Annotated in this window: 43 protein-coding genes, 2 tRNA genes and 1 other annotated feature (2 of these 46 cut by a window edge); of the genes, 29 read left to right on the forward strand and 16 right to left on the reverse strand. The window is 46.0% G+C overall.

What is annotated here, in order from left to right:
* On the forward strand, nucleotides 1-568 hold the 3' portion of the coding sequence (locus tag EJ063_RS09270) for a CYTH and CHAD domain-containing protein (RefSeq protein ID WP_126574014.1). 950 nt of this gene lie to the left of the window's left edge; only the last 568 of its 1,518 coding nucleotides appear in the window; its start codon lies off the left edge, out of view; the stop codon is at nucleotides 566-568.
* Nucleotides 569-602: 34 nt separating this feature from the next.
* Here EJ063_RS09270 and EJ063_RS09275 read toward each other — a convergent pair whose 3' ends face one another.
* A complete protein-coding gene (locus EJ063_RS09275; protein WP_126574015.1) occupies nucleotides 603-1,358 on the reverse strand; it encodes a potassium channel family protein in 756 nt (251 codons plus the stop codon).
* A gap of 106 nt (nucleotides 1,359-1,464) precedes the next feature.
* Here EJ063_RS09275 and EJ063_RS09280 point away from each other — a divergent pair, with 106 nt between their 5' ends.
* The 3 genes from EJ063_RS09280 to hldE all read left to right on the forward strand — a co-directional run bounded on the left by EJ063_RS09280 (nucleotide 1,465) and on the right by hldE (nucleotide 7,163).
* On the forward strand, nucleotides 1,465-2,721 hold the full coding sequence (locus EJ063_RS09280; RefSeq protein ID WP_126574016.1) for a methyl-accepting chemotaxis protein: 1,257 nt from the start codon (nucleotides 1,465-1,467) through the stop codon (nucleotides 2,719-2,721).
* 118 nt (nucleotides 2,722-2,839) lie between these two features.
* Nucleotides 2,840-5,680, forward strand: coding sequence for a bifunctional [glutamate--ammonia ligase]-adenylyl-L-tyrosine phosphorylase/[glutamate--ammonia-ligase] adenylyltransferase (gene glnE / locus EJ063_RS09285; protein WP_126574017.1), 2,841 nt, complete (start codon nucleotides 2,840-2,842; stop codon nucleotides 5,678-5,680).
* Between the two features lie 52 nt (nucleotides 5,681-5,732).
* Nucleotides 5,733-7,163, forward strand: coding sequence for a bifunctional D-glycero-beta-D-manno-heptose-7-phosphate kinase/D-glycero-beta-D-manno-heptose 1-phosphate adenylyltransferase HldE (gene hldE, locus EJ063_RS09290; RefSeq protein ID WP_126574018.1), 1,431 nt, complete (start codon nucleotides 5,733-5,735; stop codon nucleotides 7,161-7,163).
* 108 nt (nucleotides 7,164-7,271) lie between these two features.
* Here hldE and arcA read toward each other — a convergent pair whose 3' ends face one another.
* A complete protein-coding gene (arcA, locus tag EJ063_RS09295; protein ID WP_126574019.1) occupies nucleotides 7,272-7,988 on the reverse strand; it encodes a two-component system response regulator ArcA in 717 nt (238 codons plus the stop codon).
* Nucleotides 7,989-8,320: 332 nt separating this feature from the next.
* On the opposite strand from arcA, the gene EJ063_RS09305 reads away from it, so the two are divergent.
* Entirely contained in the window at nucleotides 8,321-8,704 is a 384-nt protein-coding gene (locus EJ063_RS09305; protein ID WP_167469896.1) for a DUF3293 domain-containing protein, read from the forward strand.
* A gap of 26 nt (nucleotides 8,705-8,730) precedes the next feature.
* Nucleotides 8,731-9,216 (forward strand): putative 4-hydroxy-4-methyl-2-oxoglutarate aldolase, encoded by a 486-nt coding sequence (locus EJ063_RS09310; protein WP_126574020.1) that lies wholly within the window; start codon nucleotides 8,731-8,733, stop codon nucleotides 9,214-9,216.
* Here EJ063_RS09310 and EJ063_RS09315 read toward each other — a convergent pair.
* Complete coding sequence (locus tag EJ063_RS09315; protein ID WP_126574021.1) at nucleotides 9,213-9,674, reverse strand: hypothetical protein; 462 nt, start codon at nucleotides 9,672-9,674, stop codon at nucleotides 9,213-9,215. The genes EJ063_RS09310 and EJ063_RS09315 overlap by 4 nt on opposite strands.
* Before the next feature lie 273 nt (nucleotides 9,675-9,947).
* Nucleotides 9,948-10,071, forward strand: a sequence feature (Thr leader region).
* Between the two features lie 29 nt (nucleotides 10,072-10,100).
* Between EJ063_RS09315 and thrA the strand changes: the two genes are divergently transcribed.
* Genes thrA through thrC form a run of 3 tightly spaced genes read left to right on the forward strand, consistent with a single transcriptional unit; the run spans nucleotide 10,101 to nucleotide 14,810 of the window.
* Complete coding sequence (gene thrA, locus EJ063_RS09320; RefSeq protein WP_126574022.1) at nucleotides 10,101-12,560, forward strand: bifunctional aspartate kinase/homoserine dehydrogenase I; 2,460 nt, start codon at nucleotides 10,101-10,103, stop codon at nucleotides 12,558-12,560.
* Between the two features lie 16 nt (nucleotides 12,561-12,576).
* On the forward strand, nucleotides 12,577-13,533 hold the full coding sequence (gene thrB, locus EJ063_RS09325; protein ID WP_126574263.1) for a homoserine kinase: 957 nt from the start codon (nucleotides 12,577-12,579) through the stop codon (nucleotides 13,531-13,533).
* Complete coding sequence (gene thrC, locus EJ063_RS09330; RefSeq protein ID WP_126574023.1) at nucleotides 13,530-14,810, forward strand: threonine synthase; 1,281 nt, start codon at nucleotides 13,530-13,532, stop codon at nucleotides 14,808-14,810. The genes thrB and thrC overlap by 4 nt, the downstream gene beginning before the upstream one ends.
* 224 nt (nucleotides 14,811-15,034) lie before the next feature.
* Here the strand turns inward: thrC and EJ063_RS09335 are convergent, their stop codons facing one another.
* The 4 genes from EJ063_RS09335 to mtnN form a co-directional block, all read right to left on the reverse strand.
* On the reverse strand, nucleotides 15,035-15,655 hold the full coding sequence (locus tag EJ063_RS09335) for a TRIC cation channel family protein (protein ID WP_126574024.1): 621 nt from the start codon (nucleotides 15,653-15,655) through the stop codon (nucleotides 15,035-15,037).
* Between the two features lie 73 nt (nucleotides 15,656-15,728).
* Nucleotides 15,729-16,550, reverse strand: coding sequence for a vitamin B12 ABC transporter substrate-binding protein BtuF (gene btuF / locus EJ063_RS09340; protein WP_126574025.1), 822 nt, complete (start codon nucleotides 16,548-16,550; stop codon nucleotides 15,729-15,731).
* Entirely contained in the window at nucleotides 16,551-17,504 is a 954-nt protein-coding gene (locus tag EJ063_RS09345) for a cobalamin biosynthesis family protein (RefSeq protein WP_126574026.1), read from the reverse strand.
* Between the two features lie 27 nt (nucleotides 17,505-17,531).
* Entirely contained in the window at nucleotides 17,532-18,227 is a 696-nt protein-coding gene (gene mtnN / locus EJ063_RS09350; protein ID WP_126574027.1) for a 5'-methylthioadenosine/S-adenosylhomocysteine nucleosidase, read from the reverse strand.
* A 398-nt stretch (nucleotides 18,228-18,625) separates the two neighbouring features.
* Here mtnN and rpsO point away from each other — a divergent pair, with 398 nt between their 5' ends.
* The 5 genes from rpsO to EJ063_RS09375 all read left to right on the forward strand — a co-directional run bounded on the left by rpsO (nucleotide 18,626) and on the right by EJ063_RS09375 (nucleotide 24,339).
* Nucleotides 18,626-18,895, forward strand: coding sequence for a 30S ribosomal protein S15 (gene rpsO, locus EJ063_RS09355; RefSeq protein ID WP_126574028.1), 270 nt, complete (start codon nucleotides 18,626-18,628; stop codon nucleotides 18,893-18,895).
* 377 nt (nucleotides 18,896-19,272) lie between these two features.
* Nucleotides 19,273-21,405 carry a polyribonucleotide nucleotidyltransferase gene (pnp, locus tag EJ063_RS09360; RefSeq protein WP_126574029.1) on the forward strand — a complete coding sequence of 711 codons (2,133 nt, stop codon included), beginning with the start codon at nucleotides 19,273-19,275 and terminating at the stop codon, nucleotides 21,403-21,405.
* Between the two features lie 119 nt (nucleotides 21,406-21,524).
* Entirely contained in the window at nucleotides 21,525-22,442 is a 918-nt protein-coding gene (gene nlpI / locus EJ063_RS09365) for a lipoprotein NlpI (protein WP_126574030.1), read from the forward strand.
* Between the two features lie 103 nt (nucleotides 22,443-22,545).
* On the forward strand, nucleotides 22,546-22,959 hold the full coding sequence (locus EJ063_RS09370) for a MarR family winged helix-turn-helix transcriptional regulator (RefSeq protein ID WP_126574031.1): 414 nt from the start codon (nucleotides 22,546-22,548) through the stop codon (nucleotides 22,957-22,959).
* Nucleotides 22,960-23,001: 42 nt separating this feature from the next.
* Entirely contained in the window at nucleotides 23,002-24,339 is a 1,338-nt protein-coding gene (locus EJ063_RS09375; protein ID WP_126574032.1) for an MATE family efflux transporter, read from the forward strand.
* A 54-nt stretch (nucleotides 24,340-24,393) separates the two neighbouring features.
* On the opposite strand, the gene EJ063_RS09380 is transcribed toward EJ063_RS09375, so the two are convergent.
* The 3 genes from EJ063_RS09380 to EJ063_RS09390 form a co-directional block, all read right to left on the reverse strand.
* Nucleotides 24,394-25,272: a U32 family peptidase gene (locus tag EJ063_RS09380; RefSeq protein ID WP_167469897.1), complete on the reverse strand. Its 879-nt coding sequence runs from the start codon at nucleotides 25,270-25,272 to the stop codon at nucleotides 24,394-24,396.
* A gap of 34 nt (nucleotides 25,273-25,306) precedes the next feature.
* Entirely contained in the window at nucleotides 25,307-26,320 is a 1,014-nt protein-coding gene (gene ubiU / locus EJ063_RS09385; protein ID WP_126574034.1) for a ubiquinone anaerobic biosynthesis protein UbiU, read from the reverse strand.
* A gap of 117 nt (nucleotides 26,321-26,437) precedes the next feature.
* Nucleotides 26,438-28,477 carry a sensor domain-containing protein gene (locus EJ063_RS09390; protein WP_126574035.1) on the reverse strand — a complete coding sequence of 680 codons (2,040 nt, stop codon included), beginning with the start codon at nucleotides 28,475-28,477 and terminating at the stop codon, nucleotides 26,438-26,440.
* A gap of 197 nt (nucleotides 28,478-28,674) precedes the next feature.
* Here EJ063_RS09390 and ubiT point away from each other — a divergent pair, with 197 nt between their 5' ends.
* From ubiT to truB, 10 genes are all read left to right on the forward strand, one after another.
* Nucleotides 28,675-29,202 carry a ubiquinone anaerobic biosynthesis accessory factor UbiT gene (gene ubiT / locus EJ063_RS09395; protein ID WP_126574036.1) on the forward strand — a complete coding sequence of 176 codons (528 nt, stop codon included), beginning with the start codon at nucleotides 28,675-28,677 and terminating at the stop codon, nucleotides 29,200-29,202.
* On the forward strand, nucleotides 29,186-29,689 hold the full coding sequence (locus tag EJ063_RS09400) for a GNAT family N-acetyltransferase (protein ID WP_126574037.1): 504 nt from the start codon (nucleotides 29,186-29,188) through the stop codon (nucleotides 29,687-29,689). The genes ubiT and EJ063_RS09400 overlap by 17 nt, the downstream gene beginning before the upstream one ends.
* Before the next feature lie 224 nt (nucleotides 29,690-29,913).
* Nucleotides 29,914-30,246 (forward strand): preprotein translocase subunit SecG, encoded by a 333-nt coding sequence (gene secG / locus EJ063_RS09405; RefSeq protein ID WP_126574038.1) that lies wholly within the window; start codon nucleotides 29,914-29,916, stop codon nucleotides 30,244-30,246.
* Nucleotides 30,247-30,275: 29 nt separating this feature from the next.
* Nucleotides 30,276-30,359 (forward strand) — tRNA-Leu (locus EJ063_RS09410).
* 56 nt (nucleotides 30,360-30,415) lie between these two features.
* Nucleotides 30,416-30,492: transfer RNA gene (locus EJ063_RS09415), tRNA-Met, on the forward strand.
* 224 nt (nucleotides 30,493-30,716) lie between these two features.
* Complete coding sequence (gene rimP / locus EJ063_RS09420; protein ID WP_126574039.1) at nucleotides 30,717-31,172, forward strand: ribosome maturation factor RimP; 456 nt, start codon at nucleotides 30,717-30,719, stop codon at nucleotides 31,170-31,172.
* Between the two features lie 24 nt (nucleotides 31,173-31,196).
* The gene (nusA, locus tag EJ063_RS09425) at nucleotides 31,197-32,684 is read left to right on the forward strand and encodes a transcription termination factor NusA (protein WP_126574040.1); all 1,488 of its coding nucleotides are present in this window, start codon (nucleotides 31,197-31,199) and stop codon (nucleotides 32,682-32,684) included.
* 22 nt (nucleotides 32,685-32,706) lie between these two features.
* Nucleotides 32,707-35,394 carry a translation initiation factor IF-2 gene (gene infB / locus EJ063_RS09430; protein WP_126574041.1) on the forward strand — a complete coding sequence of 896 codons (2,688 nt, stop codon included), beginning with the start codon at nucleotides 32,707-32,709 and terminating at the stop codon, nucleotides 35,392-35,394.
* A gap of 114 nt (nucleotides 35,395-35,508) precedes the next feature.
* Nucleotides 35,509-35,916, forward strand: coding sequence for a 30S ribosome-binding factor RbfA (gene rbfA / locus EJ063_RS09435; RefSeq protein WP_126574042.1), 408 nt, complete (start codon nucleotides 35,509-35,511; stop codon nucleotides 35,914-35,916).
* Complete coding sequence (gene truB, locus EJ063_RS09440; protein WP_126574043.1) at nucleotides 35,916-36,866, forward strand: tRNA pseudouridine(55) synthase TruB; 951 nt, start codon at nucleotides 35,916-35,918, stop codon at nucleotides 36,864-36,866. The genes rbfA and truB overlap by 1 nt, the downstream gene beginning before the upstream one ends.
* A gap of 64 nt (nucleotides 36,867-36,930) precedes the next feature.
* Here the strand turns inward: truB and EJ063_RS09445 are convergent, their stop codons facing one another.
* The 5 genes from EJ063_RS09445 to gltB (EJ063_RS09465) all read right to left on the reverse strand — a co-directional run bounded on the left by EJ063_RS09445 (nucleotide 36,931) and on the right by gltB (EJ063_RS09465) (nucleotide 49,809).
* On the reverse strand, nucleotides 36,931-37,359 hold the full coding sequence (locus EJ063_RS09445) for a DUF1499 domain-containing protein (protein WP_126574044.1): 429 nt from the start codon (nucleotides 37,357-37,359) through the stop codon (nucleotides 36,931-36,933).
* A gap of 103 nt (nucleotides 37,360-37,462) precedes the next feature.
* Nucleotides 37,463-38,875 (reverse strand): FAD-dependent oxidoreductase, encoded by a 1,413-nt coding sequence (locus EJ063_RS09450; RefSeq protein WP_126574045.1) that lies wholly within the window; start codon nucleotides 38,873-38,875, stop codon nucleotides 37,463-37,465.
* A 20-nt stretch (nucleotides 38,876-38,895) separates the two neighbouring features.
* The gene (gene gltB, locus EJ063_RS09455) at nucleotides 38,896-43,359 is read right to left on the reverse strand and encodes a glutamate synthase large subunit (RefSeq protein WP_126574046.1); all 4,464 of its coding nucleotides are present in this window, start codon (nucleotides 43,357-43,359) and stop codon (nucleotides 38,896-38,898) included.
* Nucleotides 43,360-43,792: 433 nt separating this feature from the next.
* Nucleotides 43,793-45,262, reverse strand: a complete 1,470-nt coding sequence (locus EJ063_RS09460; RefSeq protein WP_126574047.1) for a glutamate synthase subunit beta — start codon at nucleotides 45,260-45,262, stop codon at nucleotides 43,793-43,795.
* Nucleotides 45,262-49,809, reverse strand: coding sequence for a glutamate synthase large subunit (gene gltB / locus EJ063_RS09465; protein WP_126574048.1), 4,548 nt, complete (start codon nucleotides 49,807-49,809; stop codon nucleotides 45,262-45,264). Before gltB (EJ063_RS09465) ends, EJ063_RS09460 begins: the two co-directional genes overlap by 1 nt.
* 534 nt (nucleotides 49,810-50,343) lie before the next feature.
* Here gltB (EJ063_RS09465) and mnmL point away from each other — a divergent pair.
* From mnmL to EJ063_RS09485, 4 genes are all read left to right on the forward strand, one after another.
* Nucleotides 50,344-51,288, forward strand: coding sequence for a tRNA modification radical SAM protein MnmL/YtqA (mnmL, locus tag EJ063_RS09470; RefSeq protein WP_126574049.1), 945 nt, complete (start codon nucleotides 50,344-50,346; stop codon nucleotides 51,286-51,288).
* 65 nt (nucleotides 51,289-51,353) lie between these two features.
* Complete coding sequence (locus EJ063_RS09475) at nucleotides 51,354-53,102, forward strand: sensor domain-containing diguanylate cyclase (protein WP_126574050.1); 1,749 nt, start codon at nucleotides 51,354-51,356, stop codon at nucleotides 53,100-53,102.
* A 117-nt stretch (nucleotides 53,103-53,219) separates the two neighbouring features.
* A complete protein-coding gene (gene arcB, locus EJ063_RS09480) occupies nucleotides 53,220-55,568 on the forward strand; it encodes an aerobic respiration two-component sensor histidine kinase ArcB (protein ID WP_126574051.1) in 2,349 nt (782 codons plus the stop codon).
* Between the two features lies 1 nt (nucleotide 55,569).
* On the forward strand, nucleotides 55,570-56,016 hold the full coding sequence (locus tag EJ063_RS09485) for a hypothetical protein (protein WP_126574052.1): 447 nt from the start codon (nucleotides 55,570-55,572) through the stop codon (nucleotides 56,014-56,016).
* A gap of 68 nt (nucleotides 56,017-56,084) precedes the next feature.
* Here EJ063_RS09485 and tolC read toward each other — a convergent pair whose 3' ends face one another.
* Nucleotides 56,085-57,395, reverse strand: a complete 1,311-nt coding sequence (tolC, locus tag EJ063_RS09490; protein WP_126574053.1) for an outer membrane channel protein TolC — start codon at nucleotides 57,393-57,395, stop codon at nucleotides 56,085-56,087.
* Nucleotides 57,396-57,627: 232 nt separating this feature from the next.
* Here tolC and nudF point away from each other — a divergent pair, with 232 nt between their 5' ends.
* Nucleotides 57,628-57,671 carry the start of an ADP-ribose diphosphatase gene (gene nudF / locus EJ063_RS09495; protein WP_126574054.1) on the forward strand. It continues 586 nt past the right edge of the window, so the window shows 44 of its 630 coding nt (coding positions 1-44); it begins with the start codon at nucleotides 57,628-57,630; its stop codon lies beyond the right edge, outside the window.

Raw genomic sequence — 57,671 nt, forward strand, 5'->3', positions numbered from 1 at the left:
TGCGCGTAAATTTCTTGTTGGTGAGCTAAAGCTCATTGAAGAGCAATTGCCAAACCGTGAAGAAGTTTTGGCGTTACTTAACTCAGCTCGTTACACGGGACTTCTACTGGATTTGAGCCGTTGGATCTTAACCCGAGGTTGGCAGCCATTCCTTGACGATAAATCTCGCAACAAGATGGCTCTGACGATTGAACACTTCTCAGTAGAGCAGCTTGATCGCACCTGGGCAGAGCTGATGGAAGCGTTTCCACCAGAGCGAAACTTGACTAGCGAAGATTACATTGAGCAGCAATATCGTTTGATGCGTAATTTGTACACTGGTGTGAGCTTTGCAAGTTTGTACGATTTCGATGAACGAGACAGCTTTCGCCTGCCTTGGAGTGATTTACTTCATGGTACTGATGATTTGCTCAAGCTAAGAACCTTGTCTCAATTGGTCGATAAGCTTGAAGGTGAAGAGCGTGAGCAGCTTGAGAGGTGGTTGGCTCGTCAAGAAAGCTCAATACTGCATGCAATGGAGCAGACTCGTATTATCTGCATCGAAGCAGAGCCTTATTGGCAAGATTAATTCAGTAGACAACGGGAGCCTCAAGCTCCCGTTTTTATTTGCTCTCTTTTTGTTGTTCTAATTTATCAAGTCGTCTGAGTATCTCATCTTGCTTTTCCACTAGCTCGATCAGCAATCGTTCTTTGTTTTCAGCTCGTGAGGTTTGTTTTTTTGTCGGAGAGGTGATCATAGAGGTAACCAAACCTGAAATCATACCGAACAAGCCGACACCACAAATAATCAGCCCCGCAGCCAAAATACGCCCTGCATCGGTGACTGGATAATGATCGCCGTAGCCTACGGTCGAAATTGTCACCAGGGCCCACCACATCGCATCACCACCATCTTGAATGTTGGCATCGGGTGATTGCCCTTCAATAAAGAGCATCATGCTTGAGCCTGCCGTTAATAAAATCACCATCAACAGCAGAATAGAAGCCAGTGTTGTTTCGTGTTTATTATTCAAAAGTTGGCTGATGACGCTTCGACTTGAGCGAATGACTAAGATCACTCTTAATATAGAGAATAGGCGAGCGTATCGTAAGGGTTCGATCATCGGCAGGCTTGCAAGGAAATCGATCCAGTGGCGTTTCATAAATTGCACACGATCTGCAGCGCGGATCAAATCTACGCTTAGCTGTAGGATAAATATGCTACAGATAATGAAGTCGAGGCCGATAAGTACTTGTCGAGTTTCAGAGGTTAAAGGGAAAAATAACAAGCCAGAGATCACAAATAACGCCATAAAAGACAGGATTAGTGACAGTAAACTCATCGGCTTTGTATCGTCTTTGATATCATTCTTTTTCATACGAGGCTCGAAATAAATATAGCGTCTGCATTCAGATGGATAGAGCTTAGGTGGCCTGTGTTTAGCCAGGTCCACACAATATATAAGACTTAGTGGAGAAGTAACAATGACCAAACTGGCATTTAAACCATGGGAGCGAGTGATTACCGATATTCGCTTAGTCCCAAAGATGGTGATGCTGATGGTGTTCAGTACGATACTGATTATCGCCAAGCAGTTATGGGACGCGAGCACCTTTCATGACTCCCTTTTAGCCGCAACCCAAAATGCTCAGGTTGCGCAAGAACATTATGATGCCTACCTTGTTCAAGTTGCGTGGCAAACTGGACTATTGATTGTGGTCTTTGTTGCTTTACTGATGTTTGCGGCGCGCATTATGTTACGTCAAACCCAATATTTGAGTGACTCGATCAAAACGATGGCAGAAAGAGATCTGTCAGTGCCGATCGAAATGGCATGTAAAGATGAATACGGTGACGTAGCACGTGAACTAGAGAAAACGCGAGTTCAGCTGCAAGAGATGATCAAATTGCAAGTTGATGCTTCACAAGAGCTTTCAGGCCTGACAGAAGTGATGACGCTCAGCATGTCTGAAACCAAAGAATCAGCGCAAGAAGAGTTCAATGAAATTGATCAACTTGCCACCGCGATGAGTGAAATGAGCTCTACGGTTCAAACGGTGGCCGATCATGCACAGAACGCTTCTTCATTGACTGAAAGTGCATCCGGCCAGGCGGCAACAGGCCAGCGCTTTGTGCAAGACACGGTACTAAAAATCAGTGAGCTTTCTAAAGATATTTCTGCTTCAGCGGAGGCGGTGAACCAGGTCGAAGACAGTGTTGGTTCAATCGGTAGTGTGGTTGGCACGATTCAAGGTATTTCTGAACAGACTAACTTATTGGCATTGAATGCAGCGATTGAAGCGGCTCGTGCGGGTGAAGCGGGTCGAGGTTTTGCCGTGGTTGCTGACGAAGTTCGTAACCTAGCACAACGCACTCAGCAAGCGACGGTTGAAATTCAAGAGATGATTACGTTATTGCAAACCAACGCAAACTCAGCGGTTGAGCTGATGGAGAAAAGCGTTGTTGAAGCGGCAGAAGGTGTAGAACTGGTCACCAATGCGGGCAGCGAACTGGATGGTATTGTTGGTCAGGTGAACCAGATCAACGACATGAACTTCCAGATTGCAACGGCTGCCGGCCAACAGAGTAGTGTTGCGGAAGAGATGGATCAAAACCTCACCAATGTACGCGAACTTGTTGAAGCATCGGTAACGGTCGTTTCGGAGCTGCTTGAAACTTCAGAAATCATGCAGCAGAACGCAGAAGAATTAGATAAGAAGATCACCTCGTTTAAAGTCTAATTTTTTCACTGAGATTAAAGAAAACGCTCACTCATTGATGGTGGGCGTTTTTTATTGGTTTAAGTCTGGTATAAATAGTCCATAACCTTTCAAAGGCTTAGCGAAACAAGGAAGAACCATGCAATTGCCCGAGCATCTCACCCCCATATCCCAAGCAGCACTCGATACTCTTCTTGACTCAAATGCGCTTTCACATTGGTCTGAATCGTTGCTAGACCATCTTCGTTATGTTGCTGGACTCAGTAAATTTGTCGCAGAGACATTGCACAGTGATGAGCATCTTCAAGCGAGTTTGCCGGACATGCTTGAAGAGAGCTCTCGCTATGAATCGTATCGAGAGCGATTGCATGCTTTATTAGCGGAGTGCAATGATGAGATGCAAGGTCACCGTGTCTTAAGACAGTTTCGAAATCGAGAAATGGTGTACATCGCGTGGCGTGACTTTACGGCCTCTTGGGCACTAGAAGAGAGTTTGAACCACCTGTCTGAACTGGCTGAAGCGATGATATTTGAAACCTATCAATGGCAATATAAGCAGTGCTGTGATTTATGGGGAACTCCGACTAACGCGGAAGGTGAAGCGCAACCAATGCTGATTATAGGTATGGGCAAATTAGGCGGCGGTGAGCTTAACTTTTCTTCCGATATTGATTTGATTTTCACTTACCCAGAAAACGGTGAAACTCAAGGTGCTCGCCGAAGCATTGCCAATGCCCAGTTCTTTACCCGTCTCGGTCAACGCATCATTAAAGCCCTCGATCAACACACGTTCGATGGCTTCTGTTATCGAGTGGATATGCGCTTAAGACCTTTTGGTGACAGCGGTCCTTTAGTCATGAGTTACGCAGCCTTAGAGGATTATTACCAAGAGCAAGGGCGCGATTGGGAACGTTACGCCATGATCAAAGCGCGCGTTATGGGGCGCGAAATGTACCCTGAATATCAAGAGCTGCGTCAAATGCTGCGCCCATTTGTCTTCCGTCGTTACATCGATTTTAGTGCCATACAGTCATTACGCCGAATGAAGTCGATGATCAGTAGTGAAGTGCGCCGTCGTGGCTTAAGCAATAACATCAAGTTGGGTGCTGGTGGCATTCGAGAAATTGAGTTTATTGCTCAGGTGTTCCAATTGATCCGTGGTGGACGTGAACCTTCTCTTCGTCAGCGTGGCTTATTAGAAACCTTAGACGCGATTGAAGAGTTAGAACAACTGACCGAGCAAGAGTGTCAGGATTTGAAGACTGCTTATAAGTTCTTGCGCCGTTTAGAGAACCTGTTACAGGCGATGGCTGATAAGCAGACCCAAACTTTGCCAGAGTGTGAAACCGAGCAGCTGCAGTTAGCGGTGGCAATGGGCTATCAGCAATGGGAGCAACTGATGGCTGATGTTCAAACTCATATGGCTAATGTGCATGCGGTATTCGGTGAGCTAATTGGTGACGATGAAGAAGAGCAGCAAGATATTGCCAAACACTTTTCTGAACTTTGGGATATGGCGGCGAAGCAAGATGTTATCGAACATATTTTAGAGACGGATCTTCAAGCTGAACAATTCCAAAGGATGGCTGAAACCATCATTCAGTTTAAGAAAGATCTCGCTAAAAAAACGTTAGGGCCACGCGGTCGCGAAGTGCTGAATAGATTAATGCCGAAAGTCTTTGCCGCTATTTTTGATCATAAAGATGCCGAGTTTGGTTTACCACGCGTTTTGCACTTGCTACACAAAATCGTGACTAGGACGACTTACCTTGAGCTGCTTGATGAACATCAGGCCGCGTTGACGCAACTGGTTCGTTTATGTACCGCGAGCCCTATGATTTCAGAGCAGCTAGGGCGTTACCCTATTCTTCTTGATGAGTTGATCGACCCGCAGCAGCTTTATAATCCGATCCCACTTGAAAGCTACTGTACCGAATTACGCGACTTTTTAGCCCGTATCCCAGAAGACGATATGGAGCAGCAAATGGAAGCGCTGCGTCAGTTTAAGCAAATCTGTATTTTGAGAATAGCTGCGGCTGACATTGCCGGTGTGCTGCCCGTGATGAAAGTGAGTGACCACTTAACTTATTTGGCTGAGGCGATAGTTGAATCTGTCGTACATCAAGCTTGGCTACAAATGACGGAAAAATACGGCACGCCTAATCATCTTAAAGATCGTGATGGCAAAGGCTTTGCGGTCATTGGTTACGGTAAAGTCGGCGGTTGGGAGCTTGGCTACAATTCCGATTTGGATATTGTGTTTATGCATGATAGTCCAGTTCAGGCTTACACAGATGGTAAAAAAGAGATCGATGCTCGTCAGTTTTACCTTCGTTTAGCGCAGCGCATCATCCATATTTTCTCGACTCGTACTGCATCGGGCACTTTGTATGAAGTCGATACTCGCTTACGACCATCAGGAGCATCTGGTCTTTTAGTTAGCCCAACGGATGCCTTCGATGAGTATCAGCGCCAAGATGCTTGGACATGGGAGCACCAAGCTCTTGTCCGTGCTCGAATGATCTATGGTGATGAGGCTTTGCAGCAGGCATTCGCCAAAACACGCCATGAAATTCTCAACTTGAAGCGAGATGAAGCTAAGCTGATTAAAGATGTGTCTGAGATGCGAGTGAAAATGCGCGATCACTTAGGTGGCAAAAAGTCTGGCCGCTTTATGCTCAAGCAAGATCCAGGTGGCATCACCGATGTGGAGTTCTTAGCGCAATATTTAGTATTACGTTTCAGTCACGAAAAGCCGAAGCTAACCCGCTGGAGTGACAATGTGCGTATCTTCGAATCTATGATGGCACAAGGCATTATGGAAGAAAGTGCGGCGATGGCGCTGACGCACGCTTACACGACTATGCGAGATCAAATCCACTATCGCAACTTATTGAACCTAGACGCCGATGTGGCGGAAGAAAAATACGTCAAGGAGCGAGAGCTTGTGACGAAACTATGGCACGAGTGGTTAGAATAACGCCGAGCCTTTGTGCTAAACTCTTGCCCGAATTAGAATTTGGAGATCAACAATGAAGCCAATCCTACCTAACTACAGTGACTCTGGTGTCCTTATCATCGGTGACGTAATGTTAGATCGTTACTGGTATGGCCCAACTGGCCGCATTTCACCAGAAGCGCCTGTGCCTGTAGTAAAAGTAGAAAACAATGAAGAGCGTCCTGGTGGTGCTGCGAACGTGGCAATGAATATTGCTTCGCTTGGTGGTCACGCTCATATTGTTGGTTTAACAGGGATTGATGAACCAGCTAAAGCGCTGAATGAAACGCTGTCTGCGTTGAAAGTGAAATGTGATTTTGTTGGGCTGCCGAACTACCCAACGATTACTAAGCTTCGCGTAATGAGCCGTGGCCAGCAGCTGATTCGTTTGGACTTTGAAGATAAATTTGAAAACATTGATGCCGAGCTGATCCTAGATCGCATGGAGCAAGCGTTACCAAAAGTGAAGTCAGTGGTACTGTCTGACTACGCAAAAGGCGCGTTAGAGCACGTACAGCAGTTTATTCAAAAAGCGCGTGCATCGAGTGTACCTGTATTCATTGACCCTAAAGGTGCGGACTTTGAGCGCTACCGTGGTGCAACACTATTGACGCCTAATATGGCTGAATTTGAGCTAGTTGTTGGTAAGGTGAATTCAGAAGAAGAACTCGTAGAGAAAGGCCTAGCGCTGATTGAAGAGTTCGACTTTGAAGCGCTATTGGTGACTCGCAGTGAGCATGGCATGACGCTATTGCGCCGTGGCCAAGAACCATTCCACTTACCAACTCAAGCCAAAGAAGTGTACGACGTGACGGGTGCTGGTGATACGGTGATTTCTGTTCTTGCCGCTTCTGTTGCTGCAGGTAAGCCACTAGACGAAGCGTGTGCACTAGCTAATGCTGCTGCTGGTATTGTTGTTGGTAAGCTTGGTACTTCAACGCTATCAACCATTGAACTGGCAGAAGCAGTTCACGGTAGCCAAGACACAGATTTCGGCGTGATTGGTGAGCAAGCTCTGATTGAAGCAGTGAAGAAAGCGCAAGCGAAAGGTGAGAAAGTGGTCATGACCAATGGCTGTTTTGACATTCTTCATGCTGGTCACGTTTCTTATCTGAATCACGCAGCAGAGCTTGGTGATCGTCTGATTGTGGCTGTTAACACCGATGAGTCAGTAAAACGCCTTAAAGGTCCTGGTCGTCCTGTGAACCCAACCGATCGTCGTATGGCGGTTCTTGCTGGTTTAGGTGCGGTTGACTGGGTTGTTCCATTTGGTGAAGACACGCCACAACGTTTAATCTCTGAAGTCCTACCTGACCTACTTGTTAAAGGTGGTGACTACAAACCGGAAGAGATTGCTGGTGGTAAAGAAGTGATTGCCAATGGCGGTAAAGTTGAAGTGCTTAACTTTGAAGACGGTTGTTCAACCACTGAAATCATTGATGCGATTAAAGGTGGCCGAGGCTAACCTCGCCGTTAAATAACAAATGCCCGCTGAATTCGCGGGCATTTTTGTATCTGTAATCTAGATATAAAAAATGGAGCCGATTGGCTCCATTTTTTGATAAAGAGTTGATTACTCTTCTAGATCACCACAGAAGCGGTAACCTTCACCGTGAATCGTCGCGATGATTTCTGGCGTGCCAGAAACTGATTCAAAGTGCTTACGAATACGACGAATTGTTACGTCTACCGTACGATCGTGTGGCTTAAGCTCACGACCAGTCATTTTCTTCAGTAGATCTGCACGAGTTTGAATCTTGCCTGGGTTTTCACAGAAGTGAAGCAGGGCACGGAACTCAGAACGTGGCAGTTTGTAACCGTCACCGCTTGGGCTTACCAATGAGCGGCTATTGATATCTAGAACCCAACCGTTGAATACGTACTTCTCAACACTACGCTTTTCTTCACTTACTACACCAGAACTCATAGAGCGGTTTAGTAGGTTACGAGCACGGATTGTCAGTTCACGTGGGTTGAACGGTTTAGTGATGTAATCATCAGCACCGATTTCTAGACCAAGAATCTTATCAACTTCGTTGTCACGGCCTGTTAAGAACATTAGCGCAACATTTGCTTGCTCACGCAGTTCACGTGCAAGCAGTAGGCCATTCTTACCAGGTAGGTTGATGTCCATGATAACTAGGTTGACTTGGTTATCAGACAGCACCTGGTGCATCTCTTCACCGTCACTGGCTTCGAAAACAGCGTATCCCTCTGCTTCAAAAATACTCTTTAGAGTGTTACGAGTTACTTGCTCATCTTCAACAATAAGAATGTGCGGGGTTTGCATTGGCGGTACCTAAATTTGTGAAAAATTTGTGCTAATAGAATAAATTCTAGGCAAAAACATAACATACAGGTAATGTGATGTTGATAATAAACCAAAGGCTATAAAATTACACTCTCTTTGATTGCCCGCCGTCCTTGGTGCATCGTCATTCTTGATAGATGCCTTTAATCCCTCAGTTTTCCATTAGTCTTTGAGGCGGATTTTATAATGTTAACAGCATGCTAACAACGTAGAACTGCTAATTCCAATCACTTTGTTGATTTATATCAAGAGTTCGAATGTAACAAATATTAATAGTATCTATAGAATGTAAAGAATTTGGGGTGACGATAATGGACGATGCCTTATGGCAAACTTACTGCGACCCATACTTCCGCTTTGAAAGTCAGCTACACAGTGAGAACTTCGCCATTATCACCGCATGGAACCCAGCCAGTGTTTGGCTATCTAACATAGATAACACACGAAATAATCAGCACTTAGAAAAAGATATAAGCCATACTTGTTATAGTCATGTGTTAGTTGGTGACAAGACGTTTACTTGGGCTGAAGCCAGTTTTGCAACGGCGATGAGCCTTGAAGAAGCGTTAGAACTTGGAAAAAAATACCAACAAAATGCCATTTATTACGTACAAGGAGAGGCGTTATTTCTCATTTCTTGCCTGCGACATCAACGGTCGATTTTACATGGGAAGTGGCAAGAAAGGTGTCGATAGGATTTTAAGAAGCTCATGGAGGAAAAATGAACGATATAACCCCTGATATTTGTGACAAGCATGAAGACAAAGTGACATTGCTGGCGCTGCCGTTGCATAGCTTTGGCCGCAAGCTGAACTTTTATGGTGAGATCGTCACCGTGCGTTGCTATCACGATAACTCAAAAGTTCGGGAAGTGCTTAGTCAAGATGGAACAGGTAAAGTGCTCGTTGTGGACGGTCATGGCTCCTGTCAAAAAGCACTACTGGGCGATCAACTGGCCATCTTAGCCATCGACAACAATTGGGAAGGCGTTATCGTCAATGGTGCGGTGCGTGATGTGGCGGCTATGGCGGAAATGGAGTTGGGTGTTCAAGCGCTAGGTGCGTGTCCATTCAAAACGGAAAAGCGTGGTGCAGGAGAAGTCAACGTGACGCTCACGATTCACAATCAAATGATCCAACCGGGTGATTATATTTATGCGGATTGGAATGGTGTGCTTATGTCGACAGAGTTACTAGACTGGAGTTAGAACCTAAACCCTAAGCCAACTTCCACTCCTTGTTGCCATTCTTGATAATCGAGAGTGGCATGAATATCGAGGTTTTCAGTCAGTTTTAGGCGGCTGGAAACCTCCGCCGAAAGCGTTGTCTCCTTACCCTCATCAAGACTCTCTTCGCTAGAAGAGTGCAGCATACTTTGCACAGAAACCCTTGGGCTCAGTTGATAGCTGATCCCACTAAGAAAGCCGGTTTCATTGATCGCGTCGCTATTATCGAGACGTGCCCCGACATACAGATCTATCTTATCGAACACATTGTATGAGTAACCACCATCTATCTTCCAAGAATCGAAATCTGTTTGGTCACTTCCACTGGATAAAAACAGTCGATGAGGGGAGGTAGCGTCGTGAGCAGGAAGGGGAGGAAGCTCGGTAGCAAATAGTGGGCATGCGGCAACAAGCACTGATAGGCTTAGTATTGTTCTCATACGCGCTCCCTCGCTTACTTTTTATCCACTGCGATAATAATTAAAGCATAAAACGGAAGAGTGAGGGGCAAGTTTCTTATAGTAATTCGTTATTATGATATACGCCTCTTGTTTCATTGGTCTGTAAAATGATTGTGTGGCTGAATTTCTATTTGTGAATGCGATTGAAACGAGGTGTAAACAAAAAATAGTAACTTTTCATTGACGCAATGATGAAAAATAAGGTAAACGTATGGGTAAGCAAACAGATTACGCCGATAAATAAGATATGCAGCATCAACGCCTAGTAATGACAACAACCATTATTATTACCGACATCGCAATTGTTGGGGCAGGCTGCTAAGCGAAAGAAATTCAAAAAAAGGCCTGTATCCAACAAGATACAGGCCTTTTTTTATGCCGATTTAAAACAATTTGGAGGAAGGGATGCGAGTTTTAAAGTTTGGAGGTTCATCATTAGCTGATGCTGACCGTTTTTTACGAGCAGCAGATATCATCGCTAATAATGCACAGCAAGAAGAGGTGGCAGTTGTCCTATCTGCACCAGGGAAAACAACAAACAAATTGGTCTCAGTGATTGATGGCGCTTTGAAAAATGGAGAAGCAGAATTACAAATCGCTGAGCTTGAAGACTCGTTTCGAGATCTATTCCAAGACATCAAACAAGAGCTGCCTAATATCGATGGCAGCGGCTACGACAACCAAGTAAAAACGTCACTGACCCAGCTACGTCAATTTGTTCATGGCGTAAACCTGCTAGGTATGTGCCCTAACCATGTAAACGCACGCATCATCAGTAAAGGTGAACGTGTTTCAATTCAGCTGATGAAAGCGGTATTGGAAGCGAAGGGGCAGCCTGCGAGTCTGATTGACCCTGTTCAGTACCTATTCGCTCGTGGTGACCACTTAGAAGCGATGGTGGACGTTGAGGTCTCTACTCAAAACTTCCGTCAAAACCCACTTCCTCAAGGTCACGTTAACATCATGCCAGGCTTTACAGCCGGTAATGAAAGTGGCGAGTTAGTCACCCTTGGCCGTAATGGTTCAGATTATTCAGCGGCGGTACTAGCAGCGTGTCTACGTGCAGACTGCTGTGAGATTTGGACTGACGTTGATGGGGTTTACAACTGTGACCCTCGCCTCGTTGATGACGCTCGCCTATTGAAGTCTCTTAGCTATCAAGAGGCTATGGAGCTTTCATACTTTGGTGCCTCAGTTCTTCACCCGAAAACCATTGCACCGATCGCGCAATTCCATATCCCATGCTTAATCAAAAACAGCTTTAACCCACAAGGTGCAGGCACGCTGATTGGTCAAGATACCGGTGAAGACAACCTTGCGATTAAAGGCATCACGACATTAAGTGACCTGACGATGGTTAACGTCTCTGGCCCAGGCATGAAAGGCATGGTTGGCATGGCGAGCCGTGTATTTGGCGCGATGTCATCGGCTGGTGTATCTATTGTTCTTATTACTCAATCTTCTTCTGAGTACAGCATCAGCTTCTGTATCGAAGCGCAAGACAAAGCGCTAGCAGAACAAGCTCTGAGCGACACGTTTGAACTGGAATTGAAAGACGGTCTACTAGAGCCAGTAGAGTTTATTAGCGATGTGGCTATTGTCACTCTTGTTGGTGACGGCATGCGTACGTCTCGCGGTGTCGCTTCTCAGTTCTTCTCATCCCTTGCGGAAGTGAACGTGAATATCGTAGCGATTGCTCAAGGTTCTTCTGAGCGTGCAATCTCGGCCGTGATTCCTGAAGATAAAATCTCTGAAGCAATCAAAGCGTGTCACGAAAACCTCTTTAACTCTAAGCACTTCCTTGATGTGTTTGTTGTTGGTGTCGGTGGTGTTGGTGGCGAACTGGTGGATCAAATTCAGCGTCAGCAAGCAAAACTGGCAGAAAAAGGCATTGTGCTACGAGTATGTGGCCTCGCGAACAGCAAAGGGCTACTTCTAGATAGCGAAGGGCTACCGCTTGATCACTGGCGTGACCGTATGAAAGATGCCTCAGAAGAGTTCAGCTTAGCTCGTCTCATCTCTTTGGTTCAGCGCAATCACATCATCAACCCAGTGTTGGTTGACTGTACTTCAAGCGAAGGCATTGCCAATCAATATGCTGACTTCTTAGCCGCGGGTTTCCATGTTGTAACGCCAAACAAGAAAGCCAATACGGCAAGCATGGCTTACTACCACCAGCTTCGTGATGTGGCGCGTAGCTCTCGCCGTAAACTTATGTATGAAACAACGGTAGGTGCAGGTCTGCCGGTTATTGAAAACCTTCAAAACCTAATCTCAGCAGGTGATGAACTAGAGCGCTTCACCGGTATTCTTTCTGGCTCGCTTTCTTACATCTTCGGTAAGCTTGACGAAGGTATGACTTTAAGCCAAGCGACCAATATCGCGAAAGACAACGGCTTCACCGAGCCAGACCCACGTGATGACCTTTCCGGTATGGATGTGGCACGTAAGCTACTGATTCTTGCTCGTGAAGCGGGTATGAACTTAGAGCTTGAAGATGTGATTGTTGATCAAGCGTTGCCGCCAGGTTTTGACGATTCAGGCAGCATTGAAGAGTTTATGGCTCGTCTTCCTGAAGCGGATGCCTACTTCAAAGAGCAATCAGCAAAAGCCGCTGAAGAGGGCAAAGTACTGCGTTATGTTGGTGAAATCGCCGATGGCCAGTGTCGCGTAAGCGTTGCAGCGGTGGATGAAAACGATCCAATGTTCAAAATCAAAGATGGTGAGAATGCTCTGGCCTTCTTTAGCCGCTACTACCAGCCAATCCCATTGGTTCTTCGTGGTTACGGTGCGGGTACGGAAGTAACAGCAGCGGGCGTATTCTCAGATGTGATGCGTACATTAGGTTGGAAGCTAGGAGTTTAAATATATGAGTCGTGGTATGGATGTCGTGGTTTATGCTCCAGCATCAATCGGTAATGTCAGTGTCGGTTTTGATGTGTTGGGGGCAGCTGTCTCTCCGGTGGATGGTACGCTGTTGGGTGACCGAGTTCAGGTTAAAGCTGGTAATGAGCCGTTTGCGCTAAAGACTGCAGGTCGCTTTGTTTCTAAGTTGCCTACCGACCCGAAAGAAAATATTGTTTATGATTGTTGGCGAGTGTTTGCTCGAGAGCTTGAAAAGAAAGGGGAATCACTACTTCCGCTGGAAATGACGCTCGAAAAGAACATGCCAATTGGTTCTGGTTTAGGTTCTAGTGCCTGCTCGATTGTTGCGGCGCTGGATGCTTTGAACCGGTTCCATGGTGAACCACTCAATGAGACCGAACTTCTCGCTCTCATGGGGGAAATGGAAGGACAGATCTCTGGTGGTGTTCACTATGATAACGTCGCCCCATGTTACTTAGGTGGCGTACAACTGATGCTAGAAGAGCTCGGCATCATTAGCCAAGAAGTCCCATGTTTTGATGATTGGTATTGGGTAATGGCGTATCCAGGCATCAAAGTGTCGACGGCGGAAGCGCGAGAGATCCTACCATCTCAGTACCGCCGTCAGGATATCATTGCTCATGGCCGCCACCTTGCTGGTTTTATTCATGCTTGTCATTCGAACCAACCAGAGTTAGCGGCTAAGATGATCAAAGACGTGATCGCTGAACCATATCGTGCGAAACTGCTACCTGGCTTTGCTGATGCTCGTCAGTACGCAGCAAGCGCAGGGGCTTTAGCTACCGGCATTTCTGGTAGTGGCCCAACACTATTTAGTATTTGTAAAGATAAAGATGTCGCTGAGCGTGTTGCTCGCTGGCTTGAACAAAACTACGTACAAAATGAAGAAGGATTCGTCCATGTTTGTCGTCTTAACAAACAAGGTTCGAACGTAACAGGAAGTGAGCTATGAAGCTGTACAACATAAAAGAAAATGACGAACAAGTTTCCTTTGGCCAAGCCGTTCGCCAAGGTCTAGGCCGTAACCAAGGTCTATTTTTCCCGCAAGAACTGCCAAAGTTTGATGATATTGATGCACTGCTAGCTGAAGATTTTGTTTCACGTAGTACCAAAATCCTATCTGCGCTAATTGGCGATGAGCTGCCAGCAGAACAAGTTAATTCAATGGTTGATGCGGCGTTCCAATTCCCAGCACCAATCAATAAAGTGAAAGACGGCGTTTACGCACTGGAGTTATTCCATGGCCCTACGCTCGCGTTTAAAGATTTCGGTGGCCGTTTCATGGCTCAGTCTCTAGCGGCGGTTTCTGATGGCGGTAAAATCACTATCTTAACCGCAACGTCTGGTGATACTGGCGCTGCAGTTGCGCATGCATTCTACGGTATGGAAGACATCAATGTTGTTATCCTTTACCCGAAAGGCAAAATCAGCCCGCTACAAGAAAAGCTATTCTGTACGCTAGGTAAAAACATTCACACCGTTGCAATTGATGGCGATTTTGATGCGTGTCAGGCACTCGTGAAGCAAGCATTTGACGATGCTGCGCTGCGTGAAGAGATTGGTCTGAACTCTGCAAACTCAATCAACATTTCTCGTCTAATGGCGCAGATCTGTTACTACTTCGAGGCGGCATCTCAGCTAAGTAAAGAAGAGCGTGAAAACCTAGTTGTATCAGTACCAAGTGGTAACTTTGGTAACCTAACGGCAGGTTTATTGGCGAAAGCGCTTGGTCTACCGATTAAACGTTTTATTGCTGCAACGAATGAGAACGATACGGTTCCTCGTTACCTAGAAACGGGTCAGTGGGATCCAAAACCAACCGTAGCAACAACATCGAACGCGATGGATGTGAGTCAGCCAAACAACTGGCCACGTATCGAAGAGCTATGCCAGATAAAAGGTTGGGGTTTGGATACGCTTGGTAAAGGTAAAGTGTCTGACGAGCAAAGTGCTGACTCTGTACGTGACCTAAAAGCGCAAGGCTACCTATGTGAGCCACACGGAGCGATTGCATACCGTCTGTTAGACGAGCAACTGCAAGAAGGTGAAACAGGTATATTCCTTTGTACTGCGCACCCAGCGAAGTTCAAAGAAGTAGTTGATGAGATCCTAGGGTCAGACATCGACCTACCAGCACCGCTTGCTAAGCATGCAGCGATGGAGCTTCTTTCTGAAGATCTAGCGAATGACTTTGACTTACTGAAAGAAGTGCTTCGCCGAGTTCAGTAATCACTCGCGTAATACTACGAATAGAAAAGGTCACCTCGGTGACCTTTTTTGTTTCTGTGGGTTGTTACTTAATCGTCATTCCTAGACGCTTATCATTGTCATCCTCAAGAGTAAGGAACGAACGAGTTGGGGGATCTTTTAAAGCAAGTCGAATGGCATTTTGAGATTCCTTACTCACTCATTCTTCGTTTTAAGGAATGACAATCAGCCCCCATATTTTTTGCTTAACGATTCAAAGCAAAGGTCGGCAAAGATAAGTGCCAGCGAATCGCGCCTAAACGAATTAACAGTGTTGAGAAAACACCAGCCAAGAAGGCTGTATCACTGCTGTAGCCCATTGAAAGAGCAGTTGTGTGGAACACGCCACCAATGATACAGGCGGTCGCATAGACTTCACTTCTCAGTACCATCGGGACTTCTCGAGCGAGAACGTCACGAATAATACCGCCACCACAGCCAGTGATTACACCCATGATAACCGCGACTAACGCTGAGTCTTGGTAGGCCATGGTCTTTTCGACACCAATGCCGACAAACACGGCTAAGCCGATGGCGTCACAAACGGGTAAAATCCACCAAGCAAGACGCTTAGGGCGTCTAACAATCAACATCGTTAGTAGGCAAGTAATAAGGATCGTCCAAAGGTAATTGGTGTCGGTGATCCAAAAAACAGGCGTTGCACCTAAGGCCATATCACGGATTGTGCCACCACCGATGGCCGTTACACTGCCAAGAACAGCAACGCCAAACGGATCCATCTTTAATCGACCTGCAAGTAGGACGCCTGAAATTGCAAAAATTGCGGTACCGAACAAGTCGATAGTGTAAAGCAGCATGGAATCCATGACACTAGAATCTCTTACTTAAAATTGGGAACAAGAAGTGAGCTCGAATTGTACGAGATATACTGAGCAACCGTTAGCGTTTTTGACGAACTGTTTCGAAATACTCACAAACTTGTTCAATCGCTTTTAGGGTGCGGGGTGTTGGTCGATTAATCCAATCTGAATTGAGGGACCAAATCGCATCATTTTGAACTGCGTTGAGCTGATCGTGCCATTGTTCCCACATATTGCCATTGGCAAGGGCATGTGCAGAAGTGAAAATGACATCCGGGTTTTGAACGATCACCTGTTCCAGACCGACTTGAGGGTAGGGTGCCGCGCTCTTCTCAAAGGTGTTCTCCCCACCACAAAAATCAAATACCTCACTTGGCCATTTACCTTGGGCTAAGGTGATGATCGGTTGCTGACTGAGTTGGTAAAAGTATCGGACCGATTGCTCGGTATGGTAACGGGCTTTGAGTTCGACCAATGACTGCCTAAAGTCATCAGCAGCCCGTTTACCAATATTTGGCTCTGAAGAATACTGACTGAGCTGTTCGATGTTATTGGCTATGTCGTCAAGGCTATTTGTGTGAGAGTAGTAGATATTGAAGCCAAATTGCTCAAGCTTTTTTAACTCCCCCGCAGGGTTACCTGACGGCCATGCAATGATGAGATCAGGTTGCAGGGCGATAATACGCTCAAGCTTAATACCTTGGTAATTAGAGACTTTTTCAATCGATTGAGCTTGCTCGGGGTAGTCACTGCGTTCGCTAACCGCGACAAGCTTATCCCCTAAACCGGCTGCGTAAGCAATTTCAGTGGCGTGAGGGGCAAGGCTGATAACACGTTCAACGGGGGCGGAGTAAAGATAAAAGCTCATCAAAATGGAGAAAACGGCAGCAATGGAACGCATTTAAAATCCTTGGTAAATCAGGCCCATGAACAGGCTTTGTATAACAATCCAAGCGAACATACGCCACGCAAGTAACTTTTGAACTTGGGCAACATGAATTGCAGAGGGGGCAATTCGGCCGCCCAACTTTGCTCGAATCGCTTTGTGCTTATTGTAAATAGCAGGGCCACCTAAAGAGAGCTCAAGTTTTGCCCCCACCGAAACCAATAACCAAGCTGGTCCTGGTAGTGGCCAAGATTTCGCTTGAAGAGAGATGAGTTGTGCTGTCTCTTTGGCGCGCTTACCTACCGTTATCATCATGGCGAAAAGACGCATTGGCATATAATCCAGTGCTGCGACCGCGCGGACTGCTGGAATGCCAAAAGGAGAGAACTGTTGACGGGAAGGTGACCAAGCTCTGGCGAGTTCAACACTCATTCTGTAAAGAAACGCAGCGATACCTCCGCCAATGCCATACCAAAACAGCACGCCGATAACGTTACGGCCATAAGACATGATCAATGTTTCAGAGCCCGCCTTCCCTAAACCTAGTAGAGAGAGCGGCTCAGTAGAACGGTTGACGATGGGTTTGAGTAGCATCTTAGCATGTTCTTTATCTTCTCTGGCGAGTGCGGCAACAAACGAAGCGGTGAACTTGTCCGTATTGCGCCAATCAATGGCCAGGAGCAAAAAAGCGAGCTCGAAAAGTTGAGGTTGCCAAACCAATGGTTTCAGTGCGATGAGGACTACTAACATGGGCAGCAACATGAGCAACCATGCGAGTGTGCCTGAAATGATGCTCTGCGAATAGCTGCTGTTGTTATTGACCTTATCGGCCAACAGCTCGGCGAATTTATGCCAAAGAATCGCGGGGTGAGCTTCTCGTGGGAAAGGAAGAATTAGGTGAAACAATAGAGCGCCCCATAATACAAGGAGCGCCCCATTTGAGTAGAATTGATTGAATATATCTTCCATGATATCGCGTATTTTCCTTCTTAAGTGTTACTTAAGCAGTTCAACCATTTTGATGACCATTTCAGACGAGCTCTTAGCCGCTAGCGGAAGGAATTCATCGAAGGTCATGCCTGCTTCTTTGTCAGCAACGTCTGAGATAGCACGTACAACGACAAATGGGACGTTGAATTGATGACACGTTTGAGCAATCGCTGAGGCTTCCATCTCGACAGCAACAACAGAAGGGAAGTTCTGGCGAATAAATGCTTGGCGCTCTGCGCTCGCAATGAAGGCATCACCGGTACAAATTAGGCCACGCACTGCATGAGTCTCTTCCATTTGCGCTAGGGCTTTTTCAGCGACATCCATTAGCTTTTCATCTGCGATGAACGCGGCTGGCTGTTGCGCCATCTGACCGATTTCATAACCAAAAGCGGTTACGTCAGCATCGTGGTGGCGAACTTCAGTTGAGATAACGACATCACCTACATTTAAGCTTGCATCAAAGCCACCGGCAGAGCCTGTGTTGATAACGACGTCTGGCTGGTACTCATCAAGTAGGATAGTTGTACCAACGGCTGCGGCAACTTTACCAATACCTGATTGAAGCAACACAACCTCAACACCGTTGATTTGACCTGAGAAGTAAGTACAACCTGCTTTGTTAACTTCTTTACGGTTTTCAATTGCTTGTTTCAGAATGGAAACTTCTTGTTCCATTGCACCAATGATGCCGATTTTCATAGTGAATCCTATATATTCAATTAGGTTGGTTTTGATGGGCTAAGTGTAACAGAAACAATAAAGATAGGAACGGGCAGCGCCTTTCGAACCTACCTTTGTCATTCCCTAGACTGACGAAGGAAGGAGTAGGGAATCTCATAAAGTCTTCGATTCGCAGCAAGAGGTCCCCAATTCACTCGTACCTCGCTCTTGAGGATGACAGTGCTGAAGGGGAAGCATTTATAGCCGACTTCCCCGAACTTCCGTTTTCGCATCTCACATCCATATATTCCCGCGCGAAGCGTGCAAATAGCTATTGCTTAACCTTTATACATCCCATATAATTCGCGCTTCTCGTGTCGGCTGAATCAGAGATTGGCTGGCACAATGTTTAACTTACTCTTATTTAGGAGAGAATTATGTCTCTGAATGCAGAAACTAAAGCAGCAATCGTTGCTGATTACGCACGCGGTGAAGGCGATACTGGTTCACCAGAAGTACAAGTAGCACTACTAACTGCTTCTATCAACCACCTTCAAGGTCACTTCAAAGCTCACAAAGGCGATCACCACAGCCGTCGTGGTCTTCTACGTATGGTTTCTAGCCGTCGTAAGCTTCTAGACTACCTAAAAGGTAAAGATCTTGGTCGTTACCAAGAGCTTATCAAGCGTCTAGGTCTACGTCGCTAATCAAATTCCAAATTTGATGAAAGAGCCTCAGCTTATGCTGAGGCTTTTTTTATATGGGCTAGTTAAATTATTTTCCCGTTATTCAATGTGAATGGCTTTCTCAGAAGGTGAGCACATAAGCAGGAAATTTAAGGGGATTTGACCTGAAAACTAGTCTATAATCGGGCCGCTATTTCCTATATTCACTCACTGTGGATTCAAATAGTACAACTTTATATCACTGACTACAGTCACGTAAGTCGACCACATGGTCGCGGCTATTAAAAGCGGGTTTAGTGTGAGCTTATAGGCAACACTAGAGCAATAAAGAGAGCCTGTTTTCACTAGTCGCGATTGGTAGCAGTGAAGTTTCAATATTAATCTAACAAGGAATTTCCATGTTCGAAAAACCAGTTGTTAAAACGTTCCAGTACGGTAACCACACAGTTACTCTAGAAACTGGCGTTATTGCACGTCAAGCTACAGCAGCAGTAATGGTTACAATGGACGATACTTCTGTATTCGTATCTGTTGTAGGTAAAAAAGAAGCGGTAGAAGGTCAAGACTTCTTCCCTCTAACTGTAAACTACCAAGAGCGTACTTACGCTGCAGGTAAAATTCCTGGTGGTTTCTTCAAGCGTGAAGGCCGTCCTTCTGAAGGCGAAACACTAACGGCTCGTCTAATCGACCGCCCAATTCGTCCTCTTTTCCCGGATGCATTCAAAAACGAAGTTCAAGTTATCGCAACAGTAATGTCTGTTAATCCAGACGTACAACCTGACATGGTAACAATGATCGGTACTTCTGCTGCTCTTGCTATCTCTGGTATCCCGTTCAACGGTCCTATCGGTGCAGCACGTGTTGGTCACGTTGACGGTCAACTAGTACTGAACCCAAGCAACACTGAACTAGACACGTCTAAGCTAGACCTAGTCGTTGCTGGTACTGAAGGCGCTGTTCTTATGGTTGAGTCAGAAGCTGACAACCTAACAGAAGAAGAGATGCTTTCTGCGGTTGTATTTGGTCACGATCAACAACAAGTTGTGATCAAAGCAATCAACGAGTTCGCCGCTGAAGTTGCGACTCCAGCTTGGGACTGGGTTGCTCCTGAAGAGAACACAGCACTAAACACTCGCATTGCAGAACTTGCAGAAGCTAAGCTTGTTGAAGCTTACCAAATCACTGAGAAAATGGCTCGTTACGACCGTATTCACACGATTGCTGCAGAAGTAAATGAAGTGCTGCTTGCTGAAGATCCAGAAGCAAACACAAAAGAAATCCACACTATCTTCCACGATCTAGAGAAGACAGTTGTTCGTCGCAGCATCATCGCGGGTAACCCACGTATCGATGGCCGTGAAAAAGACATGGTTCGTGCGCTTGACGTACGTACTGGCGTTCTTCCACGTACACACGGTTCTTCACTATTCACTCGTGGTGAAACTCAGGCAATCGTAACTGCGACTCTAGGTACGCAGCGCGATGCTCAAATCATCGACGAGCTAACAGGTGAGCGTAAAGATCACTTCCTACTACATTACAACTTCCCTCCATACTGTGTAGGCGAAACGGGTTTTGTAGGTTCTCCTAAGCGTCGTGAAATCGGCCACGGTAAACTGGCTAAGCGTGGTATTGCAGCAGTAATGCCATCTGTAGATGAGTTCCCATACACAGTACGTGTAGTATCAGAAATCACTGAATCTAACGGTTCTTCTTCAATGGCTTCTGTATGTGGTACTTCTCTAGCGCTTATGGATGCTGGTGTTCCAATCAAAGCGTCTGTTGCGGGTATCGCAATGGGTCTAGTGAAAGAAGGCGACGACTTCGTTGTTCTTTCTGACATCCTTGGTGATGAAGACCACCTAGGTGACATGGACTTTAAAGTGGCTGGTACTAACGCTGGTATCACTGCACTTCAGATGGATATCAAGATCGAAGGTATCACTAAAGAAATCATGCAAATTGCTCTTAACCAAGCGCAAGGTGCACGTAAGCACATCCTATCTGTAATGGATGAAGCGATTTCTGGTGCTCGTGACGATATCTCTGAATTCGCTCCGCGTATTCACACAATGAAGATCAGCGCTGAGAAGATCAAAGACGTTATCGGTAAAGGTGGTGCTGTAATCCGTGCTCTAACTGAAGAGACAGGTACAACTATCGAAATCGAAGACGACGGTACAATTAAGATTGCTGCAACTGAAGGTACAGCTGCGAAAGAAGCAATCCGTCGTATCGAAGAGATCACTGCAGAAGTTGAAGTAGGCCGCATCTACACTGGTAAAGTTGCTCGTCTAGCTGACTTCGGTGCATTCGTTACTATCCTGCCTGGTAAAGATGGTCTAGTACACATCTCTCAAATCGCTGATAAGCGCGTTGAGAAAGTGTCTGACTACCTAGCTGAAGGTCAAGAAGTTCAAGTTAAAGTACTTGAAATCGACCGCCAAGGCCGTGTACGTCTAAGCATGAAAGAAGCAGTAGAAAAGACGGAAGAAGCAGCAGCTGAAGAAAAACCAGCAACTGACGCTTAATTTGGTCAACAATAGGTGAATTAGCCTATTGCGCTAAAAGCATGTTATAAAGGGAGCATTACGCTCCCTTTTTTTATGTGGATGATACTGGGCTCGGCTCAGGACAGGAGTATCGATAAGTGAAATGGTTTCGAACGGCAACGCTGAGTGTGGCACTACTCGTTACAGCAGGTTGTGCAACGACTTCAAATAATAGCGCTCAATGGCTTTACCCACCGATGGCTGTGCCTTTACAGGCAAGTGTTCAACAAGAGGTGCAGATAGCGCGTCTTTCTCAGTTGCTTCAACGAACAGATTTGCCTAATGATGTCAGAGCCAAGATGCTCTATGAACGTGGTAACTATTACGATAGTGTCGGTCTGCGTGATTTAGCACGACTGGACTACAATCAATCACTTTCTTTAAACCCAGCGCAGCCTGATCTGTTCAACTTGCTGGGCGTTTACTTCACTCAAGTGGGTGAGTTTGATGCGGCGTATGACGCGTTTGACTCCACTCTAGAACTTGCACCAGATAACACTTACGCTGCTCGTAACCGAGCGATTGCTTTGTACTACGGTGATCGTATTGATCTTGCATTAGAAGATATGCAAAAGCACTATGAGCAAGATCCTAGCGATCCGTTTAGAGCGTTATGGCTGTACATTGTAAAATCGGAAAAGGCGCCAGAGTTAGCGCGCCAAGAGTTAGAGCAACGATACCAAGCTCGTGATGAGCAATGGGGATGGGTATTGGTTGCGATTACTCTAGGTGATGTGACGGAAGAGCAAGCCTTCAAAGCGATTCTTTCTGGTACAAGAGACAACACCGTTTTAGCTCAACGGCTGACGGAAGCATACTTCTACTTAGGTAAGCGTTATCAAGCAGAAGGCGATTTTGCTAGTGCAATCTCTTTATACAAGTTAGCGATTTCATTTAACGTGTTTGAATATGTCGAGCATCGTTACTCGTTCTTAGAGTTAAGCCGCATCTACAATCAAGTCAAAGCCGAGCACTTAGCTAAAGCAAAGCAAGCGCAAGCTAAAAACGCTCAGTAAGTAAAACGAGCAAAAGAGAAACCGCTGGTATCAGCGGTTTTTTATTGCCTAAAATTTGAATATGACTAAAATAGTTAGCCTTGCTAACTAATTGGCGACAGTGATGACTTTAGAGAACAGTTTGATTGAATTAGAACGATTCTGTTCTAAAGCTTGGCGTATCTATGCCAAGGAAGCCCCGTTATCGCTACTGAGCTTTAATGAGTTCGATTATCTCAAAGTGATCCAAATGTCACCTGAAGGGATGAGGATTACTGACCTAGCGGACGAGATGAAAGTCAGCAAGCCATCGGCATCAAACATGGTGGCACGGTTAGAAAAGAAAGGTTTAGTGCTTAGAGTGCCTTGTAACGAAGATGCACGTTCTAAACGAGTGACGTTGACAGAAAAAGTGATTCAGGATTTATCACTAGAACAGGTTGTTTATAAGGAAATTGCCCAAGCGATGAACGCCAAGTTATCGGCTAAAGAAGCTGAACAGTTGGTGTCTCTGCTGGAAAAATCATTAAAAGCTTAAATTTAATTATTTAGTTAGCCTTGCTAACTAATGGTGATAAGAATGCAAACTTCAATCTATAAACAGTTTTGGAAATACACCATCCCTACCGTTGCTGCGATGTTGGTGAATGGTTTATACCAAGTTGTCGATGGTATCTTTATTGGCCGCTATGTCGGCGCTGATGGTTTAGCGGGTATTAATGTCGCTTGGCCGGTGATTGGCTCGATTCTAGGCATTGGGATGTTGGTGGGTGTCGGTACCGGAGCCCTTGTGTCTATTCGCCAAGGTGAAGGGGATAATGCCGGTGCGAAACAAATCCTCACTACTGGCCTTCTGCTACTGTTGGCGCTAATGCCGATTGTCGCTGGTGGTTTGTTCTTGTTTGCTGATGACTTCTTACGTTGGCAAGGTGCGGAGGGGCGAGTGTATGAGCTGGGGTTACAGTACCTTCATATCTTGATCGGAGCCTGTGTATTCACCTTGGGTTCCATCGCTATGCCGTTTCTGCTGCGTAATGATGACAGTCCAAATTTAGCCACGATGCTGATGGTGGTTGGTGCCGTAGTGAACATTGTGATGGATTACATCATGATTGCACTGTGGGGCTGGGAGCTGACTGGTGCGGCGATTGCAACCGCGATCGCGCAAGCAGTGGTGACCGCATTAGGTTTAGCGTATTTCTTCTCATCTAGAGCCAACTTACGACTTAAGATCAGTGAGTTCAAATTGAAGCTTGCTGCCGTTCCGCAGATCTTTGCCATTGGTACTTCAAGCTTTTTTATGTATGCCTACGGTTCAATGATGGTTGCACTGCACAATAGCCTATTTACTCAATATGGCGATGTGATGATTATCGGTGCGTATGCGATTTTGGGGTATATCGTTACGGTTTATTATCTCACCGTTGAAGGGGTCGCCAACGGCATGCAGCCACTAGTGAGCTTTAACCACGGCGCGCGCAATCAAGAAAACATTCGCAAGCTGTTAAAAGTGGCGATGGGCACATCGATACTGATTGGTTTAGGCTTTGTTGTACTGTTGAATCTATTTCCTCGCGAGTTTGTCTCGGTGTTTAACTCGTCAGACAGTCAACTGATTGAAAACACGGTTTTGGGGATTCGCTTGCATATGTTTGCGCTGTTCTTGGATGGCTTCTTGGTTGTCGCTGGTGCTTACTATCAAGCGATCAACAAAGGCAGCAAAGCGATGTTTGTCACGGTTGGTAATATGCTGATTCAGCTACCTTTCTTGTACATCATGCCAAAGCTGTTTGGTGTGCCAGGAATATGGATCGCGTATCCTTTGTCGAATATCGCGTTGAGCGCGGTGGTTATATTTATGCTACTCAAAGATATTCGCCGATATCAAACAGCTCAACCAGAGCAAGCTATCGCATAGAACAAAGGGGCTCATTGAGCCCCTTTTTGTTGATGTTTTTAGCTAGAAATAAGATTAGATATTTTTCACTTCTAAGCCAGCAAGTTGATGCCAGTAGCCATTACATTGGCGGCTTTCAATAGTAGATGGGTTATTACCTTGCTCATTGGCGCGGAACTTATCGACTTGAGTGAAAGTATCGAGACCAAGCGGGCTAAGGCGTACTACATCAACCAAACCATCCATACTTGGTAAGTCATTGATAAGGTTATAGCAGTAGCCAGACTGAGTCTGAATGCCATTGAGGTTAAACACCTCTTGGCCCTCTTGGCTGCTGACCTGAATACCGGTTGGGTATTTGATACAGCAAGTCTCACAGTCATCTTTCGCTTTATTCTCAGCACGAGCAGTAAAGCAACGAGCTGAGTAGGCCAGTGGCAAATAGCCATGACTGAATACTTCAACTTCAAACTGACCTTTGATGCCCAACTCATCACATTGAGTCAATACGTTGCCTAACCATTCGCGTGATAATTCAACCGGCATACACCAACGTGTCATCCCTTGTTTTAAGAATAGGTTTAACGTGTGTGCGTTGTACGTATTGACCGCAGGGCCAACCACAAAAGGCACTTTGCTTTGGCTGGCTAATTGAATTGCAGAGACATCATTGGCTTCAATCGCAAAGTCACCGTTATCGATGTACCTCTTCATGATATTGACTTCGCTAGGTGCCTCAAGCAGTGCCATCGTAGAAAGCACGACTTGTTTACCAGTAGAACTGAGCTCTTTAGCAATATCAAACCAATGAGCAGGCTTCATCTCTCGGCGCTTAGAACAGACACTTTCACCTAGATAAATAATGTCTGCTGAACTCGATTTTGCTTGCTGATAAAAGTCTTCAACATCTTGCTTAGGCCAGAAGTAAAGTAATGGGCCAAGTGCGTATTTCATTGTGTTTTCCATTCTGTTCTTCACTCTTTAAGTGCTACTGCCATTTACGATGGTAAGCACCAAGCGTGGTCTGTGTACCCTCAGATACGTTAGCCAGTGCAGCATTCCATGTCGGCTCTACGTGGTAACCCTCTGGATTCGCAAGGTAGCGGTCAATGGCAGCGCGCCAAGTGCGAGTGACTTGTTCTACATACGCAGGGCTGCGTTGGCGACCTTCAATTTTCACTGAAGCAACGTTAGCGGCGAATAAGTCAGGCAGCATGGATAGGGTATTTAAACTGGTTGGTTCTTCGAGTGCGTGGTAGGCCTTGGTCTGTTCTTCAAGATCAGCGGTAAAGCGACCTTTACACAACGTTGGGTAGCCTGCATTTTCACCATCACTGTAGCGGTCGATGAGAATATCATTAAGACGTGACTCTAAGCCGTTTTCTGTTTCTTGCCAGCGAACGTATTTCGCTGGTGAGCATGCACCAACCGTGTTTGGTGACTCACCTGTCATATACGATGAGAGGTAGCAACGACCCTCAGACATGATACACAGGCTTCCGAAAGCAAACACTTCCAGCTCTACGTCGCTAGTAATGTTACGGGAAAGCTGTTTTACCTGATGAATAGAAAGGACACGAGGCAGAACAACACGCTTAACATTGAAGTTTTGTTTGTAAAAATCGACAGCGGCGACGTTGGTTGCCGAAGCCTGTACAGAAAGGTGCAGTTCAAGATCCGGATATCTACGTGCGGCATACTCCAGAACGGCAATATCAGCTACGATCAAAGCGTCAACACCACTATGCGCCGCTCGGTCGACGGCATCTGTCCATCGCTCAAAGCCATTTGGGTGAGCAAAGGTATTCAATGCCACGTGGATTTTTTTGTTGTTGTCATGAACGTACTGAACGGCTTTCTCTAGCTTCTTGCCAGTAAAGTTCAAACCTGCAAAATGTCGTGCGTTGGTGTCATCTTTGAAACCGATGTAAACCGCATCAGCACCACAATCAATCGCAGTTTTTAGAGCAGGTAAGTTACCTGCTGGGCATAGGAGTTCCATTGCTCTACCAAGATCATCTTATTAGAAAATTGCCGAGCATTTTATGAAGAATTATGAATGGCAAATTTGATGTAAGGCAGGTTTGAGTGAGTTTCTCGGTGAAATACTTACTTAGGGCTAGTTTTTGTGGCGGCGGTTCTGAGCAAAGAGCTCTTCAACTTCTTGTCGAGGCTGTGGTCGATAGAAGTGGAAACCTTGAATCGAGTTACAGTTTAAGTTCGACAGCAGGGTGGCTTGCTGTTGAGTCTCGACCCCTTCAGCAACCACAGTAAGGTTAAGTGACTTACCAAGGTTAATGATGTTCTCGATAACGGTGATCTGTTTTGGTAGTGTATCGATATCAGAAATAAACGCTCGGTCGATTTTAAGCTCATCAAGAGGGAAGCGAGCAAGATAAGAGAGGGAGGAGTACCCCGTCCCAAAGTCATCAATAGATAGCGCAAAGCCTAGTTTTTTTATCGCATTGAGCATTTGCAGTGTATGGTCACTGTCGCTCATAACGGCACTTTCTGTAAGCTCAAAGGTAATGCAGCTTGGATCGAGTTCCGTAGAACGCAGCAGCTTCTCCATGTAGTCGATAAGCTTAGGGTTGCCAAATTGCTCAGGAGACAGGTTGATCGCGACTCGTCCAGGCAAGATACCTTGCAGTTTCCAGCGTTTGACGGTGCTGAAAACATCACGCATGACAACACGGCCTAAATGCTCGATCAGGCCCGCTTTTTCTGCGACAGGAATAAATGCACCTGGGCTGATATAGCCTTCAACGGGGTGCTTCCAGCGAATAAGGGCCTCAGCGCCATTGATACTAAAATCTCGCGCATTGACCTTGGGCTGATACCACACTTCTAAACCGTTTTGCTGTAGCGCTTTTTGCAGTTCGATCTCGAGCCACAGACGCATACGTGCTTCTTTGTTCATCTGATCGTTAAACTTAATCAGACGATTTCGACCTCGGTCTTTGGCTTCATACATTGCTGTATCGGCATTTTGCAGCAAAATACGAGCGTCGTTACCATCACCAGGATAGGCAACACTACCAATCGAGCACGCGAGACGTTTGCTGAAGTGGTGCAGATCGAAAGGTTGGTTAATCAATGAGATGATTCGTTCAGACAACATCTCTGCCATCCGGTTGTTATCCGGTTCAGGCAGAATAAGACCAAACTCGTCTCCTCCTAAATGCCCTAACACCGCTTGCTGAGGTAGAAGACGTTTAAGACGAGATGAGACTTCTTTAATCACTTTATCGCCGATATGGTGACCAAGAGAGTCATTAATGTTTTTAAAGTTATCAATGTCTAAGTAGAGCATGATAAGTGGGGTTTCGTTATGGATGAGTTGCTCTAAACGCTTGGTAAAACCGAATCGATTGTAGAGCCCAGTGAGCGAGTCTAAGTGCGCATCTTGCTGCTGACTGTTTGGAAGCGTTGCGGAAGCTGACTCGGCATCTTGAAGCAATATGAGCTGGGAATCGCCTCCGAGCACCATCGTTGAATCCGCCATCAGATGGACTTTTCGTTCGAATCCACAACGAGGGCCAGTTAAACAGGTTAACGGCGTTTCACTTAACTGCTCAACGAAAGATTCTGGAAACACGGTTTTGGTTTTCTCATCGACGAACAAACGAGAGAAGTTTTCACCTAGTACATCTTGAATCGCATCGAATCCAAGCAAACGCAATGAAGCTGGGTTCGCTGAAATAATGCAATCATCCTCAACCAGAAGGATTCCTTCGGGAAGTAGTGAGGTGAGGGTAGAAAACTTGCCTTCTGACTCTTCAAGGGAGCGAATCAGAATCTGCTTCTCAGAGGTGTCTAACGCATGAAAAATGATGTGTTCCACGCCGTCATCATTTTCGATAGGGCAAACGTTGAAGTGGAGGCTGGTTTCTAAACCAAGATCCCCCATTGTCATCTCGGCCTCAATAGATTCTCCTTTGAACGCACGTTGATAGTACGGCTTGAGATGGTCATAGAACTGTTGGCCCATGATTTGGCTATCGTTCATGCCGACCAGTTCGGTAGAGGTTAAGCCCGCGATGTCACAATAGCGTCCGTTAACCATGGCATAGTTATGCTGGTTATCCAGAATGGCGAAAAAAAACGGACTGTTGGCCGTTATTTTTGTAAACCAGTGCTGTAATTGTTGCGATAGCATCAAGCTTGTTCCGACTCTCCAAAGAGAATTACATTCACAGTATAAGTGAATTCGATTGAATGGATAACTATAACCGCCCTAGCGTTGACTTTAAAGAGTTTCAGTTTGGGCGCAGATTCTTTGATAAATAACAGGAATCGATAGTAAAACATCCCCTATGATGGAGGACTTAGTTTACAAAGTAACGGATAACTCGCGTGATTAACAAGATTCGCACCCAACTAGTTCAAAATGCCGCATCAATTTTGCGATCTCCAGTCCACTTATTGCCGCAATCTGTACAAAAAAAAGCCTTGTTAGAAGGGCTTAAAATGGTTTTCAAAGAAGCATTAGAAGATGGCGACTTTGAGTTCCTAGAAAATAAGTGGCTGAAAGTTGAAGTGAAAGATATGCAACTTAGCTGGATGATTAGCTATCAAGATGACAAGTTGGTGGTGGCGGATAAAGCGATTAAAGAAGATGTCTCGTTTAGTGGCAACCTCAATGATCTCGTGTTAATCGCAGGACGCAAAGAAGATCCAGACACGCTTTTTTTCCAACGTCGCTTATCCATAGAAGGGGATACTGAGCTGGGATTAGAGGTAAAAAACTTGATGGACAGTGTTGATCTCGAATCTTTACCAAAAACTTTGCAAACCGCTTTAAATCAATTAGCCGATTTTGTGCAAAAAGGCTTACAATCGCCAGTGACACAAAATGAGGTTGTAAATGCTTATTCGAACTGAAGCGCCAGCAGACATCCTGGCTATAGATAGATTACTGAAATCCACATTCGAAACGGATGCTGAAGCGAACTTAGTGATGAAGCTAAGAGAGAATGGCCGCCGGACTCTCTCTCTTGTCGCTTGTAGTGATGAAGGTGACATTGTTGGTTACGTTCTGTTTAGCCCAGTCACGCTTGACGGTGTTGACCATAACTGGCAAGGGTTGGCTCCGCTAGCGGTTGCCAAAGAATACCATAAGCAAGGAATAGCGGAACAGTTAGTGAAAGAAGGTTTCTCTTCACTGTTTGAGTTTGGTTATCCAGCCTGTGTGGTTCTTGGCGATCCTGCATATTATGGCCGTTTTGGCTTTGAAAGTAGCGCAAAGCACAATATGCAATGTCAGTGGGAAGTTCCAGAAGGGGCATTTCAGGTGGTGGCGCTTGCCGAAGGTGAATTCGCTGAGGCATCGGGTCTGATTGAATATAGTCCTGAATTTTTAGAACTTTAGTGGTTTGCTAAGGAATAAAGTAAAGAAAAGCGTTACTTTTGTCCTTTTTTTGACCGCTTAATTCTAAGTGCGTACTTTTTTGAAAAAATCTACTTGTCAGCGTTATCGTGTTTCGCTAGTATTGCTCGGCCTTCGATAAGGAGGTCGCTAGCCTTGTTCAAAACGATAAGCAATTGCAGTTTCGAGCGGCGCTGGCTCAACAATTTGGAACATAGGTGGAAATAATGTTTACAGTTCTACTTGTGATTTACCTGTTGGCAGCGGTTGGTGTAATCGGCCTAGTGTTGATTCAACAAGGTAAAGGCGCAGATATGGGAGCCTCATTCGGTGCAGGCGCATCAAACACAGTGTTTGGCGCAAGCGGCTCAGGTAATTTCCTAACCCGAATGACTGCAATTTTTGCAACAGTATTTTTCATCCTTAGCTTAGTGCTTGGTAATATGTCTACACATAAGACTGAGTCACAGTGGATTGACCCAACTCAAGGTCAAGTTATCCAACAAGCTGATGATGCGAGTGAAATTCCAGCCCCTCAGGGTGACGAAATTCCTCAATAAGCTATTCTAGCTTTTAGATAGATTTAGCTGCCGAGATGGTGAAATTGGTAGACACGCCAGCATGAGGTGCTGGTGCCTTTGGTGTGAGGGTTCGAGTCCCTCTCTCGGCACCATTGATTTACAAACTTGTAAAACACCTTGGAGAGCGTATAATGCTCGACAAGTCGGACGCGGGGTGGAGCAGCTTGGTAGCTCGTCGGGCTCATAACCCGAAGGTCGTCGGTTCAAATCCGGCCCCCGCAACCAAATCCCTTTTCTTTTATAGAGAGTGGATTCGGACAAGTTTGCGTAGTAGCAATACTACGAGTTAAACGGCAACGATATCGTTTAACGTATCAGGGTCCAGCAACAAAAAACCCCGACTTTTCGGGGTTTTTTGTTATCTAAATTTCCTTAATTGGACATTTGGAGCTTTGCTTGGAATTTAAAAATGGGCTCTGTGCCCTTTTTTTGTTTCTGGAGTGGTTAAAATGACTGGTTTAGAAAGACAACTTACTGAAATGCTTGAAGCTCCTGTAGCGGCATCAGGTTATGAGTTAGTTGGATTAGAATTTATTCGCGCAGGCGAGCATTCAACGTTACGTATTTTTATTGATCACGAGAACGGCATTAATGTCGAAGATTGTGCTGAAGTTAGCCGTCAGGTAAGTGCGGTTATGGACGTTGAAGATCCAATTACTGTGGCTTACAACCTTGAAGTTTCTTCACCAGGTTTAGAAAGACCACTTTTCAAAGCTGCACATTATGAACAATTTATTGGTCACGAGGTAAGCATCGTATTGAAGATGGCTGTGGGCAACCGTCGTAAATGGAAAGGAGTTATCCATTCTGTTGATGGCGAGACTATCTCTCTTACTGTTGAAGGTAATGAAGAAGAGTTTGTGCTAAGCAATATCTCAAAAGCTAACCTGATCCCTAAATTTTAATTTGAGTCTTAGAGGCTATTTAAAATGAGTAAAGAAATTTTAGCGGTAGTAGAAGCGGTATCGAACGAAAAAGCGGTACCTCGTGAACGCATCTTTGAAGCCCTTGAAATTGCTCTAGCGACTTCGACAAAGAAGAAGCACGAAATGGAAATCGACGTACGTGTTGAAATCGACCGTAAAACGGGCGAGTTCGAAACTTTCCGTCGTTGGTTGATCGTTGAAGAAGTAGAGAGCCCAACGAAAGAGATTTCTCTTGAAGCGGCACAGTTCGAAGATGAAGCGCTACAACTGGGCGATTTCGTTGAAGATGATATCGAATCAGTAACGTTTGACCGTATTACGACTCAAACAGCGAAGCAAGTTATCGTACAAAAAGTACGTGAAGCTGAGCGTGCACAGATCGTAGAACAGTTCATCGACAATGAAGGTGAACTGGTTACTGGTGTTGTTAAGAAAGTAAACCGTGAAACGGTTGTTCTTGACCTAGGTAACAACGCTGAAGCCGTTATCCTGCGTGATGACCAACTTCCTCGTGAAAACTTCCGTCCAGGTGACCGTGTTCGTGGTCTTCTGTACAAAGTGGCTCCTGAAGCTCGTGGCTTCCAGCTATTCATCACTCGTTCTAAGTCAGAAATGCTTGCTGAGCTATTCCGTGTTGAAGTTCCGGAAATCGCAGAAGAAATTATCGAGCTTAAAGGCGCGGCACGTGATCCAGGTTCTCGCGCTAAGATCGCGGTTAAGACAAACGATAAGCGTATCGACCCTGTTGGTGCGTGTGTTGGTATGCGTGGTGCACGTGTACAAGCTGTCTCTGGTGAGCTTGGTGGTGAGCGTATCGATATCGTGCTTTGGGATGATAACCCGGCGCAATTCGTTATTAACGCTATGGCACCTGCTGATGTTGCTTCTATCATTGTTGATGAAGATGCAAACGCAATGGATATCGCTGTTGAAGCAGATAACCTAGCACAAGCTATCGGCCGCAATGGTCAAAACGTACGCCTAGCGTCTCAACTAACTGGTTGGGAACTAAACGTAATGACAGTTGAAGACCTTCATAAGAAACACGCTGAAGAGTCTCAAGCTGCAATCGAAAACTTCATGAAGCACCTAGATATCGAAGAAGACTTTGCTCAGCTGCTTGTTGAAGAAGGCTTCTCAACGCTAGAAGAAGTTGCTTACGTTCCTGTAAACGAGCTTCTTGAAGTGAATGGTCTAGATGAAGACCTAGTAGAAGAACTACGTAGTCGTGCTAAGAATGCACTAACCACTCTTGCGCTTGCACAAGAAGAGTCTTTCGATGGTGTTGAGCCTGCAGAAGACCTACTTGGTCTAGAAGGCCTTGAGCGTGAGATGGCATTTAAACTGGCAGCTAAAGGTGTAGCAACACTAGAAGACCTAGCTGATCAGGGTATCGATGATATTGAAGGTATCGAAGGTCTGACCGAAGAACGTGCGGGTGAGCTAATCATGGCAGCTCGTAATATTTGTTGGTTCGGCGAAGACGCATAATTTTCAGCAAGGAGGAAGCGGCATGACACAAATTACTGTTAAAGCACTGAGTGAAGAAATTGGAACTCCAGTGGACCGCTTAATTGAACAACTTGCTGACGCTGGTATGAAGAAAGCGAGTGGTGATCAAGTTTCTGATGATGAAAAGCAGAAGCTACTTACTCACCTAAAGAAAGAGCATGGTGATACTTCAGGTGAAACTGAACCTACTCGCTTAACATTACAGCGTAAGACTCGCAGCACACTGAGCGTGAATGCAGGTGGCGGCAAGAGTAAGGATGTTCAAGTAGAAGTGCGTAAAAAGCGCACTTACGTGAAGCGCAGCACTATCGAAGACGAAGCAAAACGCGAAGCTGAGGAAGCAGCAAAGCGTGAAGCCGAAGAGCTTGCGAAACGTGAAGCTGAAGAGCTTGCAAAACGTGAAGCTGCAGACAAAGCACAACGCGAAGCCGAAGAGAAAGCGAAACGAGAAGCGGATGCAAAACGTGACGCTGAAGAGAAGGCACAACGCGTACAAGCTGATAAGGCTAAGAAAGACATGAATGCAAAAAATGCAGAAGTGAATACTCAAGCGAAGAAAGAAGCTGACGAACTTAAGCGTCGTCAGGAAGAAGAAGCACAGCGCAAAGCAGAGCAAGAAGCTGCGAAGCTTGTTGAAGAAGCTCGTAAGCTAGCTGAAGAAAACGAAGCGCGCTGGACTGAAGAAGAGAAGAAGAAGAAAGAGTTAGAGAACTCTGACTACCACGTAACGACTTCTACTTACGCTCGTGAAGCTGAAGATGCAGCTGACCGTAAAGAAGAAGGCGGCCGTCGTAAGAAGAAGAAGAAAGCTTCTAACAACGATGACCAAGGTCGTGGTGGCCGTAACCAGCGTGGCGGCAGAAACCGCAACAAAGGTAAGCTAGCTAAACCAACTTCAATGCAACAAGGCTTCGATAAGACAGCAACAGTAGCGAAAGCTGACGTTGCTATCGGCGAAACGATCGTTGTTTCAGAACTTGCTAACAAGATGTCTGTTAAAGGCACAGAAGTTATCAAAGTAATGATGAAGATGGGCGCAATGGCGACTATCAACCAAGTGATCGACCAAGAAACAGCAGCGCTTGTTGCTGAGGAAATGGGTCACAAGGTAATCCTACGTAAAGAGAACGAGCTAGAAGAAGCGGTACTATCAGATCGTGATAACAGCGCAGAAGCAGTGCCTCGTGCTCCAGTAGTAACTATCATGGGTCACGTAGACCATGGTAAGACTTCTACACTTGACTACATCCGTAAAGCACACGTTGCTTCAGGTGAAGCGGGCGGTATCACACAGCACATCGGTGCATACCACGTTGAAACTGATAACGGCATGATTACTTTCCTTGATACTCCTGGACACGCTGCGTTTACAGCAATGCGTGCTCGTGGTGCTCAAGCGACAGATATCGTTGTTCTAGTAGTAGCAGCCGATGATGGCGTAATGCCACAAACAATCGAAGCAATCCAGCACGCGAAAGCGGCAGGTGTTCCTCTGATTGTTGCTGTAAACAAGATCGATAAAGAAGACGCGAATCCAGATAACGTTAAGAACGAGCTAGCTCAATACGACGTTATTCCTGAAGAGTGGGGCGGTGAGAACATGTTCGTTCACATCTCTGCGAAACAGGGTACAAACATCGAAGGTCTTCTAGAAACTATCCTTCTACAATCTGAAGTTCTTGAACTGACAGCGGTTGAAGAAGGCATGGCGTCTGGTGTTGTTGTTGAATCTCGTCTAGATAAAGGTCGTGGTCCAGTTGCAACAGTACTTGTTCAGTCTGGTACTCTAAACAAAGGTGATATCTTACTTTGTGGTCAAGAATATGGCCGTGTTCGTGCAATGCGCGATGAAAATGGTAAAGAAATCACTTCAGCTGGTCCTTCTATTCCTGTCGAAATCATCGGTCTATCTGGTGTACCATCTTCAGGTGACGAAGCAACTGTAGTTCGTGATGAGCGTAAAGCGCGTGAAGTTGCAAACTACCGTCAAGGTAAATTCCGTGACGTGAAACTTGCTCGTCAGCAGAAATCTAAACTAGAGAACATGTTCTCTAACATGACCGCTGGTGAAGTTGCTGAGCTTAACGTTGTTCTTAAAGCAGACGTTCAAGGTTCTGTAGAAGCAATCGCAGATTCTCTACGTAAGCTTTCAACTGAAGAAGTGAAAGTGAACATCGTAGGTTCTGGTGTTGGTGGTATTACTGAAACTGATGCAGTTCTTGCTGAAGCTTCAAACGCGATCATCCTTGGCTTTAACGTTCGTGCAGATGCTTCAGCGCGTCGTGCAATCGAATCAGCTAACGTTGACCTACGTTACTACTCAATCATTTATCAATTGATTGATGAAGTTAAACAAGCAATGGGCGGTATGCTAGCTCCAGAATTCAAGCAAGAGATCATTGGTCTTGCTGAAGTTCGTGACGTATTTAAGTCACCTAAGCTTGGCGCAATCGCTGGTTGTATGGTTACAGAAGGCACCATCAAGCGTAGCAACCCAATCCGTGTACTACGTGAAAACGTTGTTATCTACGAAGGTGAACTAGAGTCACTTCGCCGCTTCAAAGACGACGTTCAAGAAGTTAAGAACGGCTACGAATGTGGTATCGGCGTTAAGAACTACAACGATGTTCGCGTTGGCGACCAAATCGAAGTATTCGAAATCGTTGAAGTTAAACGTACTCTAGACTAATTGACTATAATTACTGGCTTATTCTTTGATGAATAAGCAGTAATTGGTTGTTGAATACGCCATGGGGGGCTGGAATTTATCCATCCCCCCATTCTTTCTAATAAGAGAAAAGATATGTCAAAAGAATTTAGCCGCACGCAGCGTGTTGGACAGCAGCTGCAAAAAGAACTTGCGATGATCCTTCAGCGCGAAGTTCGTGATTCTCGCCTAGGTATGGTGACCATCTCTGATGTAGAAGTGTCACGAGACCTAGCTTACGTAAAAGTATTCGTTACTTTCCTATGCGTTGGCGAGCAAACTCCAGAGTCTTGCCTAGAAGCACTGCGTGAGCATGAAGTGCACATCCGTATGATGCTAGGTAAGCGCATTCGTCTCCGTCTGACTCCTGAAGTTCGTTTCTACTACGATAATACTCTTGTCGAGGGTATGCGTATGTCGAACCTAGTGTCTGAAGTAGTAAGCGAAGATAAGCGCAAGCAACAAGACTCAGGTCGCGAAGACGATCAGGCGGGTGAAGAGTAATGGCTCGTCGTCGTAAAGGTCGTCCAATTAATGGTGTTATCCTTCTGGATAAACCCACAGGCATTTCATCTAATGATGCACTGCAAAAAGTAAAGCGCGTTTACTTTGCAGAAAAGGCAGGTCATACCGGTGCACTGGATCCCCTAGCGACAGGTATGCTGCCAATTTGTCTTGGTGAAGCGACCAAGTTCTCTCAGTTTTTGTTAGATTCAGATAAGCGTTATCGAGTGATCGCCAAATTAGGTGAACGCACAGATACGTCTGATTCTGATGGTGAAGTGGTAGAGACTCGCCCAGTTGATGTTTCTCTAGAAAAACTAGAAGCATGCATCGATAAGTTCCGTGGTGAGTCAGACCAAGTGCCTTCAATGTTTTCTGCGTTGAAGTATCAAGGTAAGCCACTGTACGAATATGCGCGTAAAGGCATTGAAGTGCCGCGTGAATCACGCAAGATCACCGTGTACGAAATCGTGCTCCACCGTTTCGAAGGTGATGAAGTCGAGATGGAAGTTCACTGCTCGAAGGGGACTTACATCCGTACTATCGTCGATGATCTTGGTGAAATGCTAGGCTGTGGTGCCCACGTGACTATGCTTCGTCGTACCGGCGTTGCGAAATACCCTTACGAGAAGATGGTCACCCTTGAGCAGCTCAATGAACTTCTAGAGCAAGCTCACCGTGATGAAGTTGCTCCGAAAGAGTTACTTGATCCGTTACTGCTGCCAATGGACACCGCGGTAGAAGATTTACCAGAAGTGAATCTAAACGCTGAGTTAACTAACTTAGTTCAACACGGTATGCCAGTACAGGTATTAGGTGCACCAGAAGGAACGCCACTGCGTATGACGTCAGGTGAAGAGAAACTGTTTATCGGCGTTGCTGAAGTCAATGGTGACGGTAAGGTTGCGCCTAAGCGCCTTGTTGTTTTCCGTGATGAAGTCGAGCAGTAGAGTGCTTTATCCATGATAAAAAACCGAAGCTTCGAGCTTCGGTTTTTTTATGCAGAAGAGGGGATTATTGGATAAGGTTGTCGGCTTGAAGAAGCTCTCTAAGCTGTTCCGCACGCTTTCGGTTCACCCCAAAATCAGAATACCCAACACGAGATTCTGAACGCACAAGTAATTGTTCCCCTTCGATTTTAAGCTCTAAGTCATCCACAAAGCGCATGATCTTAGAAGTACACTCGATCCGAATATAGCCTTCTTCTTTCACCGCAGTTTTAGCGCCAGGCAATTGCAGTGCTGCGTTTTCAATCGCATCAATATTGGCATCGTTTGTGATCGTAAACGGGGCAAGTTGGTATTTTTCTCGGTTGTCTTGCGTTGAGACACAGTTCGGTTTATCCCCGCATGGAGAGCTTGTTCTATCAGTCATTGTTGTCACTCCTTGGCTACAAGCGGTTAAACCCAACAGAACAGTTGAAAGGAGAGCGGCTTTCTTCATGTTGAATCCTTTAGTCTAGATACCTTTTATTATCGAACTTCATTATATGTAGGAAACAAAAAAAGGATCCAACTTTTGGATCCTTTTGTCGTATGCGTCATTCTTATACTTCTAGGTAGTCGAGAATGCCTTCGGCCGCTTTACGTCCTTCATCAATGGCTGTCACTACGAGGTCTGAACCACGAACGGCATCGCCGCCAGCGAAGATTTTCTTATTACTGGTCTGGAACATGAATTCTTGCTCTGACGGCGCTTTGATTCGTCCCCATTGATCCAGTTCGACACCGTAAGGTTCTAACCAACTCATTTGGTGCGGTTGGAAACCAAAGGCCATGATAACTGCATCTGCTTCCAGCACATGCTCACTGCCTTCGACGGGTTCAGGACGGCGGCGTCCAGCTTCGTCTGGTTCACCAAGTGCAGTTTTAACTACCTTCACACCAGAAACTTTACCTGAGGTATCTAGTTCAAGGCCAAGTGGCTGCAGGTTGAACATAAAGTTAACCCCCTCTTCTTTGGCGTTTTTCACCTCACGGCGTGAACCTGGCATATTGGCTTCATCTCGGCGGTAAGCACAGATGACGTGGTCAGCATTTTGGCGGATAGAAGTACGAACACAGTCCATAGCGGTATCACCACCACCAAGCACCACGACTTTTTTGCCTTTCATATCAATGAATGGCTTATCGTCCTCTAAATCCATCACTTTATAGGTATTGGAAATCAAGAAAGGCAGCGCGTCATAGACACCTGGTGCATCTTCGTTCTCGAGACCTGCGCGCATATTCTTGTAGGTGCCAACCCCAAGGAACACCGCATCGTACTCATCGACAAGTTGCTGCATTTGGATATCTTGACCGACTTCAACATTGAGTTGGAACTCCACCCCCATCTCGGTAAAGACCTTACGGCGATTTTCCATCACGCCTTTTTCAAGTTTAAAGGATGGAATACCAAAAGTGAGCAGCCCGCCAACTTCTGGGTAACGGTCAAACACTACCGGTTTAACGCCATTGCGAACCAAAATATCAGCCGCGGCAAGACCTGCTGGCCCGGCGCCAATAATGGCGACCTTTTTGTCGGTCCATTCCACTTTCGACATGTCTGGCTTCCAGCCCATCTCAAAAGCTTTGTCGGTAATGTACTTTTCGATATTACCAATAGTCACTGCACCGAAGTCATCATTTAGCGTACACGAACCTTCACAGAGACGGTCCTGAGGACAAACGCGTCCACAGACTTCAGGAAGACTATTGGTTTGGTGCGACAGTTCAACCGCTTCAATGATTCGACCTTCATTGGCTAGCTTTAACCATTGAGGGATGTAGTTGTGAACGGGACATTTCCATTCACAGTATGGGTTACCACAATCTAAGCAACGATCCGCTTGAGCTGTTGCCTGTTGCTTAGTAAAGGGTTCATAAATTTCAACAAACTCGATCTTACGAATTTTGATTGGCTTTTTCGCAGGGTCGACGCGTTGAACATCAATAAATTGGTATACGTTCTGGCTCATGATTCAAACATCCTCCATGACTATTGGGCTTGAACGCGCAACTCTGCGGCGCTGCGACTTTGGTGACCAAGCAGAGTATTGAGATCGGCTGATTTCGGTTTCACCAAGTAGAACTTTGGAATCCATTCATCAAAGTTCGCTAAAATATCTTCAGCATGCACTGAGCCGGTTTCTTCTAGGTGTTCCGCAATGAGACCACGTAGATGCTCTTGGTGAATGTGTAAGTCTGATAGGGCAACTGCCTCAACGGACTCTTCATTGACACGGCCTTGGAAATCCTCATTCTTATCTAAGACATATGCAAAACCACCCGTCATACCCGCACCGAAGTTCACACCTGTAGCACCAAGAATTGCGACAATGCCGCCAGTCATGTATTCACACGCGTTATCGCCAGCCCCTTCGATGACAGAAATCGTACCTGAGTTACGTACGCCGAAACGCTCACCTGCGGTACCCGCAGCAAATAGCTTGCCTCCGGTAGCACCGTATAAGCAGGTGTTACCGATGATGGTGGCTTCATTACACTTAAACGCTGTGCCCTGGTGCGGCTTTATGACGATCTTGCCGCCTGCCATACCTTTACCAACGTAGTCATTTGCGTCACCGGTTAAGTAAAGCTCTACGCCTCCGGCGTTCCATACACCGAAAGACTGACCTGCAGTGCCATCTAAGTGGAGCTTAATCGGCTGAGCGGCCATCCCTTGGTTACCATAGCGCTTGGCAATTTCACCGGATAGGCGAGCACCAATTGAACGGTCAGTATTGATGACGTTATAGAAGAAGTCCGCGGGTTGTTTGGCTTCAACGGCTGCCAAAGCATCGTCAATAATCTGCTGGTTGAGCTCTGCTTTATCAAATGGCGCATTAGGCTCCGTCCAGTAAACAGGGTGCCCTTGCGGTGACATTGGCGCTTCCAAAATACCTGATAGATCGAGTTTACTCTGCTTCGCAGTTCGACCCTCTACTGCTTCTAAAAGGTCGGTCCGGCCAATCAGGTCAGTCAGCTTCTCGACACCGAGTTCCGCCAGTAGCTGACGTACTTCATCAGCTAGAGCAACAAAGTAGTTCATCACCATTTCCGGTAGGCCCTTAAAGTACTCTCTACGCAGGGTGTCATCTTGGGTTGCTACACCGGTAGCACAATTATTTAAGTGACAGATACGTAGGAACTTACAACCCATTGCTACCATTGGGGCAGTACCAAAACCAAAGCTTTCAGCACCTAAGATAGCAGCTTTGACTACATCAAGACCGGTTTTAAGGCCACCATCGACTTGCAGGCGAATCTTATGGCGAAGTCCATTAGCAACCAGTGCTTGTTGAGTTTCTGCTAGGCCAAGCTCCCAAGGGCTGCCGGCGTATTTTACCGAGGTCAGTGGGCTAGCCGCTGTACCGCCGTCATAGCCAGAAATAGTGATAAGGTCGGCATAAGCTTTGGCTACACCAGTCGCGATAGTACCGACGCCTGGCTCAGAGACCAGTTTTACCGAGACTAGCGCTTTTGGATTAACTTGCTTAAGATCGAAGATCAGCTGAGCTAAATCTTCAATCGAATAAATATCATGGTGTGGCGGTGGTGATATTAGTGTTACACCTTGCACTGAGTAACGTAGCTTAGCAATTTCTGCCGTCACTTTATGACCCGGTAGCTGACCACCTTCCCCCGGTTTTGCCCCTTGTGCTACTTTAATTTGCAGCACATCAGCGTTGGTTAGGTAGTGAGGAGTCACACCAAAACGACCAGATGCGATTTGCTTGATGCGAGAGTTACGTTCAGTGCCGAAACGACGAGGGTCTTCGCCACCTTCCCCTGAGTTTGAATAACCGCCTAAACGGTTCATTGCAGTCGCGAGTGCTTCGTGGGCTTCAGGGCTTAATGCACCAATCGACATGGCTGCGGAGTCAAAGCGTTTAAATAGGTCAGTACTTGGTTCAATCTTTTCTAAAGGAAGAGGTGAATCTGACTTCTTCAGCTGCATTAAATCACGCAGCATGGCGGTCGGACGTTCATTTACCTGCTTGGAAAAGCTCTTATAGTCAGATGACTCACCCGACTTGACCGCCTGTTGCAGTGTGCCAACCACATCTGGGTTATAGGCATGGTACTCGCCTCCGTGAACATATTTGAGCAAACCACCGTGTTCGATAGGCTTACGTTTTGCCCACGCTTTACGAGATAAGTTGTAAATGTCTTGCTCGAAATCTTCGAAGTTGGCGCCCTGAATACGTGTCGTAACGCCTTTAAAGCATAAGTTAACCACATCTTGGCTTAGGCCTACGGCTTCGAAGAGTTGTGAGCAGCGGTAAGAAGCCACCGTCGAAATACCCATCTTCGACATGATCTTATACAGACCCTTGTTGATGCCGTATTGGTAGTTTTGCATCACTTCACGATAGCTTTTATCAATCGCACCATCGTCAATAACTTTCCCAAGCGCCTCGTAGGCGAGGTATGGGTAAACCGCCGTTGCACCAAAACCAAGTAAAACGGCAAATTGATGAGGGTCTCGAACTGTGCCTGTTTCAGCGAGGATGTTGGCATCACAGCGAAGGTTTGCATCAATTAAGCGGCTTTGCACAGCGCCAACCGCCATCGCAGCCGGGATAGGTAGCAAGCCTTTTTTCAGATTACGGTCTGATAAAACAACCAAAACGGTGCCGTCTTGAACGACTTCTACGGCTTGATCGCACAAGTCTTGAATGGCTTTCTCTAGATCTTTCTCTTCTGGATCGTAATTAATATCAATGACAGTGCTTCGGTAGTATTGGTCATTAAGATCAAGAAGTTGCTGCATATCGGAGTAGAGTAGAACAGGCGAGCCAAAGGTCACCCTGTGCGCGTGTCCATCCGTTTCACAGAACACGTTCATCTCTTGACCAATGCTGGTAGCTAGAGACATCACATGCTTTTCGCGCAGTGGATCGATGGGTGGGTTAGTGACCTGAGCAAACTTCTGACGGAAGTAGTCGGTCACTAAGCGTTCTTTAGAAGAGAGCACCGCCATTGGCGTATCATCACCCATCGAACCTACCGCTTCTTGACCCATATCCCCAAGTACTCGAAGAACTTGCTCGACCTCTTCTGTACTCATAGCAAATTGCTTTTGGTAGGTCTTGAGCTGGTCATTGTCTAAGCTTCGTTTACCGACTTTATCATCAGGTAAATCAGAGAATGGGGTCAGTTTATGGACGTTATTTTCCATCCATTCTCGATAAGGGTGACGGCCTTTCAAGTCGTTATCAATTTCGCTTGATTGCCATAGTTTGCCTCGACGAGTGTCAACGACAAGGAGCTCACCTGGACCGACTCGACCTTTTTCTGCCACTTCATCAGGGGCATAGTTCCAAATACCGACTTCTGAAGCGAGTGTGATGAGTTTATCTTTGGTGATCACGTAGCGAGCAGGGCGAAGTCCATTACGGTCTAGGTTACATGCAGCGTAGCGGCCATCTGATAAAACGATACCGGCAGGACCATCCCACGGTTCCATGTGCTTAGAGTTAAAGTCATAGAATGCGCGCAGATCTGGGTCCATATCTGGGTGGTTTTGCCATGCTGGTGGCACAAGCATACGCATGGCTCGAAAGATATCCATACCGCCGGCTAGGAAGAGATCCAGCATGTTATCCAGACTTGAAGAGTCTGAACCTGTTTCATTAACAAACGGTGCGGCCGTTTTTAGGTCCGGTAACAGTGGCGACGAGAACTTGTAAGCGCGAGCGCGAGCCCATTGGCGGTTACCTTCGATGGTATTGATTTCACCATTGTGCGCGAGATAACGGAATGGCTGAGCAAGCGGCCATCGTGGTTGCGTATTGGTTGAGAAGCGCTGGTGGAACAGACAGATCGCCGATTCCATGCGAAGATCGGCAAGATCTAAGTAAAACCTCGGAAGATCTGCAGGCATACATAAGCCTTTATAGACCATCACTTGAGTCGACAGACTACAGATATAGAAATCACGGTCATCGGTGATTTGTTTTTCGATACGTCGGCGCGCAATGTATAGTCGGCGCTCGATATCACGCTCACGCCATCCGGCAGGAGCAGAGATAAAAACTTGCTGAATATTAGGCAGCGAATCTGCTGCAATAGGGCCAAGTACAGCTGAGTTAGTAGGAACTTCACGCCAGCCTGAAACGGTCAAGGTCTCTTGTGCAAGTTCTTGGTTTATAACATCTTTAGCTATTTTTACTTTGGTTGGGTCTTGGTTGAAGAAAATCATGCCGACGGCATATTGCTTACCAAGATTGAAGCCGCTTTCTTCGGCGATGAGACGCAGGTACGAGTCTGGTTTTTGCAGTAATAAGCCACAACCATCACCGGTTTTTCCATCTGCAGCAATACCACCGCGGTGTGTCATACGGTCTAATGCAGAGATCGCTGTGCGTACCAATTTATGGCTTGGTTCACCTTCCATGTGTGCAATCAAGCCAAATCCACAGTTGTCTTTTTCAAGACTAGGATCATATAGAGCCATTGCAATTCTCCCTTTGCTTCACCTGTCTTTCCGACAGAACTACCAACATTTAAAGGGTTGGTATATATGACTAACTATTCGTTCTAATTGTTATTATTTGTATATGTATGCACTATTTTTCTATAGAACAATTAACAAATGTTGAGAAAATCATTTTCATCAGCTTCACAACGTATAGCTTATTATAAAAAAGGTCAAGTTCTTGGATGATAATCATGTAAATGTGCGATTTACCACTTAATAAGCTGTGATAGTCTATATATTTCAGAAGGTTAGCTTTTTTGTTGTTACATTTTTATAACAATAATTTGCTCAGTAGGAATAAAAAAGACCAGCACAATGTGCTGGTCAAATCATAAAATTTGGAAGGAATGATTGTTGAATCAATATCACCTAGTGGTAACTAGAGTTATTTAACTAGGTGACATTGTTATTATGCAGATAGCATCAAGGAATCTGCTTTTGCTTCTAGGTTCGAGTTGCCCATTAGGTAATCATCAATGGCGATGGCACACTCACGACCTTCGTTGATACAACGAACGACTAATGATTGACCAGTACGCATATCACCTGCAGCAAAGACACCTTTTTGGCTAGTCGCAAAACCATCGGTTGCTACGTTACCACGGTCATCCAGTTTGATATCTAGTTGAGCAAGTACACCCGTTGGTTCTGGGTGCAGGAAGCCCATTGCAAGGAATGCCATATCACATGGAATCACACGCTCAGAGTTTGCGACTTCCTCAAAACCTGGACGTTCACCTGGTTTCGCATCCTGCCAAACGATATCGGCAATGCGTAGACCAGTGACTTCGCCTTTATCGTTGCCGATAAATTCTTTGGTCAGGATATTCCAATGACGATCACAGCCTTCTTCATGCGAAGTTGTTGTCTTCATGATCATTGGGTATTGAGGCCAAGGCATATTTGCAGGACGCTTCTCTGGCGGGATCGGCATGATCTCTACCTGAGTAACGCTTGCCGCTTTATGACGGTTCGATGTACCTACACAGTCAGAGCCCGTATCACCACCACCGATAACGACAATATGTTTGTCTTTCGCGTGAATTTCTTCACCTTGAAGGTCCATATCGTTTGCACGGCGGTTGTTTTGACCTAGGAATTCCATTGCGAAATGGACACCTTTTAGTTCACGGCCCGGTACAGGAAGGTCACGTGGAACCGTTGAGCCACCAGTCAGTAGTACCACATCAAACTCTTGACGTAGCTGCTGAGCGTTTACATCAACACCAATATGTTGATTAACTTTGAACTCAACGCCCGCTTCCGCCATTAGGTTGATCTTACGGTCAATCACATCCATACCAAGCTTGAAATCAGGAATACCGAAGCGCAGTAGACCACCAACTTTTTCGTCACGTTCAAAAACGGTCACTGAGTGACCAGCACTGTTTAGCTGTTCAGCTGCGGCAAGACCTGCAGGGCCAGAACCGATGATTGCGATCGTTTTGCCTGTGCGTGAACGAGGCGTTTTAGGTTTTGCGTACCCCTCACGGTACGCAGTTTCTACAATGGTTTTCTCGATATTACAGATAGTGATTGGGTCTTGGTTGATACCTAGTACACAAGCACTTTCACACGGAGCAGGACACACTCGACCTGTGAATTCAGGGAAGTTGTTGGTTGAACTTAGGATGTTCCACGCTTCTTCCCAGCTATCACGGTAAACCGCGTCGTTGAACTCAGGGATGATGTTACCAATCGGACAACCGTTGTGACAGAAAGGAACACCACAGTCCATACAACGAGAAGCCTGAGTATTGATCTTGTCACCAAACTCTTCGTTAAGAACGAATTCTTTGTTGTTTTCAATACGAACTGATGGGTCGATCTTCTGCGGAAGCTCACGACCATGTTCTAAAAATCCAGTAGGCTTACCCATTATACTGCCTCCACTTGTTCCGTTTGTGCTTGCTCTGCTTCAGCCTTACGCTTTAGAAGTACCGCTTTGTAGTCGCGCGGCATAACCTTGACCATAGAGGCTAGGCTTGCTTCAAAGTTATCAAGGAAAGACTGAGCAACTTCACTTCCTGTGAATTGAACTTGCTTGGTTAGCATTTCTTTCAGTAGTTCACGGTCTTCTGTTTCGATTGGATCGAGGTCAACCAACTCTGGGTTGAGCTTCGTTTCGAAGTCACCAGACTTGTCCCAAACGTAAGCCACACCGCCACTCATACCTGCCGCAAAGTTACGGCCTGTTGAGCCAAGGATTACAGCAACACCACCAGTCATGTACTCACAACCGTGGTCACCAACACCTTCAACAACGACTTTCGCGCCTGAGTTACGAACACAGAAACGTTCGCCAGCCATACCGCGAATGTAAGACTCACCCGAAGTCGCACCGTAGAAACATACGTTACCAACGACGATGTTATCTTCAGCGACGATGGTGGATTTCGCGTCTGGGTAAAGTACGAGCGTACCGCCAGAGAGGCCTTTACCCCAGTAGTCGTTTGCATCACCTTCCACTTCGAACTTCACGCCCTTAGCAAGGAAAGCACCGAATGACTGACCCGCACTGCCGTTGAACTTAACGTTCATTGGCTGAGGTAGGCCTGCGTCTTTGTAAACCTTAGAGATTTCGTTTGACAGCATGGTACCCGCAGAGCGGTCCGTGTTGATGATAGGGAATTCAGCGTTGACTGCTTCACCTTTCTCAAGCGCAGGAATAGCCGCTTGAATCAACTTACGGTCGAGAACGTCTTCTAGGTTGTGGTTTTGCTGCGTTTGGTTATAAACGCCATCGTCTTCACGCGCTTGCTCAATATGTAGAACAGGCGTTAGATCTAAGTTCTTGTACTTCCAGTGGCCGATATCATCACGAACTTTCAGTTTGTGTGATTGACCAACCATCTCTTCGATAGTGCGGTAGCCTAGCTCAGCCATCACTTCACGTAGGCCTTCAGCCATGTACTGGAAGAAGGTTACGACATCTTCTACGCGGCCATCGAAGCGCTCACGTAGTGTCTTGTTCTGCGTTGCGATACCCACAGGACAGGTGTTCTTATGACACTTACGCATCATGATACAGCCTTCAACAACCAATGCGGCCGTTGCCACGCCCCATTCTTCAGCGCCAAGTAGGGTTGCCACAGCTAGATCGCGAGGGGTTTTCATCTGGCCATCAGACTGAACAACGATACGGTTACGTAGGCCGTTCTTTAGAAGCGTTTGGTGCGTTTCCGCTAGACCCAGTTCCCAAGGTAGACCTGTGTGACGGATAGAAGACATCGGGGATGCACCTGTACCACCATCAAAACCTGCAATAAGAACAACGTCAGCTTTCGCTTTCGCTACACCAGAGGCGATCGTACCAACGCCCGCTTCCGATACTAGCTTCACGTTGACGCGGCCAGCGCGGTTCGCGTTTTTCAAGTCGTAGATTAGCTGAGCCAAATCTTCGATCGAGTAGATATCGTGGTGTGGCGGTGGCGAGATTAGACCTACGCCCGGAGTCGAGTGACGCGTTGCACCGATCCAGTCATCAACCTTATCACCTGGTAGCTGACCACCTTCACCTGGTTTCGCACCTTGAGCCATCTTGATCTGTAGCTCATCAGCGTTAGTTAGGTAGTAAGACGTTACACCAAAGCGACCTGATGCAACCTGTTTGATTGCAGAGCGTTCCCAATCACCGTTTTCTTTACGTTCGAAACGCGTTGGGTCTTCACCACCTTCACCAGAGTTAGATTTCGCGCCAATACGGTTCATCGCAACAGCCAGTGTTGAGTGCGCTTCGTAAGAGATAGAACCGAATGACATTGCACCTGTCGCGAAACGCTTAAGGATGTTTTCGATTGGCTCTACTTCTTCTAGCGGGATTGAACCTGCTGGGTTCTTAACGAAGTCTAGTTGGCTACGTAGCGTCGCTGCGTTATCGCCTTGGTCATCCACCGCTTTCGCGTATTTTTTGAACTGAGCGTAGTCTTTGTTACGAGTTGACTCTTGCAGTAGTGAGATAGTTTCAGGGTTAAACAGGTGCTTCTCACCACGCTGTTTCCACTGGTAAACACCACCAACATCAAGAACTTGAACTGGGATTTCACGAGTTGGGTAACCGATACGGTGACGTACTAGGACTTCCTTAGCGATGTCATCAATCGTGAGACCTTGAATACGAGAAACGGTACCAGTGAAGTATTTATCGACAACAGACTTGCTGATACCCAGCGCTTCAAAGATCTGTGCACCGTGGTAAGACTGTAGCGTCGAGATACCCATCTTCGAGAAGATCTTCAATAGGCCGCCGTTGATAGATTGACGGTAGTTCTCAAAGAGGTCACGAATATTGGTTTCAGGATCAAGCTTCTTGGTGCGTTGCAGTTCAACCATAGTTTCGATAACTAGGTATGGGTTGACTGCGTTTGCGCCGTAACCGATTAGCGTTGCGAAGTGGTGCGTCTCACGCGCATCACCGGTCTCTACCACAATGTCACACTTCGCACGTAAACCTTTACGGATTAGGTGGTGGTGAACTGCGCCAACCGCAAGCATTGCTGGAATCGCGGCATGGTTAGAGTTAACAGCACGGTCAGTTAGAAGGATGATTGAGTAACCGTCGATTACTGCATCTTCTGCATACTGACAAATACGCTTCAGCGCACGCTCTAATTTGCCTTCGTCTTCACTTGCTTGGAATACGATGTCTAGCGTCTTCGCTTGAAGGTGCTCGTTGTCGATAGCACGTAGCTTCTCAAGTTCAGAGTTAGATAGAACAGGAGACTCAAGCTCTACTTTTTGACAGTGTTCTGGAGACTCAGCAAGCAGGTTCTGATCCTTACCTAGGTAAGTGTTCAGTGACATAACCATACGCTCACGAATCGGGTCGATTGGCGGGTTAGTTACCTGAGCAAACAGCTGTTTAAAGTAGTTTGATAGATGTTGTGACTGGTGCGATAGAATCGCTAGTGGCCAGTCGGCACCCATTGCAGAAAGAGGCTCTTTACCGTCTTTCGCCATAGGGACAATGATTTCGTTCACTTCTTCAGAGCTGACACCAAACGCTTGCTGCTTGTGCAGTAACTTCTCTGGTGAAGGCTGGCTGAATTCGTTGCTCGCATCTGGCAGTTTCTTCAGGCTAAGTAGGTTTTCTTCAACCCACTTCTCGTAAGGCTGTGCTGATGCAATGCCATCTTTCACTTCTTCATCAGAAATGATGCGACCTTGTTCTAGATCAGCAACGAAGATTCGACCTGGTTGTAGACGACCACGGAACTCAACGTTCTCAGGTTCAATCTCAACAACGCCAGACTCAGAAGCCATCACTAGGAAGTCATCTTTGGTCACTGTGTAGCGAGAAGGGCGTAGACCGTTACGGTCAAGGGTCGCACCTACTTGAACACCGTCAGTGAAACACACCGATGCAGGGCCATCCCATGGTTCCATGACGTTCGCGTGGTACTGGTAGAACGCACGACGTGTAGGATCCATGTTTTTGTTTTCTTGCCATGCTTCAGGGATCATCATCATCAACGCATGTGGCAGGCTGCGACCAGATAGAACTAGGAGCTCTAGTGCCATATCGAAGTTTGATGAATCCGAGCTACCTTCCTGACAGATAGGCAGTAGCATGTCGATCTCAGCCTGAGTGAACAGGTCTGATTCGATGATCGCTTCACGGGCTTTCATCCAGTTCAAGTTACCGCGAACTGTGTTGATTTCACCATTGTGAGCAATGTAGCGGAAAGGCTGAGCAAGACGCCAGCGCGGGAATGTATTGGTAGAAAAACGAGAGTGTACAAGCGCTAGTGCACTCACCATCGTTGGATTCTGGAGATCTAGGAAGTATTGAGGTACTTGCTCTGTGGTTAACTGACCCTTGTACACAACCGTCTTGTAAGACATTGAGTTGATGTAGAAGTCATCGCCAATGTTTGAAACACTCTCAAGACAAACACGTACAGTGTAGTTACGTAGAACGTATAGTTTACGCTCTAATTCTTCTGGCGTGATACCTGGGCCACCAGAGATAAACACATGCTCAAATTGAGGTTCTGTACTGAGTGGGTCTGCACCGATCATTGAGTTGTCGGTAGGAAGAACACGGTAACCAATAACGTCTAACTCAAGACGTTGTGCATTGCGTTCTAAAATGTCACGACATTGTGCACGTTTGTGCTCATCTTTAGGGAAAAGTACAACGCCAACACCATACTTCTCAAAAGAAGGCAGCTTGATACCAAGCTTAACGGCTTCTTCTAATAGAAATTCGTGTGGTTTTTGTAGCAAGATACCGGCACCGTCACCCGAACAAGGGTCACACCCTTGACCGCCACGGTGTTCCATACGTGCAAGCATATCTAATGCTTGAGTCACGACTGCGTGTGATTTGCGGTTTTTAAGGTGAGCAACAAAACCGATACCACAAGCGTCATGCTCCAGCTCTGGAGTATAAAGACCTTGTGATCTTTGCTCTCTATCTACCATGGATACATCCTTCCAGTTCAAATAGGCGCAATTGGGCTAGTCGAAACTAGTTCTACGTCCTGTCCTTTATTTTTATGATTCGAAGTCGACCTAGGTTGGTGACTTTGATTCCATTCCGTATCTCGCAGGAAAAATATTGCGAGAAAAACAATCCTTGGTGGTTTCCATTTTTTTTGCATCACAATCTAGTGATTTATATAGGTGGGAGTTGGAAAACACCGATGTTTCATCACGATTCCGTGTAACTAATTACACAAAAAAGCACAAAAACTGTAAGTATCCTACAATTTAGTTAGGCGGAAATGCAATCAAAACTCGACTCTGTTGCCCACTTTTTTCGTCTATGAAATGAATATTATGTTTAACTTTTGCGTAACAAATGGCCTGAGGCACGTTATTTCTGCATGTTTATTGACTTTGCTTAACTTCTCACCTGTTTGAAATCGTTACATTCCCTCCTCGATTTTTTTCAAAACTGTAATTAATTTACATCAATCTTAATGAGATTCATTTCGATCTAAGCCGAGGGTTACCATGCAACTTCACGAACTCGTCAATACTATTGGACAAGATCTGCAACGCCGTTATGGCGAAAAAGTTCACAAGCTAACCTTGCATGGTGGGTTTAGCTGCCCGAACCGAGACGGAACGATTGGCCGAGGGGGATGTACCTTCTGTAATGTCGCTTCGTTTGCTGATGAAGAGGCGCAAGTCAAAAGTATTCAAGAACAGCTAATAGACCGTGCCGGTGAAATTGATCGAGCGAAGAAATATCTCGCATACTTTCAGGCGTATACGAGCACGTATGCCGAAGTCCAAGTTTTGAAGAACATGTATGAGGAAGCATTAAAAGCGGCGGACATCGTTGGCTTGTGTGTGGGCACTCGTCCCGATTGCGTGCCTGATGCGGTGCTGGATCTATTATCTGGCTATGTCGAGCAGGGATACGAGATTTGGTTGGAGTTAGGGTTGCAGACTGCAAATAATCAGACGCTTAAACGTATTAACCGTGGCCATGACTTTGAATGCTATGCAGAGATTACCAAACGAGCTCGCACGCTAGGTATCAAGGTTTGCACACATTTAATTGTCGGTTTACCCAAAGAGACGCGAGAAGATAACGTCGCTACGATGGAGCAAGTACTGGCGGTCGGGACCGATGGGATTAAGTTGCATGGCTTACACATTGTCGAAGGCAGTACCATGGCCAAAGCGTGGAAGGCGGGTCGGTTGCAAGCCCCTGAACTGGAGGAGTATGTCGCGATTGCCAGTGAGATGATTCGTATGACGCCACCCGATGTTGTTTATCACCGTGTATCGTCAGCGGCGCGAAGACCAACATTGCTGGCGCCTTTGTGGTGTGAAAATCGTTGGCTAGCCATGACCGAAATTGGTCGCCGATTAAGCAGTGATGGGGCTCAAGGATCATCGATTGATCAACCATTTATATATACAAAGCCAATATTAAAGGCTGATTAATAACCAATTAACTGGTATCTTTTACCCTTATAATAGTCGGTAAATAGTTAGAGTTAAGTGTCGAGATGGAGCAGGTATTGGTTTGGTTATGGGAGTCAACCCAAGAGCATGGTGTCGCTGTCAGTTTTATCTTGCTGCTGCTTGTGCTATTGACGTTTATTTATACCCGCTATCAAAAGCACTTAACTGAACTGCTGCAAGCAACCCCCAATGCAATGTTATTGATTGATAGTAGAAGTGGGGAGTTGCTCCTGGCTAACTCATTAGCGGTGCAGTTGCTTGGCGTTCGCCGTGTAGGCAAAAATTTTATGCTGCCAGAGTCCGTAACTCCGCAGTTTCTTCTTTCGACTGTTTCTTCTATTTCCGGCCCTCAGTTTTCGACCGAATTACTTCAATGGCCAATCTCCAATAATCGCCAAATTCAACTCGACGTGACAGGGCGAAAAGCCCTATTTCGCCGCAATCAAGCTTGGTTACTTTATTTCTCTGTGCATCAAGTGACCGATCAAGAGCTGACGAACGAGCTTAACTCTCTTTCCGTGGTGAAAAGTGCGTTCGATAACCTATCTGAGCTTATCTATATCAAAGACAAAGAAGGCAAACTGATTTCAAGCAATCGCGCTTTTCAACGTTTTTGGCATGAGCGTGAAGATGAAGGGATTGCAGATATCCAAGGCGTGATTAAAGGTCGCGCAAGTAAAAGGCGCTGGACAGTGTCACCTGATGGTCGAAGCTGTCTACTGGAAAGTCACCAGATGATATTAATCTCTGCGAGAGGTGAACATATCGGTACCTTGGGGATAAGTCATGACGTGACGGATTGGCATGACATGCAAAAGAGCCTGCGAGATGAGATGGAGAAGCGTAAAGATACCGAGGTTGCCCTTGCTCAACGTGACACTATCTTACAGAACATTCTTGAATCGAGTCCGGACTCGATTGGTATTTTCAATGAGAATATGGTCTATCAAGCCTGTAATAAGCCGTTTGTTAAAGCTCTGGGGATTTCCACTGTCGATGACCTAATTGGTAAGCGCCTGCAAGATGTCATTCCCAACGATACTTATGGACGTTTATCTGAAACCGACAAGAAAGTGCTGCATGAAGGAAAATCACTGCGCTACATCGATCGTGTGATCAGTACCAATGGTCAGTTTACTTGGTACGATGTGGTGAAATCGCCTTTCAAAGACCCTGCTTCTGGCACTAATGGGGTGCTCATTATGGCGCGTGATATTTCTGAACGCTACTTGGTAGAACAGAAACTCGAAGAAGCGAATCAAGAGCTAGAAAGATTGAGCTTTATTGATAGCCTGACTCAAATCTCAAATCGCCGCCGCTTCGATGAGCAGTTAGAGACGTTGTGGCACCTGCACTCACGAGAGAAACAGCCTCTCACTGTCATGCTTTGTGATATCGACTACTTTAAAGGTTACAACGACTTTTATGGTCACCAACGTGGCGATGACGCTTTAGTACAGGTCGCGCAAGTGTTTAAAAATGTGCTGCCAAGGTCGAGTGATAGTGTTGCTCGTTACGGCGGTGAAGAGTTCGCGTTTATTTTGCCGAATACAACGGTTGAGGGAGCTCTCAAGGTTGCTGAGCGCATTCATCAAGGTGTCGCTGAGCTGAAACTCGAACACCAGAAATCTAAGGTGGCGGATATTGTCACTGCGAGTATTGGTGTGGCTTCATTTATCCCTCAGCCAGATGGCTCGAACGAAACGATTGTGGCATTGGCAGATAGCGCGTTGTATCAAGCAAAATCAAATGGCCGCAACCAAACCTGTGTGCATCACACATCAGACAATTAACCTATATCGGTTAGGGATTCTTTTCGCTGTTAGTAGCGAAAACAGGTAATATTGAGAGATGTCTACACAAGCCATTGTTTAGCTTGGTATTGCCTCTCGTTACCTTTCGGAGCCTTCATGAAGCCGATAAAAAACCTCGCCCAATATTATGTCGACCTGTTGGTTAAGCTCGGCATCTTACGTTTCTCGATTTTACTTGCTCTGGCTTTGGTTGCACTGGCCGTCGTCGTCCAAGTCGGCATAACGCTTGTGCTTAGCGGGCATGTGGATGATATCGATATTGTTCGCTCCGTTTTCTTTGGCTTATTGATCACGCCCTGGGCGGTCTATTTCCTATCCGTTGTTGTCGACCAACTAGAAGAGTCGCGACAACGACTTTCAAAACTGGTGTCTAAACTCAAAGATATGCGCTCACGCGATCAGGAGTTGAACCACAAGCTTCAGCAGAATATCAGTAAGCTCAATCAAGAAATTGAAGACCGTATTAAAGCAGAAGAAGCGCGCGAAGAAGCGATGTTGGATCTTGAAAATGAGGTCTATCAACGCGAAAAAACCCAGCTAGAACTTGCAGAGAGAACGGCGCTGCTACGATCTTTTATCGATGCGTCTCCGGATTTGATTTATTACCGAAATGCGGAAGGTGTCTTCTCAGGCTGTAACCGTGCAATGGAGGAGCTGACGGGTAAGAAAGAGAACCAGCTGGTGGGATTAACCCCTTGGGATGTGTACAGCAAAGAGGTCGCTCAGCCGATTGTCGATACTGACCAAAAAGTATTTACCGATAATCAATCCCTCACGTATGAGCAGTGGTTAGAGTACCCAGACGGTCGCCGTAACTACTTTGAGCTGCGTAAGGTGCCATTCTACAGTAAAGATGGTCGTCACTTGGGTTTGGTCGGTTTTGGGCGTGATATTACCGAACGTAAGCGCCATGAAGAGTCGCTAGAGAAAGCCAGTCGAGATAAAACGACGTTCATTTCTACCATCAGTCATGAGTTACGAACACCGCTGAATGGCATTGTTGGTTTAAGTCGTATGTTGCTGGATACACAAATGACCGAAGAGCAACGCAGCCACATGCAAACCATTAACGTGAGCGCCATTACGCTAGGTAACATCTTTAACGATATTATTGATATGGATAAGTTTGATCGCCGCAAGCTTGAACTTTTCCCATCGCCGTTAAATTTCGAAGAATTTGTGGTTGAGATGGAAAGTATTTCAGCTTTGATGGCGTCACAAAAAGGACTGCGTTTTGATCTCGAACGCTTAAGTGATTTGCCGGTTGCGATTGAAGTGGACGCTACACGCCTACGCCAAGTGCTATGGAACTTGATCAGCAATGCGATGAAGTTTACTAAAGAGGGTGGGGTGGTGATGACCGTCAGTTCGGAAATCGAACAGGATCATGCTCATATTACAATGGAAATTGAAGATAGTGGCATTGGTATCCCAGACGCGGAGTTAGAAAAGATCTTTGCCATGTATTACCAAGTTAAATCGGGCAAAGATAATCTACACGCGGTGGGCACTGGTATCGGTTTAGCGGTGTCGAAGCAGCTGATCAACATGATGGATGGGGACATTACCGCATCAAGTGAAGAAGGTTTCGGCAGTACCTTCACTGTGACGATTCGAGTGCCTTTAGTGGACCCCGTGCAACCGAAAGCTGAGGTTTCCCAGCCTGCGCAAGAGCTAAATATCTTTATGGTCGAAGATATTGAGCTCAATATTACGGTCGCCCGTTCATTGCTAGAAAGCATGGGACATGAAGTTTCAGTCGCGATGAATGGAGCGGAAGCGATGGAAATGTTCGACCCAGAACTATACGACTTGGTGTTCTTAGATATTCAATTGCCAGATATGACCGGCTTTGATATTGCTGAATATTTCCGCCGCACTTATTCGGATTTACCACCACTGGTCGCACTCACAGCCAATGTTTTAAAGAACAAACATGAATACCTTGAAAAAGGGATGGATGACGCGATCAGTAAACCGTTGTCCGTCACCGCTGTGCATGATGTACTCGCGAAATTTACTCGAGATGATCATGAACAAGCAGATGCGGTGACAACGCAGGTCGAAGTCATCACTGAGGGAGGCGATCTTTATTCTCGAATCTTAGATTTGGAGATGCTGGACTCGTATATTGGCATTGTAGGTTCCCAACCTGTGTTGGATAGCATCCAGATGTTTGAAGAGATGATGCCGGACTATTTGCAGGTTTTAGACTCGAATATGGTCGCAAGACACCAAGATGGCATTGTTTCAGAAGCCCATAAAATCAAAGGTGCGGCCGGTTCAATTGGTTTGAAACATATCCAAAGCGTCGCCCAAAAAGCCCAATCACCAGATTTACCTGCCTGGTGGGAAAACATTGATGATTGGGTTGAAGAAATTAAGAATGAGTATGAAAATGATATTCAAATACTTAAAGAATGGCTCAATAACAAAGGGAAATAGCATGAAAAAGTTAGCAACCGTTTCGCTCGGAGTCGCTTTGTTAGCGGGGTGTGCCACGCAGCAAGTTGGCTGGGAACAGGACAATGAAGTTGTGATAGCAGAAGCGACCGTGACGCTAAAAAGTAACCTGTGGCTAAACAAGATGCCGACCATTGGTGAAGTTCAAGACAGTACCCTGCATGGTGCCTTGTACATTGAATCGGATTCTACTTTACCCGCAGAGCTTGATGTAGAGAGCATTTCGATTAAGCAAGGTGAAGAGACATGGCTTATCGATGGGGATTTACTAGAGCTGCGAACTCATAGTCCAAACCAGTGGGAAGTGGTGTTTGTATGGCAGTTCCCAGTTGATGCTGCTCAACCGGTCGATGTGGCACTGTTACTTAAAAATGGTGACGCTGTGGATTGGCTTGTAGAGAAAGACGTAGCGATAGATACGGTTTATTAAGCTCTTTACGGCATATATAAAAAAGGCTGACTCCATGGAGTCAGCCTTTTGCATTTATAGCGATTGGATTATTTGCTTGCTGTCTTTAGACCAGAGTTAATATCCAAAATGTCTTGTTCGCTGAGTGTACCGACTGCTTGGCGTAGCTGCAGAACACTTAGGATGTAATCGTAACGAGCGTTAGATAGGCTCTTGTTTGCATCGTATAGACGGCGAGTTGAGTCTAGTACGTCAACGATAGTACGTGTACCCACATCGAAGCCTGCTTCTGTCGCTTCTAGTGCTGATTGAGCTGACACTACGGTTTGCTCATATGCACGAAGTGCACCGATAGATGCATTGATGTTGTTGTTGAACGCGCGAACGTCTTTTACAACACTGCGGTAAGTCGCTTCAAGATCTTGGCTAGCCGCAACGTAGTTGAATTCAGCCTGTTTGGTTTGAGAGCTGATGTTGCCACCCGTGTACAGTGGAACAACTAGGTTCACGCCAATATTGAAGTCGCTGTAGTCGCCGTTGGAAGGGCTGTTATCGTTACTCTCATCGCCGTAGTTGTAACCGCCATCTAAAGTCAGTGATGGTAGGTGACCAGAACTGGCCAATGAGATGTTATCTTTTGCTACGTCTTGAGCAATACGTGCAGACAAGAGGCTAAGGTTTTTCTGTTGAGCTTCATCAACAAGCGCATTGATTGCTTCTGATGTCTTGCTTGCAGAGAAACGTTTAGTATCTAAAACGTCTAGGTTTGAATGCTCTTGACCTGTGATTTCACGAAGACCTTCGTAGCTGTTCACTAGGCTGTTTTCTGCCAGTACTTCATCAGCGAGTACGGCATCATACTGTGCTTGTGCATCGTGTACGTCAGTAATTGCAGAAAGGCCTACTTCAAAACGCTGTTTAGTCTGTTCTAATTGACGGCCAACCGCGGCTTTTTCTGCTTGAACAAACTCTAGGTTGTCTTGAGCGCGCAGTACATCAAAGTAAGCCGTAGAAACACGAAGAATTAATGCCTGTTGAATCGCTGCGTATGAAGCGTCTGCTTGGCGAGCACTCTTTTCAGAGATATCTAGTGTTAACCAGCTTGAACGTTGGTAAAGCTCTTGAGAAAAGTTGATGCCAGCAGTGAGCTTATCGCTCTCTCTTGGGTCAACGTCACTACGGTTAAGGTTATAACCAGCCGTTAAGTTGATTTGTGGTAGCAAAGAAGAGCGGCTAGAAGTGACTGATTCAAATGCGGCATCACGTTGAGCAGCTGCGCTAAGTAGCGTCGGATCGTTTTCTTTTGCCTGGTTATAAATGTCTGCCAGAGTATCGGCAAAAGCGTTCGTGCTTAGGCCGCCAAGTGCTGCACTGATAAATAGTGGAAGCAGTTTTTTCATAGGTCCTATTCCTGCCAAAATATGAAAAAGGTGTCTCATCAGGAGTTTAACTCAATTGATGGTAAATCACTCGAAACTTTGCAAAGTTTTACACTTAACTGTCCATGTGTGCAATAAATATAATTCATCAATTTAACTGAAACTATAAAAATTGTATAAAAAGTTGAGCCATGCCCTTGGAAGTTAAGCTTTTGTCTGAGTAAACTATAAGATTCACTCAGAGAGGTGCCAAATGCAACAGTCTGACAAGCAACATCAGCAGTTTACTCCCCAAGA

This window comes from Vibrio aquaticus, from assembly GCF_003970385.1.
In the GTDB taxonomy this organism is placed as follows: Bacteria; Pseudomonadota; Gammaproteobacteria; order Enterobacterales; family Vibrionaceae; genus Vibrio; species Vibrio aquaticus.

What these genes read in the sequence shown, in the direction of transcription:
- EJ063_RS09275 (WP_126574015.1), bottom strand. Translation starts at nt 1,358, where the DNA reads ATGAAAAAGAATGATATCAAAGACGATACAAAGCCGATGAGTTTACTG.
- EJ063_RS09280 (WP_126574016.1), top strand. Translation starts at nt 1,465, where the DNA reads ATGACCAAACTGGCATTTAAACCATGGGAGCGAGTGATTACCGATATT.
- glnE (WP_126574017.1), top strand. Translation starts at nt 2,840, where the DNA reads ATGCAATTGCCCGAGCATCTCACCCCCATATCCCAAGCAGCACTCGAT.
- hldE (WP_126574018.1), top strand. Translation starts at nt 5,733, where the DNA reads ATGAAGCCAATCCTACCTAACTACAGTGACTCTGGTGTCCTTATCATC.
- arcA (WP_126574019.1), bottom strand. Translation starts at nt 7,988, where the DNA reads ATGCAAACCCCGCACATTCTTATTGTTGAAGATGAGCAAGTAACTCGT.
- EJ063_RS09305 (WP_167469896.1), top strand. Translation starts at nt 8,321, where the DNA reads ATGGACGATGCCTTATGGCAAACTTACTGCGACCCATACTTCCGCTTT.
- EJ063_RS09310 (WP_126574020.1), top strand. Translation starts at nt 8,731, where the DNA reads ATGAACGATATAACCCCTGATATTTGTGACAAGCATGAAGACAAAGTG.
- EJ063_RS09315 (WP_126574021.1), bottom strand. Translation starts at nt 9,674, where the DNA reads ATGAGAACAATACTAAGCCTATCAGTGCTTGTTGCCGCATGCCCACTA.
- thrA (WP_126574022.1), top strand. Translation starts at nt 10,101, where the DNA reads ATGCGAGTTTTAAAGTTTGGAGGTTCATCATTAGCTGATGCTGACCGT.
- thrB (WP_126574263.1), top strand. Translation starts at nt 12,577, where the DNA reads ATGGATGTCGTGGTTTATGCTCCAGCATCAATCGGTAATGTCAGTGTC.
- thrC (WP_126574023.1), top strand. Translation starts at nt 13,530, where the DNA reads ATGAAGCTGTACAACATAAAAGAAAATGACGAACAAGTTTCCTTTGGC.
- EJ063_RS09335 (WP_126574024.1), bottom strand. Translation starts at nt 15,655, where the DNA reads ATGGATTCCATGCTGCTTTACACTATCGACTTGTTCGGTACCGCAATT.
- btuF (WP_126574025.1), bottom strand. Translation starts at nt 16,550, where the DNA reads ATGCGTTCCATTGCTGCCGTTTTCTCCATTTTGATGAGCTTTTATCTT.
- EJ063_RS09345 (WP_126574026.1), bottom strand. Translation starts at nt 17,504, where the DNA reads ATGGAAGATATATTCAATCAATTCTACTCAAATGGGGCGCTCCTTGTA.
- mtnN (WP_126574027.1), bottom strand. Translation starts at nt 18,227, where the DNA reads ATGAAAATCGGCATCATTGGTGCAATGGAACAAGAAGTTTCCATTCTG.
- rpsO (WP_126574028.1), top strand. Translation starts at nt 18,626, where the DNA reads ATGTCTCTGAATGCAGAAACTAAAGCAGCAATCGTTGCTGATTACGCA.
- pnp (WP_126574029.1), top strand. Translation starts at nt 19,273, where the DNA reads ATGTTCGAAAAACCAGTTGTTAAAACGTTCCAGTACGGTAACCACACA.
- EJ063_RS09370 (WP_126574031.1), top strand. Translation starts at nt 22,546, where the DNA reads ATGACTTTAGAGAACAGTTTGATTGAATTAGAACGATTCTGTTCTAAA.
- EJ063_RS09375 (WP_126574032.1), top strand. Translation starts at nt 23,002, where the DNA reads ATGCAAACTTCAATCTATAAACAGTTTTGGAAATACACCATCCCTACC.
- EJ063_RS09380 (WP_167469897.1), bottom strand. Translation starts at nt 25,272, where the DNA reads ATGAAATACGCACTTGGCCCATTACTTTACTTCTGGCCTAAGCAAGAT.
- ubiU (WP_126574034.1), bottom strand. Translation starts at nt 26,320, where the DNA reads ATGGAACTCCTATGCCCAGCAGGTAACTTACCTGCTCTAAAAACTGCG.
- EJ063_RS09390 (WP_126574035.1), bottom strand. Translation starts at nt 28,477, where the DNA reads ATGCTATCGCAACAATTACAGCACTGGTTTACAAAAATAACGGCCAAC.
- EJ063_RS09400 (WP_126574037.1), top strand. Translation starts at nt 29,186, where the DNA reads ATGCTTATTCGAACTGAAGCGCCAGCAGACATCCTGGCTATAGATAGA.
- secG (WP_126574038.1), top strand. Translation starts at nt 29,914, where the DNA reads ATGTTTACAGTTCTACTTGTGATTTACCTGTTGGCAGCGGTTGGTGTA.
- rimP (WP_126574039.1), top strand. Translation starts at nt 30,717, where the DNA reads ATGACTGGTTTAGAAAGACAACTTACTGAAATGCTTGAAGCTCCTGTA.
- nusA (WP_126574040.1), top strand. Translation starts at nt 31,197, where the DNA reads ATGAGTAAAGAAATTTTAGCGGTAGTAGAAGCGGTATCGAACGAAAAA.
- infB (WP_126574041.1), top strand. Translation starts at nt 32,707, where the DNA reads ATGACACAAATTACTGTTAAAGCACTGAGTGAAGAAATTGGAACTCCA.
- rbfA (WP_126574042.1), top strand. Translation starts at nt 35,509, where the DNA reads ATGTCAAAAGAATTTAGCCGCACGCAGCGTGTTGGACAGCAGCTGCAA.
- truB (WP_126574043.1), top strand. Translation starts at nt 35,916, where the DNA reads ATGGCTCGTCGTCGTAAAGGTCGTCCAATTAATGGTGTTATCCTTCTG.
- EJ063_RS09445 (WP_126574044.1), bottom strand. Translation starts at nt 37,359, where the DNA reads ATGAAGAAAGCCGCTCTCCTTTCAACTGTTCTGTTGGGTTTAACCGCT.
- EJ063_RS09450 (WP_126574045.1), bottom strand. Translation starts at nt 38,875, where the DNA reads ATGAGCCAGAACGTATACCAATTTATTGATGTTCAACGCGTCGACCCT.
- gltB (WP_126574046.1), bottom strand. Translation starts at nt 43,359, where the DNA reads ATGGCTCTATATGATCCTAGTCTTGAAAAAGACAACTGTGGATTTGGC.
- EJ063_RS09460 (WP_126574047.1), bottom strand. Translation starts at nt 45,262, where the DNA reads ATGGGTAAGCCTACTGGATTTTTAGAACATGGTCGTGAGCTTCCGCAG.
- gltB (WP_126574048.1), bottom strand. Translation starts at nt 49,809, where the DNA reads ATGGTAGATAGAGAGCAAAGATCACAAGGTCTTTATACTCCAGAGCTG.
- mnmL (WP_126574049.1), top strand. Translation starts at nt 50,344, where the DNA reads ATGCAACTTCACGAACTCGTCAATACTATTGGACAAGATCTGCAACGC.
- EJ063_RS09475 (WP_126574050.1), top strand. Translation starts at nt 51,354, where the DNA reads ATGGAGCAGGTATTGGTTTGGTTATGGGAGTCAACCCAAGAGCATGGT.
- arcB (WP_126574051.1), top strand. Translation starts at nt 53,220, where the DNA reads ATGAAGCCGATAAAAAACCTCGCCCAATATTATGTCGACCTGTTGGTT.
- EJ063_RS09485 (WP_126574052.1), top strand. Translation starts at nt 55,570, where the DNA reads ATGAAAAAGTTAGCAACCGTTTCGCTCGGAGTCGCTTTGTTAGCGGGG.
- tolC (WP_126574053.1), bottom strand. Translation starts at nt 57,395, where the DNA reads ATGAAAAAACTGCTTCCACTATTTATCAGTGCAGCACTTGGCGGCCTA.